The sequence below is a fragment of the Heminiphilus faecis genome (assembly GCF_008728965.1).
Lineage (GTDB): Bacteria > Bacteroidota > Bacteroidia > Bacteroidales > Muribaculaceae > Muribaculum > Muribaculum faecis.
The window spans coordinates 1-57,671 of record NZ_VSMC01000004.1; the positions used below are offsets into that span (position 1 = coordinate 1).

51 protein-coding genes, 1 tRNA gene and 1 pseudogene (1 of these 53 running past the window's edge) are annotated in these 57,671 nt (G+C 46.4%); 18 read left to right on the plus strand and 35 right to left on the minus strand.

Translation table 11 applies throughout. The features are described from left to right. Positions 1 to 139: 139 nt before the first annotated feature. Positions 140 to 457, plus strand: a pseudogene (locus FW767_RS02535) (transposase); the annotation flags it as partial. Between the two features lie 132 nt (positions 458 to 589). Here the strand turns inward: FW767_RS02535 and FW767_RS02540 are convergent. Next, positions 590 to 663 (minus strand) — tRNA-Met (locus tag FW767_RS02540). A 78-nt stretch (positions 664 to 741) separates the two neighbouring features. Next, complete coding sequence (locus FW767_RS02545) at positions 742 to 2,403, minus strand: putative transporter (protein WP_121699258.1); 1,662 nt, start codon at positions 2,401 to 2,403, stop codon at positions 742 to 744. Positions 2,404 to 2,512: 109 nt separating this feature from the next. Here FW767_RS02545 and FW767_RS02550 point away from each other — a divergent pair, with 109 nt between their 5' ends. From FW767_RS02550 to FW767_RS02575, 6 genes are all read left to right on the plus strand, one after another. Continuing rightward, complete coding sequence (locus FW767_RS02550; protein ID WP_235897999.1) at positions 2,513 to 3,688, plus strand: glycosyltransferase; 1,176 nt, start codon at positions 2,513 to 2,515, stop codon at positions 3,686 to 3,688. Next, positions 3,675 to 4,778, plus strand: a complete 1,104-nt coding sequence (locus FW767_RS02555) for a lysylphosphatidylglycerol synthase transmembrane domain-containing protein (RefSeq protein WP_235898001.1) — start codon at positions 3,675 to 3,677, stop codon at positions 4,776 to 4,778. The genes FW767_RS02550 and FW767_RS02555 overlap by 14 nt, the downstream gene beginning before the upstream one ends. Continuing rightward, positions 4,775 to 5,536, plus strand: coding sequence for a 3-deoxy-manno-octulosonate cytidylyltransferase (gene kdsB / locus FW767_RS02560; protein ID WP_121699257.1), 762 nt, complete (start codon positions 4,775 to 4,777; stop codon positions 5,534 to 5,536). Before FW767_RS02555 ends, kdsB begins: the two co-directional genes overlap by 4 nt. Further along, positions 5,533 to 6,843 (plus strand): M16 family metallopeptidase, encoded by a 1,311-nt coding sequence (locus tag FW767_RS02565; protein ID WP_121699256.1) that lies wholly within the window; start codon positions 5,533 to 5,535, stop codon positions 6,841 to 6,843. Before kdsB ends, FW767_RS02565 begins: the two co-directional genes overlap by 4 nt. A 73-nt stretch (positions 6,844 to 6,916) precedes the next feature. Continuing rightward, positions 6,917 to 8,047 (plus strand): tRNA guanosine(34) transglycosylase Tgt, encoded by a 1,131-nt coding sequence (gene tgt, locus FW767_RS02570; protein WP_121699255.1) that lies wholly within the window; start codon positions 6,917 to 6,919, stop codon positions 8,045 to 8,047. A gap of 18 nt (positions 8,048 to 8,065) precedes the next feature. After that, positions 8,066 to 9,139, plus strand: a complete 1,074-nt coding sequence (locus FW767_RS02575) for an LptF/LptG family permease (RefSeq protein ID WP_121699254.1) — start codon at positions 8,066 to 8,068, stop codon at positions 9,137 to 9,139. 19 nt (positions 9,140 to 9,158) lie between these two features. Here the strand turns inward: FW767_RS02575 and FW767_RS02580 are convergent, their stop codons facing one another. From FW767_RS02580 to FW767_RS02590, 3 genes are all read right to left on the minus strand, one after another. Next, the gene (locus FW767_RS02580; RefSeq protein WP_121699253.1) at positions 9,159 to 10,034 is read right to left on the minus strand and encodes a nucleoside phosphorylase; all 876 of its coding nucleotides are present in this window, start codon (positions 10,032 to 10,034) and stop codon (positions 9,159 to 9,161) included. 62 nt (positions 10,035 to 10,096) lie between these two features. Then, positions 10,097 to 11,194, minus strand: a complete 1,098-nt coding sequence (dprA, locus tag FW767_RS02585; RefSeq protein ID WP_121699252.1) for a DNA-processing protein DprA — start codon at positions 11,192 to 11,194, stop codon at positions 10,097 to 10,099. Between the two features lie 12 nt (positions 11,195 to 11,206). After that, positions 11,207 to 11,611, minus strand: a complete 405-nt coding sequence (locus FW767_RS02590) for an acyl-CoA thioesterase (RefSeq protein ID WP_121699251.1) — start codon at positions 11,609 to 11,611, stop codon at positions 11,207 to 11,209. A 228-nt stretch (positions 11,612 to 11,839) separates the two neighbouring features. On the opposite strand from FW767_RS02590, the gene FW767_RS02595 reads away from it, so the two are divergent. From FW767_RS02595 to pulA, 4 genes are all read left to right on the plus strand, one after another. After that, positions 11,840 to 14,005: an alpha-galactosidase gene (locus FW767_RS02595; RefSeq protein WP_235898010.1), complete on the plus strand. Its 2,166-nt coding sequence runs from the start codon at positions 11,840 to 11,842 to the stop codon at positions 14,003 to 14,005. A gap of 199 nt (positions 14,006 to 14,204) precedes the next feature. Beyond that, the gene (locus FW767_RS02600) at positions 14,205 to 15,941 is read left to right on the plus strand and encodes a bifunctional metallophosphatase/5'-nucleotidase (RefSeq protein ID WP_121699249.1); all 1,737 of its coding nucleotides are present in this window, start codon (positions 14,205 to 14,207) and stop codon (positions 15,939 to 15,941) included. Positions 15,942 to 16,016: 75 nt separating this feature from the next. Continuing rightward, complete coding sequence (locus tag FW767_RS02605; protein WP_121699248.1) at positions 16,017 to 16,325, plus strand: hypothetical protein; 309 nt, start codon at positions 16,017 to 16,019, stop codon at positions 16,323 to 16,325. An 85-nt stretch (positions 16,326 to 16,410) separates the two neighbouring features. Next, positions 16,411 to 18,432, plus strand: a complete 2,022-nt coding sequence (gene pulA / locus FW767_RS02610; RefSeq protein WP_121699247.1) for a type I pullulanase — start codon at positions 16,411 to 16,413, stop codon at positions 18,430 to 18,432. Between the two features lie 129 nt (positions 18,433 to 18,561). On the opposite strand, the gene trxB is transcribed toward pulA, so the two are convergent. The 9 genes from trxB to efp all read right to left on the minus strand — a co-directional run bounded on the left by trxB (position 18,562) and on the right by efp (position 27,739). Further along, entirely contained in the window at positions 18,562 to 19,506 is a 945-nt protein-coding gene (gene trxB / locus FW767_RS02615; RefSeq protein WP_121699246.1) for a thioredoxin-disulfide reductase, read from the minus strand. Between the two features lie 62 nt (positions 19,507 to 19,568). Further along, positions 19,569 to 20,162 (minus strand): LolA-like putative outer membrane lipoprotein chaperone, encoded by a 594-nt coding sequence (locus FW767_RS02620; RefSeq protein ID WP_205523785.1) that lies wholly within the window; start codon positions 20,160 to 20,162, stop codon positions 19,569 to 19,571. Between the two features lie 30 nt (positions 20,163 to 20,192). Continuing rightward, positions 20,193 to 22,841 carry a DNA translocase FtsK gene (locus FW767_RS02625; RefSeq protein ID WP_121699262.1) on the minus strand — a complete coding sequence of 883 codons (2,649 nt, stop codon included), beginning with the start codon at positions 22,839 to 22,841 and terminating at the stop codon, positions 20,193 to 20,195. A gap of 175 nt (positions 22,842 to 23,016) precedes the next feature. Next, positions 23,017 to 23,667: a ribulose-phosphate 3-epimerase gene (gene rpe / locus FW767_RS02630; RefSeq protein ID WP_121699261.1), complete on the minus strand. Its 651-nt coding sequence runs from the start codon at positions 23,665 to 23,667 to the stop codon at positions 23,017 to 23,019. A gap of 7 nt (positions 23,668 to 23,674) precedes the next feature. Beyond that, positions 23,675 to 24,352, minus strand: coding sequence for a DedA family protein (locus FW767_RS02635; RefSeq protein WP_121699244.1), 678 nt, complete (start codon positions 24,350 to 24,352; stop codon positions 23,675 to 23,677). A gap of 72 nt (positions 24,353 to 24,424) precedes the next feature. Further along, positions 24,425 to 25,006 (minus strand): uracil-DNA glycosylase family protein, encoded by a 582-nt coding sequence (locus tag FW767_RS02640; RefSeq protein WP_121699243.1) that lies wholly within the window; start codon positions 25,004 to 25,006, stop codon positions 24,425 to 24,427. Next, on the minus strand, positions 25,003 to 25,806 hold the full coding sequence (locus tag FW767_RS02645) for an alpha/beta hydrolase (protein ID WP_121699242.1): 804 nt from the start codon (positions 25,804 to 25,806) through the stop codon (positions 25,003 to 25,005). Before FW767_RS02645 ends, FW767_RS02640 begins: the two co-directional genes overlap by 4 nt. A 4-nt stretch (positions 25,807 to 25,810) precedes the next feature. Beyond that, positions 25,811 to 27,019, minus strand: coding sequence for an FprA family A-type flavoprotein (locus FW767_RS02650; protein WP_121699241.1), 1,209 nt, complete (start codon positions 27,017 to 27,019; stop codon positions 25,811 to 25,813). A 144-nt stretch (positions 27,020 to 27,163) separates the two neighbouring features. After that, the gene (gene efp / locus FW767_RS02655; RefSeq protein ID WP_121699240.1) at positions 27,164 to 27,739 is read right to left on the minus strand and encodes an elongation factor P; all 576 of its coding nucleotides are present in this window, start codon (positions 27,737 to 27,739) and stop codon (positions 27,164 to 27,166) included. Positions 27,740 to 27,932: 193 nt separating this feature from the next. On the opposite strand from efp, the gene FW767_RS02660 reads away from it, so the two are divergent. The 5 genes from FW767_RS02660 (at position 27,933) to FW767_RS02680 (ending at position 33,564) form a co-directional block, all read left to right on the plus strand. After that, entirely contained in the window at positions 27,933 to 30,134 is a 2,202-nt protein-coding gene (locus FW767_RS02660; protein WP_121699239.1) for a sodium-translocating pyrophosphatase, read from the plus strand. A gap of 108 nt (positions 30,135 to 30,242) precedes the next feature. Next, on the plus strand, positions 30,243 to 30,668 hold the full coding sequence (gene ruvX / locus FW767_RS02665) for a Holliday junction resolvase RuvX (protein WP_121699238.1): 426 nt from the start codon (positions 30,243 to 30,245) through the stop codon (positions 30,666 to 30,668). Next, on the plus strand, positions 30,665 to 31,228 hold the full coding sequence (gene def / locus FW767_RS02670) for a peptide deformylase (protein WP_121699237.1): 564 nt from the start codon (positions 30,665 to 30,667) through the stop codon (positions 31,226 to 31,228). Before ruvX ends, def begins: the two co-directional genes overlap by 4 nt. 1 nt (position 31,229) lies before the next feature. Next, on the plus strand, positions 31,230 to 32,915 hold the full coding sequence (gene ettA / locus FW767_RS02675; RefSeq protein WP_121699236.1) for an energy-dependent translational throttle protein EttA: 1,686 nt from the start codon (positions 31,230 to 31,232) through the stop codon (positions 32,913 to 32,915). Between the two features lie 94 nt (positions 32,916 to 33,009). After that, positions 33,010 to 33,564 carry a glucosaminidase domain-containing protein gene (locus FW767_RS02680; RefSeq protein ID WP_205523786.1) on the plus strand — a complete coding sequence of 185 codons (555 nt, stop codon included), beginning with the start codon at positions 33,010 to 33,012 and terminating at the stop codon, positions 33,562 to 33,564. A gap of 34 nt (positions 33,565 to 33,598) precedes the next feature. Here the strand turns inward: FW767_RS02680 and tilS are convergent, their stop codons facing one another. From tilS to FW767_RS02780, 20 genes are all read right to left on the minus strand, one after another. Beyond that, on the minus strand, positions 33,599 to 34,939 hold the full coding sequence (gene tilS / locus FW767_RS02685) for a tRNA lysidine(34) synthetase TilS (RefSeq protein WP_121699234.1): 1,341 nt from the start codon (positions 34,937 to 34,939) through the stop codon (positions 33,599 to 33,601). A gap of 165 nt (positions 34,940 to 35,104) precedes the next feature. Next, positions 35,105 to 36,220, minus strand: coding sequence for a universal stress protein (locus FW767_RS02690; protein WP_121699233.1), 1,116 nt, complete (start codon positions 36,218 to 36,220; stop codon positions 35,105 to 35,107). 16 nt (positions 36,221 to 36,236) lie between these two features. Beyond that, entirely contained in the window at positions 36,237 to 36,503 is a 267-nt protein-coding gene (locus FW767_RS02695; RefSeq protein WP_121699232.1) for a DNA-binding protein, read from the minus strand. Positions 36,504 to 36,627: 124 nt separating this feature from the next. After that, positions 36,628 to 37,410: a tetratricopeptide repeat protein gene (locus tag FW767_RS02700; RefSeq protein ID WP_121699231.1), complete on the minus strand. Its 783-nt coding sequence runs from the start codon at positions 37,408 to 37,410 to the stop codon at positions 36,628 to 36,630. 28 nt (positions 37,411 to 37,438) lie between these two features. Continuing rightward, positions 37,439 to 39,220, minus strand: coding sequence for a BatD family protein (locus FW767_RS02705; protein ID WP_205523787.1), 1,782 nt, complete (start codon positions 39,218 to 39,220; stop codon positions 37,439 to 37,441). A 72-nt stretch (positions 39,221 to 39,292) separates the two neighbouring features. Further along, positions 39,293 to 40,084: a tetratricopeptide repeat protein gene (locus FW767_RS02710; RefSeq protein WP_121699229.1), complete on the minus strand. Its 792-nt coding sequence runs from the start codon at positions 40,082 to 40,084 to the stop codon at positions 39,293 to 39,295. A gap of 9 nt (positions 40,085 to 40,093) precedes the next feature. Next, entirely contained in the window at positions 40,094 to 41,125 is a 1,032-nt protein-coding gene (locus FW767_RS02715; RefSeq protein WP_121699260.1) for a vWA domain-containing protein, read from the minus strand. A 23-nt stretch (positions 41,126 to 41,148) separates the two neighbouring features. Continuing rightward, a complete protein-coding gene (locus FW767_RS02720) occupies positions 41,149 to 42,135 on the minus strand; it encodes a vWA domain-containing protein (protein WP_121699228.1) in 987 nt (328 codons plus the stop codon). A gap of 2 nt (positions 42,136 to 42,137) precedes the next feature. Beyond that, positions 42,138 to 43,130 carry a cell wall anchor protein gene (locus tag FW767_RS02725; RefSeq protein ID WP_121699227.1) on the minus strand — a complete coding sequence of 331 codons (993 nt, stop codon included), beginning with the start codon at positions 43,128 to 43,130 and terminating at the stop codon, positions 42,138 to 42,140. After that, positions 43,130 to 44,005 (minus strand): DUF58 domain-containing protein, encoded by an 876-nt coding sequence (locus tag FW767_RS02730; protein WP_121699226.1) that lies wholly within the window; start codon positions 44,003 to 44,005, stop codon positions 43,130 to 43,132. Before FW767_RS02730 ends, FW767_RS02725 begins: the two co-directional genes overlap by 1 nt. A 24-nt stretch (positions 44,006 to 44,029) precedes the next feature. Then, positions 44,030 to 45,025 (minus strand): AAA family ATPase, encoded by a 996-nt coding sequence (locus tag FW767_RS02735; RefSeq protein ID WP_121699225.1) that lies wholly within the window; start codon positions 45,023 to 45,025, stop codon positions 44,030 to 44,032. A gap of 177 nt (positions 45,026 to 45,202) precedes the next feature. Continuing rightward, entirely contained in the window at positions 45,203 to 46,303 is a 1,101-nt protein-coding gene (locus FW767_RS02740; RefSeq protein ID WP_121699224.1) for an HU family DNA-binding protein, read from the minus strand. Then, positions 46,300 to 46,581, minus strand: coding sequence for an HU family DNA-binding protein (locus FW767_RS02745; protein WP_121699223.1), 282 nt, complete (start codon positions 46,579 to 46,581; stop codon positions 46,300 to 46,302). Before FW767_RS02745 ends, FW767_RS02740 begins: the two co-directional genes overlap by 4 nt. 21 nt (positions 46,582 to 46,602) lie before the next feature. Next, positions 46,603 to 48,564, minus strand: a complete 1,962-nt coding sequence (locus FW767_RS02750; protein ID WP_121699222.1) for a M13 family metallopeptidase — start codon at positions 48,562 to 48,564, stop codon at positions 46,603 to 46,605. Positions 48,565 to 48,593: 29 nt separating this feature from the next. Further along, positions 48,594 to 50,555 (minus strand): ABC-F family ATP-binding cassette domain-containing protein, encoded by a 1,962-nt coding sequence (locus FW767_RS02755; protein WP_121699221.1) that lies wholly within the window; start codon positions 50,553 to 50,555, stop codon positions 48,594 to 48,596. Positions 50,556 to 50,730: 175 nt separating this feature from the next. Then, the gene (locus FW767_RS02760; protein WP_121699220.1) at positions 50,731 to 51,258 is read right to left on the minus strand and encodes a helix-turn-helix transcriptional regulator; all 528 of its coding nucleotides are present in this window, start codon (positions 51,256 to 51,258) and stop codon (positions 50,731 to 50,733) included. 3 nt (positions 51,259 to 51,261) lie between these two features. Continuing rightward, positions 51,262 to 51,945 (minus strand): helix-turn-helix transcriptional regulator, encoded by a 684-nt coding sequence (locus FW767_RS02765; RefSeq protein ID WP_121699219.1) that lies wholly within the window; start codon positions 51,943 to 51,945, stop codon positions 51,262 to 51,264. 34 nt (positions 51,946 to 51,979) lie between these two features. After that, positions 51,980 to 52,534, minus strand: a complete 555-nt coding sequence (locus FW767_RS02770; RefSeq protein WP_121699218.1) for a 5-formyltetrahydrofolate cyclo-ligase — start codon at positions 52,532 to 52,534, stop codon at positions 51,980 to 51,982. Between the two features lie 15 nt (positions 52,535 to 52,549). Next, entirely contained in the window at positions 52,550 to 54,187 is a 1,638-nt protein-coding gene (locus FW767_RS02775; protein WP_121699217.1) for a S41 family peptidase, read from the minus strand. A gap of 23 nt (positions 54,188 to 54,210) precedes the next feature. Next, a complete protein-coding gene (locus tag FW767_RS02780; RefSeq protein ID WP_121699216.1) occupies positions 54,211 to 54,642 on the minus strand; it encodes a dCMP deaminase family protein in 432 nt (143 codons plus the stop codon). 110 nt (positions 54,643 to 54,752) lie between these two features. Here FW767_RS02780 and FW767_RS02785 point away from each other — a divergent pair, with 110 nt between their 5' ends. Continuing rightward, complete coding sequence (locus tag FW767_RS02785) at positions 54,753 to 56,723, plus strand: KUP/HAK/KT family potassium transporter (RefSeq protein ID WP_121699215.1); 1,971 nt, start codon at positions 54,753 to 54,755, stop codon at positions 56,721 to 56,723. 13 nt (positions 56,724 to 56,736) lie between these two features. Here the strand turns inward: FW767_RS02785 and FW767_RS02790 are convergent, their stop codons facing one another. Then, complete coding sequence (locus FW767_RS02790; RefSeq protein ID WP_147438758.1) at positions 56,737 to 56,934, minus strand: hypothetical protein; 198 nt, start codon at positions 56,932 to 56,934, stop codon at positions 56,737 to 56,739. A 138-nt stretch (positions 56,935 to 57,072) separates the two neighbouring features. Here FW767_RS02790 and FW767_RS02795 point away from each other — a divergent pair, with 138 nt between their 5' ends. Beyond that, positions 57,073 to 57,671, plus strand: partial view of a PEP/pyruvate-binding domain-containing protein gene (locus tag FW767_RS02795; RefSeq protein ID WP_121699214.1) — the start only. The gene runs 2,362 nt beyond the window's last position; 599 of the gene's 2,961 nt are visible here — the first part of the coding sequence; the start codon lies at positions 57,073 to 57,075; the stop codon falls past the right edge of the window.

The following is a 57,671-nucleotide window of genomic DNA, read 5'->3' on the forward strand; positions in this document are numbered from 1 at the left end:
CGTTCTCAAATGAGAGGCGTTCGCGACCGAGATTTCTTTATCTTCCGACTTGTCAAACTATACGCCTGAATTTTTAACATTATCCTCGATGCATTTTAACATATGCACCGGTATTTCGGCTTGAGCCCTATTTAGCAAATTCCCTGACTTGGAGAAAGCCTACGGTCTGTTTCTGAAACTTGTGGATATATTCAACCGTAAAACCTCCCCGGGCGTGGCAAGGCTCAGTCTGGCAAGATGGTACAACGACGTAGAGGCTTTCGGTAACAACGAGTTCAACAAAGTACTGGAAACTTTCGAGAACCACAACGCGACAATAATCAACTATTTCCAAGACAGACTGACAAACGCCTCGGCCGAATCATTCAACGCAAAGATAAAAGCATTCCGTACCCAATTCAGGGGAGTCAGTGACATTAAATTCTTCATGTTCAGACTGGCCACATTATACTCTTGACATCTTACCACCCACCGGGAAAATCCGCTGACCCTTTATTACCATGCGCCGTTTTGCGGTGGACTCCTGACTCCAATGTTGAGGTTGGAGTGGATATGAAAAGAGGCCGACTGATGTCGACCTCTTGAGATGTAGCGGGATCGAGAATTGAACTCGAGACCTCCGGGTTATGAATCCGACGCTCTAACCAACTGAGCTATCCCGCCATTACCGTTTTGCGAGTGCAAAGTTAATAGGAATATTTTAATTTTGCAACACTTTGTGCATGTATTTTTGAATTAAATTTAAAAAAAGATGAGTATCAGCAGTTGCGCGATAACTACGCGGCAGAACATAGAGAGTGGATAGACTGTAGCGTAACTCACTGCGGCGTTGTCGCTCGGCAGAGTGTCGTTGACATAGTTTAGAGCCATCGGGTTGGCCATGCTGCCGCACAGCATGCCGCATGCCGATCCGAAATCAAGACGAGAACAGTATACGGCTATGAGGGCCATGATTATGACCGGTATTATGGTTATAGAGAAGCCTATGGCGATCCATAACAGGCCTGCGGAGTGAAACAGGGTGTCCATAAAGTGTGCTCCGGCTTCAAGTCCGAGACAAGCCAGATAAAGAGACAGGCCCATGCCTCGGAGCATCAGATTGGCGCTGCGTGTGGTGTAGGTGATGAGATGAAATTGTGGCCCAAAACGTCCTATCAGTATGCCTATTATGATTGGTCCTCCTGCGAGACCGAGTTTTATAGGCGTACTTATTCCGGGGATGGCTATGGGTATTGAACCGAGGATAAGTCCCAGTACGATACCAATGAAGATGGCTCCGAGATTGGGGTCCTTCAGAGTTATAGAGGCATTGCCGAGTACTTTCTCCACGTTTTCGATGGCCTTGGCTTCACCGACAACGGTAAGCCTGTCGCCAAGTTGCAGTACAAGGCTCGGTGTGGCGAGCAGTTGCACTCCGCTTCGCAATACGCGGCTTATGTTTATGCCGTAGCTGTTGCGCAGACGTAACGATCCGAGACGTTTGCCGTTTATTTCGGGACGACTGATGATAATGTGTCTGGATATTAGCTGACTATCTATGGTGTTCCAGTCAATGTCGTCTTTGTTCCAGTTCTGGGCTTCTTGCTCGCCGAACAGTATGGTGAGTTTTGCTTCATCTTTTTCAGTGGTTACCACAAGCAGCCGATCGTCCTTTTCAAGATGAGTCTCCGGACCCGGAATTGAGACTGTGCCGTTGCGCCACACGCGCGATATAACGAACTTTGACGGTGACATTGACGCAAGTTCTTTTATAGTCATATTATATATGCCCGGATTGTGAACCTGATATGCCGCTATGTATGTGCTGTTGCCGTCATCCTGTTCGTGATCGAGAAGCTGCTCGGGTCTGATAAAGAGTTTTCTTACCAAGATGATGGCCAATATCACCCCGACCACTCCGAGAGGGTAGGTGACTGCGCAACTTAGCGCCGCGCCGTTGGCCGATACTCCGATTTGTTCAAGAGCCTGTTGAGCCGCTCCGAGAGCAGGGGTATTGGTTGTAGCTCCACAAAGTATGCCTACCATGTCGCTCATCGGTATGCCGCCCAAGGTACTGACCAGTATCGTCATAAAAGTACCAATAAGTATCACGCCCAGTCCGAGCAGATTCAACGTTATGCCTCCCTTGCGAAAGGAACTGAAAAAGCCGGGACCGACTTTCAGTCCCAACTCATACACAAAAAGCACGAGTCCGAAGCTTTCGGCATAGTGCAGCATGCCCGGATCGATGGACAGGCCGATATGTCCTGCCATAATGCCGGCGAAAAACACAAATGTCACACCTAGTGAGATGCCAAAAACTTTTATCTTACCTAATGCAAGACCGGTAGCGATGATTATGGCGATGACTATTACCGCCTGCACCGCCGAATGCTGATATAGTATGACGTCAATCCATTCCATGCGACAAAATTACAAAAAATAACCACCCTCTAAATATAAAGTAGTAAATTTTCATGTGTTAATATAAATCAGTACCTTTGTGGCCGTTCAACGCTATTTTCGCGCGCTGATGAACAGGACAGACAATAAGATATACGGTTTATTCAACGATAGTTTTCCTCCGGTGCTTGACGGAGTGACTCTTACGGTACAGAATTACGTGCATTGGCTTTCCATAATGGGCTACCGTACGTGTGTTGTGACGCCATGGAATCCCGTTACTCCGTCTCATGAAGGATTTGATCTGTATCGTTATTTTTCTCTTTCTATTGCTTCGCGGAAGCCATACAGGTATGGTTATCCAAAGGTTGATCCGTTTATATGGCATAAAATGCGTACTGTACCGTTTGCGCTTGTGCATTCGCACTGTCCGTTTTCGTCGGGCCGTCTTGCGTTATATGCCGCCCGTAAACAGAGAGTGCCGCTTGTAGCTACATTTCACTCAAAATACCGTACCGATCTGGAACACTCGTTGCCTTCATGGATGGTGTCGCGAATAATGAAGCGTGTCATGAATTTCTTTAACTCTGCCGACGAGGTATGGATACCGCAGGCGAGGGTCGAGGACACTGTCAGGGAATACGGTTATAAAGGGCGTCTTACTGTTGTTGAAAACGGTATTGATCTTGAAATGGAGAATTTTGATGCGATACTTGATTTCAAGCATGGCTCGCGTGAAAGGCTCGGTGTGGCTCCCGGAGAAATGATGCTTCTGTTTGTCGGCCAACATATACGGGAAAAGGGAGTTGAACTCATAATACAAGCCATGGACAGACTTCGTGACTTGCCGGTAAGAATGTCGTTTATCGGTACCGGATATGCCGTAGATGACATGAACCGGCTTATAAAACGGTTTGGCCTTGAAGGAAGAGTAACTTTGCACGGTGTCATCAGCGACAGAGAACTGCTGAAATGTTATTATGCCGCCGCTGACCTGTTTTTGTTTCCGTCGATGTATGATAATGCACCGCTGGTTGTGCGCGAAGCCGCTATGATGGGTACTCCGTCAGTCATACTGAAAGGCTCCACTGCGTCGGAGGTTATTGTTGACGGTGTTAACGGCTTCTTGGCTGATCAGACGCCTGACAGTTACGCCGATACGGTAAGACGCCTTTATAAGGCTCCCGAGTCTGTGACAGCGGCGGCTAAAGGTGCATCTTCTTCGCTCACGCGATCGTGGAGAGAGGTCATGGATGAGGTCGTATTAAGATATAAGGAGATTATAGAGCGATATGGGCGCAGCTGACAACAATACTACAGGAGGAAACGATATGTCCAAGCCGGCTAAATTCGGTATGTGGCGTGTGTTTGTGCCGGTGATAATCGGGCTGTGTGTAGTGGCATGGCTTTTCAAAGGAGAATTTAATCCGGATGTATGGTCCATGATACACTTTGATACCCGTGTCGTGTTATGTATAGTGCTTGCATGGATATTCATGGCCGGACGTGATTTCGGACTTACTTGGCGGTTTCGGGCGTTGACCGACAGGCAGCTCACATGGTGGCAGGCTGTTCGGGTCAACTTTATGTGTGAGTTTACCTCTGCTATAACCCCTTCGGCGGTCGGTGGATCTTCATTGGGCATGGTGTTCATGCACCATGAAGGCATTGATCTCGGAAGGGCTACCACACTTATGCTCACTACACTTTTTCTTGACGAGTTGTTTTTTGTCGTCGCTTGTCCGATAGTCGTGGCTGTAATACCGTATGATATGCTGTTTGGTTTTGGCGGGTCATCATTTGTCATCGGCCTCAAGCTGGTGTTCTGGATTGTTTACGCAGCCATATTTTTATGGACACTTGTGCTTTTTACAGGCATATTGGTCTGGCCATACGGAATGAAGAGATGTCTCGTATGGATATTTAAATTCCGTCCGTTGCGTCGATGGCAATCTGCTGTAATGGCTCTCGGGGACAACATGGTGGCCACATCAAAGGATCTGCGTACGCGATCGGTCAGATGGTGGTTTGATGCCTTTGCCGCTACCGCTCTCACTTGGTCGTCGCGCTATCTTGTCGTAAATGCTCTGTTTTGGGGATTTGTGCCCGGTGCCGACCAGCTGGTTGTGTTCGGTCGCCAGTTTGTAGTATGGGTGGTGCTTATGGTTAGTCCTACCCCCGGAGGAAGTGGAGTTAGCGAATGGCTGTTTACCGAATATTACGGCGATTTGTTACATAACACGAGTATAGCGCTTGTCATAGCACTTTTCTGGCGTATAATAACATATTATGTATACCTTGTAGTGGGTGTGTTTCTTGCACCGTCCATGTTTCGTGCGCCAAAGAAATCGACTGTTAATAAAGAAAATAATAAAAACAATAACGATATAAAATGAAATTCATAGGTATAATTCCTGCCCGGTACGCATCTTCGCGTTTCCCCGGCAAGCCTCTTGCCGACATATGCGGCAAAACCATGATTGAACGGGTATATGTTCAGGCATCGAAGGAACTCGACGAAGTGTATGTGGCTACCGATGACAACCGTATAGCTGACGCTGTGGCTGCTTTTGGCGGAAAAGCTGTAATGACTTCGACCGAACATCGGAGCGGTACCGACCGTTGCTATGAGGCTTACCGCAATATAGGGAGCGATGCAGATGTGGTAATAAACATACAGGGCGACGAGCCTTTTATAGACCCGTCGCAGATATCGGTTCTGAAAGGCTGTTTTGATGACGAGTCAACCGAGTTGGCTACTTTGGTGAGGAGTTTTGACCCCTCGCGCGGTTTTGATGCACTGTTTGACTCCAATACTCCTAAAGTAGTCATTGACAACAATATGCATGCTCTATATTTCAGCCGCTCGATTATACCGTATGTGCGCAATCATGAATGGAAAGAGTGGCCCGATAAAGCTGTGTTTTATACTCATGTGGGGATGTATGCCTACCGTATAGACACTTTGGCAAAAATAACCTCACTTCCGCAGAGTTCGCTCGAGATTGCCGAGTCACTTGAGCAGCTTCGCTGGCTGCAAAACGGGTTAAAGATAAAAGTGGGCATAACGGATTGTCCTACAATCGGTATAGATACCCCTGCCGATCTTGAGGAAGCGATAAAGTTGTGCCGTACATTAAATACAGATTTATGATTGCAGTTCCTGACAGGACTACACCTCCTCCGGTAAGTGATTTCAGCCGACTTGTCATGCCGCCGTTACGCCATATAACTCTTGGCAACGGTCTGCCGCTGCATGTCATTGATCAGGCTTCGCAGGAAGTATGTTGTCTGACATGTGTATGGCGAGGAGGACTTGCCGAGGCGCCGTCGCGTACAGTAGCGCAGCTTATGCTGAATCTGTTGCGTGAGGGAACGCGCGGCCACACCGGTGAGATTATAGCGGACAGGCTTGAGTTTAACGGGGCGCGTCTTATGACTTCTGTAGATTCGCATTATTCGGTTGTAAAACTGTATATGCTTAATTCAAAGGCGGCCGACGTTGTGCCTCTGCTTCCGGAACTTTTCCTTGAGCCGGTCTTTCCTGATACTGCGTTCAATACATGGCAGGAGAAACTCGCACGCAACTTTGAGATTTCGGCAGAGAAGGTCGAGTTTCAGGCTTCATGGGCCGGGAACCGGCTTATGATGGGCGAAGACCATCCGCTGGCCCGTGTTATGACAGCATCTGATATACGTGCGCTTTCGGCAGATGATGTAAAGCAGTGGCATGCACGTTCTTTCATCCCGGCTGTCGATGATGCTGGTGACAGTTCACTGTCGTTGTACCTTTCGGGCTGTGTCACTCCCGCACTTGTCAAAATGATAGACGACACTTTGGGGAAGATGCCTGTTGTGAAGTCGGTGCTGCAGCCGTTGGAAATAGTGCCTTTTGTGGCGTCACCGGGTGTTAAAAAGCATATTGATGTTCAGGATGCCATGCAGAGTGCGGTACGTATGTATATGCCGGGACTGTCACGAAGTCATCCCGACTATATAAAGTTGCGGTTGCTGACAGTAGCGCTCGGCGGGTATTTCGGAAGCCGTCTGATGAGCAACATTCGTGAAGATAAAGGCTATACCTACGGCATAGGCTCTTATTTGCTCGGTTATCCCGAGGGAAGCATTCTCGGTATCAGCTCCTCTACTGACAATGCGTTTGTGGAGCCGCTTATTGACGAAGCCGTGAGAGAACTCGACCGATTGTCGTCAGGTGACTTTACTGATGACGAGATGTCGAGGTTGAGGCGTTATGCCATGTCTACGCTGGCGTCTTCACTTGACTCGACATTTGAAATCATGGACTACCATATTGACAGTAAGATAGCCTTTCTTCCTGAAGATTATTTTGAACGTCAGGTTGACGAGACTATGTCGCTGACCTCCGATGAACTCGTAAGGGTTGCCCGGGAGCATCTGTCAGTCGGCGACCTTACCGTTGTCGTGGCCGGCGGAAAATAAATGCCGTATGAGCTACGATATTTGCAGCCTTGTTTTTATAGTTGTATGGAATTTGGTAACTTTGTAGCTGATTATGGATTTTAAACTACAAGCGACCGATAAATCAAGCGGAGCCCGCGCGGGACTGATCACTACCGACCATGGTGTGATCGAGACCCCTATATTCATGCCTGTAGGTACGGCAGGTACAGTCAAGGCTGTTCACCAGCATGAGTTGACAGATGACATAAACGCTCAGATAATACTCGGCAATACATATCATTTGTATTTAAGACCCGGTACCGATATTCTTAAGGCTGCCGGTGGCCTGCATAAATTCAATGGTTGGGAAAAGCCGATATTGACCGACAGCGGCGGTTTTCAAGTGTTCTCTCTTTCGGCTAACCGTAAGCTAAAGGAGGAGGGTGCATATTTCCGCAGTCACATAGACGGCTCAAAACACTTGTTTACTCCTGAAAATGTAGTCGACATACAACGTGTGATAGGTGCCGATATAATGATGGCTCTTGATGAATGTCCGTCGGGTACTGCCGATTATGATTATGCGAAAAAATCGCTCGGTCTTACGCTTCGTTGGCTTCAGCGCGGTTGGGACAGATATAAGTCGACCGAGGGATTGTACGGACACAGTCAAGCTTATTTCCCGATAGTTCAGGGGTGTACTTATCCTGACCTGCGCAGAGAATCGGCGAAATTTGTAGCTGATCTTGGCGCTGACGGAAATGCCATAGGCGGATTGGCTGTAGGTGAACCCGCCGAAGTGATGTATGATATGATAGAGGTGGTAAACGACATACTGCCTGTTGACAAGCCTCGCTATCTTATGGGAGTTGGCACTCCCGCCAATATCCTTGAGGCGATAGAGCGTGGGGTCGATATGATGGATTGTGTGATGCCTACTCGTAACGGACGCAACGGCATGCTGTTTACCGCTCACGGTATCATGAACATGCGCAATAAGAAATGGGCCGACGACTTTTCTCCTCTTCAGGAAGATGGACCGAGCTATGTGGACCGCTTTTATTCGAAGGCCTATGTAAGGCATCTGTTTGCCTCGCAGGAGATACTCGGCATGCAGATAGCGTCAATACACAATCTCGCATTTTATTTGTGGCTCGTAAAAGAAGCGCGCAGACACATACTTGCAGGCGACTTCAAGCCATGGAAAGATGAAATGGTCAAACGGGTCACACAGCGACTGTGACATATAACGACATCGGACATGTTTAAAATACTTGACTGGTATATAATTAAGAAGTTTCTCGGCACATATGTATTTGCGATTGTGCTGATACTTGCCATAACTGTGATGTTTGACATAAACGAGAAACTTGATTCTTTTCTTAAGGCCCCGCTTAAGGCTACTATATTTGATTATTTCTTTAATTTCCTTCCTTATTTTGCCAATCAGTTCAGTCCGCTGTTTACATTCATATCCTGTATATTTTTCACCTCGAAACTGGCTGATAATTCCGAGATTATAGCCATGCTGTCGTCAGGCATGAGTTTCCGGCGTCTTATGCGTCCTTATCTCGTATCGGCCGCGGTCATAGCCGCTTTCACATGGATTTTGAGCGCTTACATAATACCGCCGGCCAATGTGAAGCGTATCGATTATACAAATACTTATGTAAAAAACAAGCGTGTTGACTACGGCAGCAATATACAGATGATGGTCGCCCCGGGCGAGATTGCCTATATGAGCCGTTTTGACAACACTACAAAGACCGGTTACAGGTTTTCTCTTGACAAGTTTGACGGCAAGAAGTTGGTGTCGCGTCTTACAGCTTCGACTGTAAAATGGGATTCTTTATATCATTGGCAGGTGCGTGACTATATGATACGCGACATTCAGGGCCTTGAAGAGAAGATAACCAAAGGTACACGCCTCGACACCATAATACCTTTTGAACCGAGAGACTTCCTTATTTCAAAAAACGATCAGGAGACAATGTCATCGCCTGAACTTGACGAATACATATCACGTCAGAAATCGCGCGGAGTCGCCAATATAAAAGCGTTTGAGATAGAGAAGGAGCGTCGTTACGCTATGTGCGCGGCTGCTTTCATTCTTACCGTAATAGGTATGTCGCTGTCATCCAAAAAGGTAAAGGGCGGCATGGGTATAAATATCGGCATAGGCCTCGTGCTGAGTTTCAGCTATATTCTGTTTATGACCGTGACATCCACATTTGCCGTATCGGGGTATACGTCTCCGATGGTGGCAATGTGGATACCTAATTTCATATATGCCGTAATCGCGGTGGTCCTTTACCGTCGCGCGTCGGCCGGATAACAGTTTGCGTATATTGTCATTATATACGTTCAAGAACGGTTTTTACCAGATCTTTTACCGCGGTCTTGTAGTTGGGCGAAGCGGTGGTGTTGACTCTGTTGGCTATTATGGAGCATACGGTCATGGCACGGTGGCCCATGAGTAGAGCAAGGCCCTGAAGCGGGGCGCTCTCCATCTCGTAGTTGGTTACCGGACGTCCATGATAGCGAAATTGCTCTATGCGCGAGTTTAGTCCGGGGCTTGCAAGCGGCAGCCTGAGTTCACGACCTTGAGGGCCGTAGAAACCTACTGCGCTTATGGTACATCCTCTTACCATGTCATCGCGTCCTATCTGCTCGACAAGTTCGTGGCAGGATTTCACTACATACGGTGAGGCCAGTTGCGGATTCCAGTCGACAAAGCTGCAGAACTCACGCTCAAAGTCGAGATCGGATACTTCATTGCGGCCGGCATAATAATTGAGCACACCGTCAAAACCGATTGAACGTTCTGCAATGACCGGGGTGCCGAGTATAAGCTCGGGTTGTAGTGCGCCTGAAGTGCCTATGCGCACCAGTGTCAGTGTGCGGTGCTGTTCTTTAACCTCGCGGGTATTGAAGTCTACATTGGCAAGTGCGTCAAGTTCGTTGAGCACAATGTCGATATTATCAGGGCCGATGCCGTGGCTTAGACACATGATGGGCTTACCTTTGTAAGTGCCGCCTATCGTGTGGAATTCGCGTGACGACACTTCAAATGTCTTGGTGTCGAAGAATGACGCCACCATATCGACACGTCCGGGGTCGCCTACGAGTATTATGCGGTCGCAGAGTTGCTCGGGGAGTAGATGCAGATGAAATATCGAACCGTCAGGATTGATAATCATCTCCGATGAGCCTATTACTTTTTTATCCATGATTTTCAGTCGTGTTTTGATATAATGTTATAAATATTAAACGTATTGTTATGTGGCTATGTTTATGCCGGCCGGTACTTTCCTCCGGGATAGGGTAGTACAAGACCTTTGAACTCCATATCAACCAGCATAGGAGTAAGCCGGTAAACCGGAATGTCAAGATCCACACACATGCGGTTGAGCGAGCCTTCGCCGTGATTGCGGAGGTACTCGGTGATTTTTGTTTCGTCGGGAGTCAGTTCGAGGGGCAGTTCTTGCTGATTGCCTTCGGCTTCTCGTGCAGTCCAGCCCATAAGCCTTATAAGGTCGTCGCCCGACGAGATAAGTGCGGCCATGTTATCGCTTATGAGTTTGTTGCACCCTTGACTGAATTTATCGCTCGTGCGTCCCGGAAGAGCCATTACGTCGCGGTTATATCCTGATGCTATTCCGGCAGTGATAAGAGCTCCTCCTTTTTCAGCCGATTCCGCTACGACAAGACAGTCGCACAGGCCTGCCACTATACGGTTGCGCGCTACGAAGTTGCCTTTATGAAGCGGGTCCTGCGAGGTGTAGTCTGATATAAGCATACCCCCTTGACGTGCTATTTCCACTGCTGTCGACCTGTGTACGGCAGGATATATCGTATTCAGCCCGTGGGCAAGGACGGCTATGGTAGGCACACCGGCATGTATGGCCGCACGGTGGGCGGCTATGTCTATGCCATAGGCAAGACCGCTCACGATGACTATGTTATCGAGCTTTTCTGCAAGGGTGTCGACAAGATTCATTACAAAATCCAAGCCATAGGGTGTTGCATGGCGTGTGCCTACAATACTTATTATTTTTGATGCGTTGAGGTTGCAGTCGCCAAGCGTGTAAAGCATAACCGGAGCGTCGTCGCAGTCGGCAAGCCTTGCCGGAAAATCTTTGTCGGTTATATATACCGGTTTTATGGAGTTTTGTCTTATGAAATCAAGTTCTCTGCCGGCTTTTTCCAATATGTCCTTTCGGTACTGAGTGTCAAACAGTTTGTTGCGGCACCCTGCCATAGCTGACAGTTGTTGCTCGTCGGCCGAGAAAAAGTGTTCCTCGTCACCGATACGCGCCAACAGAGCTTCGGCAAGGCGCGGTGTCATGCCGCGCAATGAAGAAAATGCTATTTTGTGAAGGAGAGACATCACTGCGAGAATTTAAGTAAGGTATTTGCTGAATGCCGATGCCAGTTCGTCACCTCGTGTAAGGTGCCCGTTGACGGTAGTCACACATGATACTATGGCTTCGACCACCAATCTGCCGTCAGAGTTGTATATGTCCTGATTGAATATGAAGCGTGCTCCTTTGCGCGATATATTCAGGCAACTGGTGAACTGTTCGCCCAGACCAAGAGGAGTCTTATATGTGATTTCGACTTTGTTAAGGACAGGATCAATGCCGCTTTCGTGCATTTTGCGAAACGAAGTGCCGGCCATGTCACAGAATTCATGGCGCGTATGTTCAAGATAATGAAGATACACGGCATTGTTGACGATGCCTTCGGAGTCCACTTCATAATCGCGTACCTTCATAGGAAGTTCAAAAATATATTTTTTCTTCATATCCCAAAAGTACTAAATAAAATCGTATTTTCAAATTATTGTGAAATGTGTAAGTAATAAAATACAGGCTAAGAAAGTGTATATAATGATAAAATATGATACTATTTATGCTATGTCTTGCTATTCTTATATGTATATGTTATATTTGTAGTCGACAAATAAACCATGATATTTTTAATTAACATGAAATTAACCTATAAACATCTGGCGCTGTTATTTACAGCATGCATGGTACCTGTCGGTACTTTTGCTGAAATCGTTCACATTTCCACTCCGAAAACGTCGCTTGTAGTTGATGCCGAAAAAGGTAAAGATGCCAAATTTCTTTATTATGGAAATAAACTTTCCGCATCGGAAGTCGATGATTTGCGGAGTGCGGGAGTTCCCAATCTGAGGATTTATCCGTCTTACGGCATGTCTACCGTTTCCGAGACTGCAGTAGGAGCGGTTCATGCCGACGGCAACATGACACTTGATCTGGTGGTCGACAATGTGTCACGACGCAAGGACGGTAATCGCGATGTGACAACTGTAGCATTGAAAGACAAGCATTATCCGTTTTTTGTAAATGTCAACTACGGTACTTATCCCGATGAGGATGTCATTGAGACTTGGACAGAGATAAGTCATCAGGAGAAGGGTAAAGTAGCGCTTACTCAGTTTGCATCAGGTTATCTGCCTGTCCGTTATGGCGATGTATGGCTGTCGCAGCTTTACGGCTCATGGGCCAATGAAGGCCGTGTCGACGAGGCCCCGCTCAACCATGGTATGAAAGTCATAAAGAATAAGGACGGAGCACGTAATTCTCATACATCACATGGAGAAGTGATGTTGTCACTCGATGGAAAAGCCCGTGAGAATGAAGGCCGTGTCATCGGTGCCGCATTATGCTACAGCGGTAACTACAAACTGCGTTTTGACACAGACGACTCCAACTATCATCACTTTTTTGCCGGTATAAACGAGGAAAATTCGGAATATAATCTTCCCAAAAATGAAGTATTTGCTACGCCTCCGCTGGCTCTTACATATTCGGAGGAAGGCCTTAGCGGAGTGAGCCGTAATTTCCATAAATGGGGCCGTAATCATAAACTGGCACATGGTGATAAACAGCGTAAAATACTGCTCAACAGCTGGGAAGGTGTTTATTTTGATATAAATGAGGAGGGTATGGCCCAGATGATGGATGATATTGCCTCTATGGGTGGTGAACTTTTCGTAATGGATGACGGATGGTTTGGAGTAAAGTATCCACGTAACAATGACTCGACATCACTTGGCGACTGGACTGTCGATACCCGCAAGTTGCCTTCCGGTATTCAGGGACTTATTGACACGGCTAAGAAAAAAGGCATTAAATTCGGTATATGGATTGAGCCCGAAATGACCAATACTCTTAGTGAACTTTACGAGAAGCATCCCGAATATATAATAAAACCTGCCAATCGTGAGCCTAATCTTGGACGTGGAGGCACACAACTTGTTCTTGACTTGGGCAATCCTAAAGTTCAGGACCTTGTATTTCATGTTGTGGACACTCTTATGACCAAATATCCCGAACTCGATTATATAAAATGGGATGCAAACGCACCCATCATGAATCACGGGTCGCAGTACCTTACTTCTGACAACCAAAGTCATCTGTATATAGAATATCACCGCGGTTTTGAAAAGGTTCTTGACCGTATACGTGCCAAGTATCCCGATGTTACCATTCAGGCCTGCGCAAGCGGCGGCGGACGTGCCAACTACGGTGTGCTTCCTTGGTTTGATGAGTTCTGGGTGAGCGATAATACCGATGCTCTCCAGCGTGTGTATATGCAGTGGGGCACAAGTTATTTCTTCCCGGCCATAGCTATGGCGTCGCATATAAGTGCCGCTCCTAACCATCAGACATTCCGTACCATACCACTCAAATACCGTATAGACGTGGCTATGAGCGGACGTCTCGGTATGGAAATACAGCCTAAAAACATGACAGCAGAGGAGATTGACATGTGTCGCAAGGCTATCGCCGAGTATAAGGATATACGCCCTGTGGTTCAGTTCGGTGACATATATCGCCTGTTGTCGCCTTACGATAAAAAAGGTGCTGCATCACTGATGTATGTAACTCCTGAAAAGGACAAAGCTGTATATTACTGGTGGAAGACCGAAACGTTTGCCAACCAGCAGTTGCCGCGAGTGACTATGGCCGGTCTTGATCCCGACAAAAACTACAAAGTGCATGAGCTCAACCGCATAGATAATAAACCGCTCTCTTATGAAGGAAAGTCTTTCAGTGGAAAATTCCTTATGTCCAACGGTCTTGAAATGCCTCTTGGCCATAAAGTCGATTATAATAAACGCAATGACTATGCAAGTCGTGTATTGCTGCTTGAAGAGGTAAAATAAATAGACGATTATATTTATCGTTATAGGGGGCGTGGTCTGTATAACAGACTGCGCCTCTTTATTATGAATGAAATATATTTAGTATCTTTGACATCCGTCTTAGATACTTCCGCTCGGCAAAAGCAAATTTTATTTGCTTTTGCACTTGACTTATTCGTATCTTTGCACAAGTTAGTAGTATACAGATACGGATAATGTGATGAAAAGATATTTTATAGCTGTTTTTGTGGCCTTTTTATCGGGTGTGATGTCTATTGATGCACGCAGGGTTGAGATGAATCTATTGCAGACCAGCGATGTGCATGGCAACTATTTCCCTTACGATTTTATAACAGGAAAGAATGCCGATGGCAGTTTGGCAAGGGTAAGTTCTGCTGTGAAGGAGGCGCGTAAAAAATATGGCGCTAATGTGATATTGCTTGATAACGGTGATATTTTGCAGGGACAACCGACCGTGTATTATTACAATTATGTGGATACGCTTGCGGCTCATGTGACTTCGGCTGTAATGAATTATATGCGTTATGATGCCGGTAATGTCGGCAACCATGACGTGGAGACAGGGCGTGCTGTACTTGACCGTTGGAGCCGAAACTGCGATATGCCTATACTGGGAGCCAATATAATAGATAAGTCGACGGGAGAACCGTACTTTAAACCATATGAAGTCATAGAGCATGACGGAGTTAAAGTAGCTGTATTGGGCATGCTTACTCCTGCTATCCCCGCATGGTTGCCTGAAACTTTATGGAACGGATTGCGCTTTGACGACATTGAGACTACGGCAAGAAAATGGATGCCGATTATCAAGGAGAAGGAAGCGCCTGATGTTATAGTAGGACTTTTTCATGCCGGACAAGCTGGTAATATGTTGGCCGGATATAAAGAAAATCCTTCGCTTGAAGTGGCGAGGAATGTCCCGGGATTCGATATAATACTCATGGGCCATGATCATAGACGCGAGTGCAAAAGAGTTATAAATGTAGACGGTGACACGGTGCTTGTCATGAATCCTGCAAATAACGGTGTGGTTCTTACCGATATAACAATGGCCTTTGAAGTGGATGACAACGGCAAGGTGACTCATAAATATATCGACGGCGAGTTACGTCCGATGGCGGATTTTGATATCGATGCGGCGTTTATGGTGGAGTTTTCACCTTATATCGCCGAAGTAAACAATTATGTCAATGAGTCGGTAGGTCGTTTGACTGACTCCATCTCGACACGTGACGCTTATTTTGGCCCGTCGGCATTCGTTGACCTGATACACAGACTGCAACTTGATATAACCGGAGCCGACATATCCTTTGCCGCTCCGATATCATATGACGCCAATATCTCGGCAGGCGAAATATTCGTTGGCGAGATGTTTAATCTTTACAAGTATGAAAACATGCTTTATGTCATGGAACTTACAGGTAAAGAGATAAAAGATTATCTTGAATTTTCTTACGGACTATGGGCCAATACCATGAAGTCAAAAAACGATCATCTTCTGTTGTTTAAAGAGAAACCTACCGATGGTGACGAGAGTCGGGCCATGCTTGCCAATCCCAGTTACAATTTTGACTCGGCGGCAGGTATAATATACGAGGTGGATGTCAGAAAACGTCCCGGGCGTCGCATTAAGATTCTCGGTATGGCGGATGGAAGCGATTTTGATTGCTCCAAAACATATAAGGTAGCTTTGAATTCTTATCGTGGAAACGGTGGAGGTGAATTACTCACACGTGGAGCCGGCATACCTCACGATAAGCTTTCATCACGTATCGTATATTCTACCGACCGCGATTTAAGATATTATCTCGCTGACTATATACATAAAAAGGGGGTGATAACGCCCGAAAAACTTAATCATTGGAAGTTTGTTCCAGAAAAATATATTATTCCTGCGGTAAAACGTGATTATAAGATACTTTTCCCTGAAAAATAGATTGATCCCTTGTGATTCACAGATAAAAAGGCTAAATTTGTAATTGGCATTATTAATGTTCGGAAAAGAACGGGAATGAAACGATTTGTTTTTATTATCGCATTGATTGCAACCTCGGCTGTATATGTACCTGAGGTTGCTTACTCGCAAATAAGCGACGGCGAATCAATCATTTCCGTTAACCGTACTCCGGTGTTGAAAGCCGTGCCAAACGGTATAGAAATAACAGTACATGACGGAGTGGCCCGGCGTTTTTGTGTCTATTCGATAACAGGTCAGGTTATCAAGTCGGTTGATGTGGCCGATAACGTTACGGTTGAGTTGCCGCAAGGCTACTATATCGTAAAGTGCAGCGAATGGACTAAGAAGATTGTCGTGCGCTGACATTGTTCCGGGTATTATGTATGCCGGATTAATACAAGAATACTTTTTTTAATTGTCTTATAGCATATTTATTAATTTACAGAAAATGAATTTAAATCTAATGAAGCTATGCGCAAGCGCTTTGGCTGTTACTGCCGTGACATGTGGTGTTGAGCGGTTGCAGGCTGCCGGCAATGATGCCTGTTACAGCGCTTTTGAAACTTATGATGGTGATGATCTTGAGTTGGTGGTCGATGCAAAAGGAACACATTTTGCATTGTGGTCTCCTGAAGCTCAGGAAGCCAAAGTTATTATTTATCCTACCGACCGTAACAGCACGCCCGTTGACACTATGGTCATGACGCGTGGAGAGAAGGGTGTATGGCGTGCATCTGTACCGGACAAACTTTACGGACGGTTCTATACATTCAGTATAAAACACAATGGAAAATGGCTTGCCGAGACTCCCGGTGTTTGGGCAAAGGCTCTTGGCACCAACGGAGAGCGTGCGGCGATTATTGATTTCAAAACTACCGATCCTGAAGGCTGGAATGTCGACAAGGGGCCGTCAATAAAAAATATAAACGACGCCGTGTTATATGAGATGCATCACCGCGATTTTTCGGTACATCCGTCATCGGGCATTGTCAACAAAGGTAAATTCCTTGCCCTTACAGAGCATGGTACGGTGTCGCCGGCCGGTGACAAGACCGGTATAGACCACCTTAAAGAACTCGGGGTTACTCATGTACATATACTCCCGTCGTATGATTTTAACAGTGTTGACGAGACTCAGTTGCCGAGCAACCGATACAACTGGGGCTATGACCCGGTAAATTATAATACTCCTGAAGGAAGTTATTCGACTAATCCGGCCGATCCGCAAGCACGTATAAGAGAAATGAAGAAGATGGTGAAGTCACTTCACGATGCCGGTATAGGGGTTGTTATGGATGTAGTATACAATCATACTGCGTTGAATGACGATTCTAACTTTTCCCTTACCGCTCCCGGTTATTATTACCGACATCGTGCCGACGGCTCGTACAGCGATGCTTCGGGATGTGGTAACGAGACTGCTTCGGAGCGTGAACAGATGCGCAATTTCATCGTTAATTCAGTAAAATATTGGGCAAAGGAGTATCATATCGACGGTTTCCGTTTTGACCTTATGGCCATACATGATACCACAACCATGAATGATGTGGTGAAAGCTCTTAAAGAGGTGAACCCTGATATATTTGTTTATGGTGAAGGCTGGACGGCCGGTGACTCTCCGCTGCCCGTAGGCCAACGTGCGCTGAAGGACAATGTCGCTGCCATGCCGGGAGTGGCGGTATTCAGCGATGACATCCGCGATGCCGTCAAGGGACATTACAGCGATGCTACGGACCGTGGATTTGCTACCGGAAAGCCGGGTAATGAGGAGACTGTCAAGATTGGCATCGTTGGGGCAACTGCTCATCCGCAGGTTGACTATTCCAAGGGTAATAATTCGAAAAAGCCTTATGCTTTGGCTCCGACACAAGTCATAAATTATGTTTCATGTCATGATGATCTTATGTTGACTGACAAGCTGGCCAAATCCATGCCTGATGCGGATACGGCTGGTCGTCAGCGTGCCGATAAGTTGGCTCAGACTATAATATTTACTTCGCAGGGCACTCCTTTTATATTTGCCGGAGAGGAGATATTCCGAGACAAGAGGGGTGTGCATAACTCTTATAAGTCGCCTGACTCAATCAATGCCATCGACTGGACGCTCAAGAGTGAAAACGGCGATATATACAATTATTATCGTGAGCTTATAGCTTTGCGCAAGGGCCATCCGGCATTTCGTATGACTACAGCCGATGATGTCGCCCGCCATCTTGTGTTTGATGATGTGAAAGGCGAACCTAATCTGATTTCATATTCGTTGAAAGATTATGCCAACGGTGATTCTTGGAAAGAGATAAAGGTTGTGTTCAACGGCAGTGAGGAGACTAAGAAAGTCAAAATCGGCCGTGGCGAATGGCTTGTCGTAGCGCGTGACGGCCAATTGAAATCAGACGGAATGGGCCATATAAAAGGTGGCAATATCGAAGTGGCTCCATGTTCGGCTCTGATACTGGCTAAAGAAAAATAGCGATGTTTTCAGCGGTCCTTGAGGTCGCATAAAATAAGCAAGGCTCCAAACCACAGTTCGGAGCCTTGCTTATTTACATCTAATTAAAAAGGATCAACTGTGTCCTTTCATACATTGATTCATTAAAAATCAGCTCTGGTGCTCGAGAAGGAAGTGCTCGGCGTCAAGAGCGGCACGGCATCCTGTGCCGGCGGCAGTTATGGCTTGCTGATAATTAGGATCGGCTACGTCACCTGCAGCAAACACACCCTCTACGCTTGTGGATTGATCATGACCCGAGAGTACTATGTAACCTTGTTCGTCAAGCATAAGCTGTCCTTTGAATATGTCGGTATTGGGTTTGTGACCTATCGCGAGGAAGAAGCCGTCGATATCTATATCAAGTTCCTTTTCGTTATCCGTACCGGCAAATTCTACCAAATGCGCTCTTTCAAGAAATTCCGTGCCTGACAATCCGCGCGTCTGTGTATTGAACAGGACTTTTATGTTTTCTTTTGTCATGACACGCTGTTGCATGACTTTAGATGCTCTAAGGTAATCTTTACGTACGATTAGGTATACTTTCTTGGCAAGATTGCTTAGGTACATGGCTTCTTCGCATGCTGTGTCGCCGCCGCCTACTACCGCTACCGTGCGGCCGCGGTAGAAAAATCCGTCACAAGTGGCACATGCCGATACGCCAAGTCCGGAGAAGCGTTGTTCGTCAGGAAGTCCGAGATATCGTGCCGAAGCTCCTGTTGCCACGATTACGGTATCGGCTTTGATTATGGTGCCGTCATCGGAGGTTAAAGTGAACGGGCGATTGCTGAAATCAACTTTTGTTATTATACCGGTGCGCACATCGGCACCGAAACGTACAGCCTGTTTGCGTAGGTCCTCCATCAGTTGAGCACCCATGACACCCTCGGGATATCCGGGGAAATTTTCGACTTCTGAAGTAGTAGTGAGTTGACCGCCCGGCTGAAGTCCTTCATACAGGATAGGGGATATATTGGCCCTTGATGCGTATATGGCTGCCGTGTAGCCTGCAGGACCGGAGCCTATGATAAGACATTTGGTATTTTCTGTAGTCATGTTCTGTCGTATTTTGTTGTTATTGTATTAAACGTTGTTGTTTAAAAGCGTTCTAAGTGTAGTCAGCGCAGATCGATGATTTCCGCCTTGGGATACTGCTTCTTGTTGAAAACAAATGTTGATGATGGATAGTTTGTTCCTGTTTTCAACGTTTTGATCAGTATGGACATATTGGTTCCGGTGTCGGTTGTCAGTTCAATTCTTTCAGGCATGAACGTAGATGCGTTAAAAGTCACTGTCGCTTTCTTTATGTAAGCGCCCCGCGCATTGACCGGGGTAAGATCGACTCTATACTTTCCGGCGGGTGCTTTCAGCGATTTAGCATTATACGCTTTTCTGAACGAGCTTATTATGACAAACGGATTCACCTGTGCCAGTTCTTCAGGAGTCGGCTCGACAATGTTTACCTCGTTGGATGAAGGCATGAATGTCCACTGTGTGGTACCGTCATACCATACTGTAAGGTCGGGAGAGCTCAAATGAAACTTTTCGCCCGCTATGACAAGTGTGCCTGATGATGATTGTTGGCCGTCGCTCATGTCGTATGTGACCGTGACCGAATGCGTGGCCTTGACGCGTTTTGCTGCTTCATCAAGTATCTGGCTGCCTGTGAGTGTCTTGGCTTCAACAGGTACTATGGACCATATTACGGCCATTAATATAATTATGTGTCTTAGCATTGAAGTCTATGATATGTTGTTTATTTCAAGATACCGGTCGAGTTGCAGCGAGTCCATCAGTACCGACCGCGGTTTAGCTCCCGATGCCGGTCCTACTATGCCGGCCGCTTCAAACTGGTCCATCAGTCGGCCCGCACGGTTGTAGCCTATCTGGTATCGGCGCTGGAGCATTGATGTGGATGCCGTTGACGATGAAATTATAAATCGGGCCGCTTCTTCAAACAGCGGGTCACGGTCCGATACCGCTCCGGAAGTGCCTCCCGCGCCTCCGTCACCTTCCGGTACATATTCGGGCAGGGTATAGGCTTCGGTGTAGCCCATCTGGTCGTTTATGTCGCGGCATATGTCGGCGACCTCCGAAGTACTTATAAATGCACATTGTACGCGTTTGACCTCTCCTTTTATTGATATGAGCATGTCGCCGCGTCCTATAAGCTGATTTGCCCCCGGTTGGTCGAGGATTGTGCGGCTGTCAACCATCTGCATTACGCGGAAAGCCATACGTCCCGGGAAATTGGCTTTTATCATACCGGTTATCACATCGGTCGACGGACGTTGTGTGGCCAGTATGAGGTGTATGCCTGCGGCACGCGCTTTTTGGGCAAGTCGCGCTATAGGTCTTTCGACCTCTTTGCCGGCTACCATTATGAGGTCGGCAAACTCGTCAACTATGACGACTATATAAGGCATGAACATATGACCGTTTTCCGGATTAAGCTTGCGGGCTATGAACTTGTCGTTGTAGTCTTTTATATTGCGTTCGTCGGCTTTGTTGAGCAATGCGAACCGATTGTCCATCTCTACGCACAGCGAGTTGAGTGTGGCCACTACTTTCATCGGGTCGGTGATGATCGGATTCTCTTCATCTGGAAGTTTGGCAAGATAGTGGCGCTCGAGTTTTGCATACAGATTGAACTCGACTGATTTCGGGTCAATCAGCACGAATTTAAGTTCAGACGGATGCTTTTTATATAGCAGAGACGTAATGATAGTATTTAGACCTACCGATTTACCTTGTCCTGTGGCACCTGCTACAAGAAGGTGTGGAGTGTCGGTCAGGTCGGCTATGTATATGTCCTTTGATATTTCGGCTCCCATAGCCATAGGCAGTATGCATTTTGTCTCCTGAAACTGGCGAGAGGTGATGACCGACCGTATAGGCACCATCTGCGGGTCCTTGTTGGGGACCTCTATGCCTACCGTGCCCTTTCCGGGTATAGGGGCAATGATGCGCACGCCAAGAGCGCGCAGGCTCAACGCTATGTCATCAGACAGGTTTTTAATCTGTGATATTCTCACTCCTTCAGCCGGAATTATCTCATATAATGTTACCGTAGGACCTACAGTTGCCTCGATGTGGGAAATGGCTATTTTATAATTTTTTAAGGTGGCGATAATACGTTCCTTGTTTTCCTCCATTTCGGTCTCGTCAACTATTTCCGTTTTTAGTTTTACTTCTTTAAGCAGTTCTACGGAGGGGAAGTGAAAGCGTGGCAGTTCGGCTGTCGGATCATATGGCTTCATTTCCACACTTTCGGCTTCTTGAATCGCGTTGTCTTTTACAGTAAGTCCGATTTCGCTGTCTGTTGCGGTTTCCGATTCTTTTTCAGAGACAGTTTCCTTATATGAAGGTTCGTAACAGTGTTCCGTGATATCCCGCTCTTGGATTTCAGACGCAGTGTCAGGCTCGATTGATGACGGTATGACGGTATCGTGGTATACCTGACGGTCGTTATCGGTCGCGGGCTCCGGCATTGATGTGAAAGGGTCTTCGTCAAATACAAGCTGACGCTCTGTAACCGGCTCTTCGGCGACAGTATTCCCGGCCGGAGTGACATTATCTACAAGCTCGTCAGACTTTCGCAACGATTCTTCGATTCTGCGTCGCTCCTCTTCTTTGGCTGCTTTTTCGGCAGCAACTCGGGCATTGTGCGCATTTATTTTACGCCTGTATGTGACATAGGCTATGCGCAGTTCGTTAAGATATATGGCCATTACAAGGCCGACAAGAAGAAGACTTACAAGTATGGCGCCGGGTATGCCGGTATTTGCCAGTAGAAATTTATTTATTTCGTAACCGTGTACGCCTCCCCAGTATAGCCAAGAACCGGCGCTGTAGGTGACAAGTCCGAGTACTATAGACACTGTTATAGTCACTATGAGGCTCTTCATGGTAAGCGACCAGAATGATATGCGCGATTTTCGGTTCAGCAGCTTCCATGCGAGGGCGAAGAAGTAGAATATTATTACAAAAGCGCCTATACCGAGACCGTTGGATATGAAGTTTTGTGACAGGAAAGCTCCGAGCGCACCTCCGGCGTTGCGTACGTTTTCAGGATTCCGGGCCATTTCGCTTACCGTATTGTTGAGCACCGCACTTTGGTCATCCGCTCCGGTTGTAAAGTAGGATATGGCTGCTATAAGCAGATATGTGGCCCAGCATAGCAATGCTATGCCTGCAAATGTACGTGTGCGCCGGTCAGTGACAAATCTTACTATGGAGTTGTCTTTGAATTTAGAGCTTTTTTTTACCGTTTTCTGCGGTTTTTTCGGTGCCGGAGCCTCCGCCGGTCTTGATGCCGCCTGACGACGGGCATATTCTCGGTCAAGGGCATCAGGGTCGAAGTTGTCGGAGATAATATTGTCGGGTCTCATAATATATGCGTAAGTATAGTGGTATGTTATCAACGCTTCTTGCATAAAATATGCGCTGATGATAGATACAAAGTTACTATAACCCGAAGTTATACGCAAAATTCAGGCATAATAAAATATGCAAAAATATCGGCCTTATGTGAAGACCGATATTGATGTTTTAGCAATCGCTGTTTCAAAGAGCTTTAAGGGCTCTGATAGCATGATGCGGGTCGGGCGAATTGAATACATAACTTCCGGCGACAAGCATGTCGGCTCCGTATTGAGCGAGCAAGCCTCCGGTATGGGCGTTTATACCGCCGTCAACCTCCACTATGGCGTTTGAACCCGAGTCGGCAATTAGTTTCTTTAATCTTACGAGTTTTGCCAAGGTGTTTTTAATAAAGGACTGGCCTCCGAAGCCGGGATTCACTGACATGAGCAACACCAGATCTATTTCGTTGATTATGTCGACAAGATGTTCTATCGGGGTTCCGGGGTTTATGGCTATACCCACTTTCATGCCGGCTTGTCTTATCATCTGCACCACACGATATAGATGTACACAAGCCTCGACATGTACAGTCATAAGAGATGCGCCGCAATCGCGTATCTGAGATACGTATTTTTGCGGTTCAACGATCATCAGATGTACATCGAGAGGAAGTGTGGATATGGCGTTTATGGCTTTTATGACAGGAAAACCGAACGTAATGTTAGGAACAAATACTCCGTCCATTACGTCAATATGTAAATAGTCGGCTTCAGATGAGTTTAGCATTTCGATTTCTCTTTGTAAATTGCCGAAATCAGCTGATAAAAGAGATGGCGCTATGAGCATGGTTATGAATGGTTTATATGGTGTTGTTTGATGGTTTTGGCTTGAATGCGTTGTATAGTATGAAGAGTACGCATATGACACCTATGCCGTAGCCTGCATAGGTAAGATAATCGTTGTACTCTTCGACTTTTGTAAGCAACTGGTCTTTATTGACAAACGTGGATAGAAAATATCCGAGCAGAGCGAGAATAGCATTCCATACCAATGCTCCGAGAGTGGTAAATATCACAAATTTACCGAGATGCATGCGGGCAAGTCCGGCCGGAATGGATATCAGTTGTCGTACTGCCGGAATAAGTCGCCCTATGAACGTCGATATGGCGCCGTGATCGTCAAAATATTTTTCAGCTTTATCTACCTTGGCTTCATCGATAAGCAACATATGGCCTAAACGGCTGTTGGCAAAGCGGTATACAATCGGTCTTCCCACCCATAATGCGAGATAATAGTTTACAAGCGCTCCTACGAGAGCTCCGGCTGTAGCTATTAATGTTACGGCATATATGTTCATCGTTGAGTCGGGCTGCATGGCAAGGTAGGCTGCCGGCGGCACTACAAGTTCTGACGGAAACGGAATGAAAGAACTTTCAATTACCATAAATATGAATACAAACCAATAATTGGCGTGATTTACAAACCAATTGAAAAATTCGTTGGCGTCAAATATGGACAAGGTTATGAGGTCAAGCATAGTGCTTATATATTCTGTTATGGATATATGGTGTCAAAATTACACAATAAAAATTGTATAAACAATCTTTTTTCAAATTATTCCTGTCTTTTTAAACATCTCACGATAAAAAGCGGCCTTCTTTTCGATTGCGAGCGGATAGGCGCGGGAGGTGGATGGCATGCGGTAGATGTCGGTTTTTCGTCCGTCAGCCAAAACGGTCGATACCGATTCTCCGATTTTGGGCGAGACTGTACCTGTTATCGCCGCGAGCGTTTCTCCGGCTTTTTCGCCTGTTGTAGCGAGAGTGTGGCAATCGGGCATCCGGGCGAGCAGGTCCATGAGAGGCACCGGTTCGACTATTTCGAGATACTTGTCCGATGCATTGTCTTTGAGTCTGCGCACTTTGAGTCCGGTGTCGTTAAGAGCTATGCCTTTTTCATTAAGCAATTGCTTTATAAGCGGCAGCTTGAATGTGCGTGCATTGCTGTCATACAGATATTCTTTGTCATTAAAAAATATGAGCCCCATTATACGCCAGAAGTCATTTATGCGGTTGGGATAGTAGAATTCCATAGCCCAGCGTTGTGGTTGCGGCGGGAATGTGCCCATTATCAGTATTTTGGCATCGGGCGGCAGATACGGCTCAAAAGGATGGCTCTCTACTGGCTTCATTTTGTTAGTCTTTTTATGTGGTTTTTAAGTATGTGGTGTCCGGGACTGACCATGTCGCCATGGTTATATCCGTCCAATTCATAGATATATGTATGTTTATGACCGTTGACTTTCAGCATGCGCCACAGGTAGGCTGTCTCTTCATAGCGCCCGAGCAATTCCATCTCGCGGTCGCCGGAGATGATGATCATAGGCGGTGCGTCGGGACGCACATAGTACAACGGGGCATATTCGTCGATACTCGGCTGAGTGTCTTTCATGCCTTTTGCTTTGCGATAAGCGAAATGGCTTATCGCATGACCGCTGTAGGGCACAAGCGCGGCTATGCTGTCGGCGTCTATGCCATAGGTGGCAAGCCATTTTTTGTCAAGGCCGATCATATTGGTAAGATAGCCTCCGGCGGAGTGTCCGGCGACAAATATTTTCGTAGCATCGCCTCCGTATTGTACGGCATTGTGAAACGCCCATGCCACTGCCGCCGCTGCATCGTCGATACATTGGTCAAGGCTTGCTTCGGGAAGCAGACGATACCCTGCTCCTATTACTACAAGTCCTTGATTTCTCAACTCATGAGGTATGTCACGGCTGCCACCTGTAAGACCTCCGCCGTGAAACCATATCACAACGGGGCAATCTGCGGTGTCAACCGGATAATGTATGTCGAGCCGGCACATTCTGTCGGCATATGCTCCTTTCCCGTTTTGGTATTGTATATCCTTTTCGGTTTTGTAGCCGGAGCAGAGGCCGATTGCAGGAAGCAGCCAGAGAAGTATTATAGCAGACAGTCTTAAAAATGTCATAACGTCAGGTGTGCGGTGAGGAGTTTAACAATCGGGCCGCCACTGCATCGGCAAGGGTCTTGCAGTCGTTTATGGCAGTGGCGTCAGGAGCCTGCTTTGCCTGTGGTGATGCTATGTCGCCGTTAAACAGTCTGGCTTCTTCAAGTACGGCATTGATGCGCTTTACCGACTGAGGTGCCCATGCGCAGGAACCGAATGAGGCCGTTACGCGGTTTTTTATCTCGCGGGTCTTTATGGCCTGTAGTAAAGCTTCTATCGGAGGGAACAGAGTGTTAGAGTATGTGGGAGCGCCTATTATAAGCCCTTTGTAACGGAATATATCGCTCAATATATATGAAAGATGTGAGTAAGAGGCATTATGTATGCGTATTTTTTTTATTCCGTTTTCTGCGAGTCTCGAGGCTATGACCTCGGCCATTTCTTCGGTATTGCCGTACATGGAGCCGTATACTATGACAACTCCGGTCTCGGCTTCGTATTTTGACAGAGAGTCATATATGGCTGTTACCCGCGCTATCTCGTCATGCCATACCGGTCCGTGGGTAGGGCATATGTAGTCTAATTTAATTGATGAGAGTTTGGCGAGTGCTTTCTGTACAAATACACCGTATTTGCCTACTATATTGGAGTAATAACGATACATTTCCGGTATAAATTGCTCTGTGTCGGTTTCCGAGTCGGTGATGCCTCCGGTGAGAGCGCCGAAGCAACCGAATGCGTCGCCTGAAAACAGAACGCTCTTTTCTTTAACATATGTCATCATTGTTTCGGGCCAATGTACCATTGGGGTCAGTGTGAAGCGGAGACTCATTCCACCGAGGTCTATGATGTTACCGTCAGCTACTTTCAGCAGGTTATTCTCTATGCCATAGAAGCCTTTTACCATCTCCAGCGTTTTTGCGTTGCCTACAATTGTCATTTCGGGATAAAAGCTTCGCAGTACTTTTATAGATCCTGTATGATCAGGCTCCATATGGTTGATTACGAGATAATCTGGAGCTTTGTCGCCGAGGACAGTCTTGATATGGTCGCGCAACTTTTCGCAAGCGCTTATCTCCACTCCGTCGATAAGGGCTGTTTTGTTTGTGCCCGTTACTATGTATGAGTTATAGGTCACGCCTGAAGGCAGAGGCCATAAGGCTTCAAAACGCGAGGTCGTGCGGTCGTTCACTCCTACATAGTGTATGCCCTCGATAAATTCTTTAACATTCATAATTATCGCTCGTTAGTAAAAATCGATATTCGTTTACTATAATAATAAGGAAAACGGACTTGTAATGTTCAAATACAAAAATCAGAAAGCCGCTTCCCTTTATTCAGGCAGCGGCTTCGTTATCTATATCATGCTTGTGGCATGTTATGATTTAGCTCGCTCTACGCGTTCTACATATGAACCGTCACGGGTGTCTATGCGCACTTTGTCGCCGGTCTCGCAGAAAAGGGGTACTCTTACTTCAGCTCCGGTCTCAACGGTAGCGGGTTTGAGTGTGTTGGTGGCTGTGTCGCCTTTTATACCGGGTTCGGTATAGGTTATCTCGAGCACTACGCTCGTGGGCATTTCGCAAGTAAGGATAGTTTCGGATGCCGCATGTACCATAGCTTCACATATGTCACCTTCTTTAAGGAACTGCACGCCGTCGATGCTTTCGCCGGGAAGTGCTACCTGCTCAAATGTTTCGGTATGCATGAAGTTGTAGCCCATGTCATCTTTGTAAAGATACTGATAGGGACGACGCTCTATGCGCACTTCTTCAACTTTCACGCCAGAGTTCCAAGTCTTGTCGATAACGCGTCCTGTCTTTACGTTTTTGAGTTTGGTGCGTACGAAAGCCGGGCCTTTACCGGGTTTAACATGAAGAAATTCAACTATAAAGAAGTAGTTGCCGTCGATGTCGAGGCACATTCCGTTTTTAAAATCTGCAGTTGTTGCCATAAAATTATATATCCTGTGTTTTTTTATTTACGTGTGCAAAGATACGAACTATAAGGGGATTATCGTTAATATTTTATTGAATTTTTTTATCAATACAGGCAATATGGGGTATATCTTTTCTGACAAACGGCGTGGAATAATGCCGAAAAATGTGTAAATTTGTGCTTCTTTTTAACCAAAAATTTAGTAATATATGGAAACAGTGTTATTCTGGGTTGTGCCATTTTCTTCTTTGCTTGCTTTGTTGCTGGCTTTGTTTTTTTATCGCCAGATGATGAAGGAGAGCGAGGGTACTCCCGTAATGAAAAAAATCGCCGCCTATGTGCGGCAAGGCGCCATGTCTTATCTGAAACAGCAGTATAAGATTGTAGGTATGGTGTTTTTAGTACTTGTCGTTATTTTCGCAGTTATGGCCTATGGCTTCAACCTGCAGAACCCGTGGGTGCCTGTGGCATTTCTTACCGGAGGTTTTTTCTCGGGCCTTTCGGGTTTCCTTGGTATGAAGACCGCTACATATGCGTCGGCACGTACCGCCAATGCCGCGCGTACCTCGCTTAACGGAGGTCTGCGTGTCGCATTTCGCAGTGGTGCCGTTATGGGGCTTGTCGTTGTAGGTCTCGGACTTCTCGACATCTCGTTCTGGTATCTTATGCTTGATTATTTTGTGGCTGATGATCCTGCCACTCCGACCGCAAAACTTTGTATGATTACAACCACGATGCTTACATTCGGTATGGGTGCCAGTACGCAGGCATTGTTTGCCCGTGTGGGTGGCGGTATTTATACAAAAGCTGCTGATGTCGGAGCCGACCTTGTGGGAAAAGTGGAAGCCGGCATTCCCGAGGATGACCCTCGCAATCCGGCTACGATTGCCGATAATGTCGGCGATAACGTAGGTGACGTTGCCGGTATGGGAGCCGACCTTTACGAGTCATACTGCGGCTCTATTCTTGCTACTTCCGCCCTCGGTGCGGCCGCTTACATGACAAGCGGCGATGTGGTCATGCAGTATAAAGCTGTCCTTGCTCCGATGCTTATAGCTGCGGTAGGTATAATCTTGTCTATAATAGGCATATTCTCGGTCCGTACCAGTGAAAATGCCAAAATGAAGGACCTTCTCGGGTCATTGTCGCTCGGCACCAATCTGAGCTCTGCCCTTATTGTTGTGGCTACATTCCTTATATTGTGGGCGTTGAATATAAACAATTGGGTTAACATATCGTTTGCAGTCGTTATCGGTCTTATAGTCGGTATCGTTATCGGTCGTTCGACAGAATATTATACATCACAGTCTTATCGTCCTACTCGCAGACTTGCCGAAAGCGGTACTACAGGTCCGGCTACTGTCATTATATCCGGTATAGGTCTGGGTATGGTGTCTACTGCAGTTCCCGTGTTGGCAGTAGTGGTCGGTATAATTCTGTCATACTGGCTTGCTTCAGGATATGATTTCGCTAATGTAGGTATGGGGCTTTACGGTATAGGTATCGCCGCTGTGGGCATGCTTTCCACTCTTGGTATAACTCTTGCCACCGACGCTTACGGTCCTATAGCCGACAATGCCGGCGGTAATGCCGAAATGAGCGGTCTTGGTGAAGAGGTACGTCGTCGTACCGATGCTCTCGACTCTCTTGGAAATACCACTGCGGCTACCGGAAAGGGGTTTGCCATCGGTTCTGCTGCGTTGACCGGACTTGCTCTTCTTGCGTCATATGTCGAGGAAATACGTATAGGTCTCGGTCGTCTTGGTGAGACGGCTATAAATATAGGCGGTATGGTCAAGCCTATACATGAGGCTTCGTTTACCGACTTTATGACATATTATGATGTGACACTTATGAATCCCAAAGTGCTGTCGGGTATGTTTATAGGAAGTATGATGGCATTTCTGTTCTGTGGTCTTACGATGAATGCCGTAGGTCGTGCAGCCGCTCACATGGTGGAAGAAGTGCGCCGTCAGTTCCGTGAGATAAAGGGTATACTTACCGGTGACGCCGAGCCCGATTATGCGCGTTGTGTACAGATATCGACCAAAGGCGCGCAGCGTGAGATGGTGTTCCCGTCGGTGCTTGCTATTGTGGCTCCTATACTTACCGGTCTTATTTTCGGAGTTCCCGGCGTGATAGGTCTGCTTGTAGGAGGTCTGTCGGCAGGATTCGTGCTTGCCATATTCATGGCCAATTCCGGCGGTGCATGGGATAATGCCAAGAAATATATAGAAGAAGGCAACTTCGGAGGCAAGGGTGGCGACGTTCACAAAGCCACTGTTGTCGGCGATACTGTCGGTGACCCGTTCAAGGACACATCGGGCCCGAGCCTTAACATACTTATAAAGCTGATGTCGATGGTTGCCATAGTCATGGCCGGCCTTACCGTAAGCTGGAGTCTGTTTTAAGTAATAGCACATAATAAAGAATTGAAGGCTGCACTTGTGCAGCCTTTTTGTTTGCAGTCATATAATATGTTATTTGCGTAGGTGTGGCAGATTGTGTAACTTTGTGGTGTGGGACGACTTATAGCTATAGATTATGGACGTAAACGTTGCGGTATCGCCGTGACCGATGCGTTGCGCATTGTAGCTAATGGGCTAACGACTGTAGCCACAAACCAGCTTGTCGACTTCGTGAAGAAATACATGGCCGATGAGCCAGTTGATGCTATAATTGTGGGTAAGCCCGTTACGCTTCAGGGTGAGCCTTCGGAGTCGATGAAGTATATTACGCCCGGTATAGCGAAGTTGCGTGCTGCCCTTCCTGCCGGTACGGAGATTCTGTTCTGGGACGAGCGTTTCACTTCCACGTTGGCTCATCGAGCCATGCTTGACGGAGGTATGCGCAAGAGCCGTCGTCGCGATAAGGCGATAGTGGATGAAATGGCGGCAACAATAATACTTAATGATTATCTACAAAGTAAATCATATAACCGATGAAATTACCGATATATCTTTACGGCCATCCTGTTCTCAGGCGCGAGTCGGCCGAGATAACACCTGATTATCCTGAGTTGCAGAAGCTCGTCGATGACATGTGGGAGACAATGTATTATTCCGAAGGTTGCGGACTTGCCGCTCCGCAGATAGGTCGTAACGACCGTATAGTCGTTATTGACGGTTCTGCCGTGGCCGAACACTTTCCAGATTGCAAAGACCGTAAATTCACATTGATAAATCCGGTCATAGAGGTGCTTGAAGGTGATACCGTGACCCGTGATGAAGGATGTCTTAGTCTGCCCGATCTCAGTGAGGCCGTGCCTCGTGTTGAACATATACGCTTGACATGGGTCGATGAAAACTTTGAGCCGCATGAAGAGGAGATATCGGGTTTTCTCGCCCGTATCGTGCAGCATGAGTGTGACCATCTTGAAGGCAAACTTTATATCGACCATATATCGCCCATAAGAAGGCAGCTGATACGTGGTAAATTGAACAATATAATAACCGGCAAGAAGCGCGTTGATTATCCTGTGCGCTATGCCCCTAAAAAGAAGTAATATGGCAGACGATAAAAAGATAATATTTTCGATGGTGGGCGTGAGCAAGATTTATCCGCCCCAGAAGCAGGTGCTGAAAGACATATATCTTTCGTTTTTTTATGGAGCGAAGATTGGTATCATAGGTCTTAACGGATCGGGAAAATCTTCGTTGCTTAAGATTATAGCCGGTATTGACAAGCAGTATCAGGGTGAGGTGGTGTTTTCACCCGGCTACTCTGTAGGCTATCTTGAACAGGACCCGCAACTTGATCCCGATAAGACGGTAATTGACGTTGTGCGCGAAGGCGTGCAGCCCATAATGGATCTGCTTGCCGAGTTTGACAAAGTAAATGAGGCGTTCGGTGACCCCGATGTTCTTGATGACCCAGACAAGATGGATGCGCTTATCGCACGTCAGGCCGAGTTGCAGGACAAACTTGACGCCGCCGACGCTTGGAATATCGACAGTAAACTGGAGCGTGCAATGGATGCCTTGCAGTGTCCTCCCGACGATCAGGTGATATCTACGCTATCGGGTGGTGAGCGCCGTCGTGTGGCTTTGTGCCGACTATTGCTTCAGCAGCCCGATGTACTGCTCCTTGATGAGCCCACCAACCACCTTGACGCCGAGTCCATTGATTGGCTTGAGCAGCATCTCCAGCAGTATCCCGGTACGGTAATAGCCATAACCCATGACCGGTACTTCCTTGATCATGTGGCCGGCTGGATACTTGAGCTTGACCGTGGAGAGGGCATACCTTGGAAAGGCAACTACTCGTCATGGCTCGATCAGAAGACAAAGCGCATGGCGCAGGAGGAGAAACAGGCAAGCAAACGGCGCAAGACTCTCGAACGTGAACTTGAATGGGTAAGGATGGCTCCTAAAGCGCGTCAGGCCAAGGGTAAGGCCCGTCTTAACTCTTATGACAAACTTCTTAATGAGGATCAGAAAGCGCGCGAAGAGCGTCTTGAAATATATATACCCAATGGTCCGCGTCTCGGCAACAAGGTTATTGAAGCTACCGGTCTTGCCAAGTCATTCGGTAAAAAGCAGCTGTTTAAAGGCCTTGACTTCTCTCTGCCGCCAAACGGAATAGTGGGTGTTATAGGTCCTAACGGTGCCGGAAAGACGACTTTGTTCCGTCTAATAATGGGGCAGGAGACACCTGATAGCGGTACATTTGATGTAGGTGAGACCGTAAAGATAGCATATGTCGACCAGACACATCATGATCTGCTGCCTGACAAGAGTGTGTATGAAGTCATATCGCAAGGTACCGAGACGTTCCGTATGGGCGGTCGTGATGTAAATGCACGTGCTTACTTGTCCAAGTTTAATTTCACTGGCGCCGATCAGGAGAAAAAGATAGGTGTGCTTTCTGGTGGAGAGCGTAACCGACTGCATCTCGCCATGGCTTTGAAAGAGGAGGGCAATGTATTGCTTCTTGATGAGCCTACAAATGATATTGATGTCAATACGCTGCGTGCGCTTGAGGAGGGTCTTGAGGACTTTGCCGGATGTGCCGTAGTGGTCAGCCACGACCGTTGGTTTCTTGACCGTATATGCACTCATATACTTTCGTTTGAAGGCGAGGGAAATGTTGTGTATTATGAAGGTTCATATTCAGATTACGAGGAGTTTAAGAAGGCCCGCAACGGCGGTAAGGAGCTGCCTCGCAAACGCTATCGCAAGCTGATGGAATAGTGCGATTTGTTAAAAAATAGGATTATAAGGCACAAATCATTACCTTTGCAATATGCGTAATGTTTTGTGCCTTGTCTTATTATGCTTTGTGTGGTTGACTTCGAATGCCGCAACTCCTATATGTGGCAGACCTGAAGTTGATGTGGAACGAATGTACCGGTTTGTAAAAATGCACAATCCCGAGTTTCCGAGGGAAATAGCAGAAGCATATTATAATGTTGGATTACTTTATGGAGTACGTGGCGATATAGCTATGTGTCAGGCTATTCTTGAGACCGGTTGGTTCAGATTTGCTGACGGTACTTCGGTTACTGCCGATCAATATAATTATTGTGGACTCGGAGTGACTTCAAGCCGGGAAAAAGGTCATGCGTTTTCGTCTATAGAGGAGGGTGTTAAGGCGCAGATACAACATTTGTATGCTTACGGATGCAAGGATGATCTGCCCAAGGGTGAAACCATTGTCGATCCGCGTTTCAGCTATGTAAAGCGAGGCTCTGCCAAAACATGGGAGAAGCTGAACGGACGATGGGCGGCCAGCCGACACTATTCCGACAGGATACTCAAACTGTATTTCCAGCTATCGGGCAGTCAAATCGAATTTATAGAGGTTGAGATACCGGAAGAATATCTTCTCACAGAAGAATAATCAGGGTGGAATAGGTTCATACCGATTTTGTAGCTTAGGGCATTGTCAGACGGATAGCCTTGCCGCCGCCGCGTGACAGGTCGACTGCAAAGTGGCGCGATGTGCGGTATCCGACGACCCAAAGGATTATGTCGTCGCGTGTGAGCAACCACACTTTGCGTTTGTCGTCAAGCGATAGTTTGGCATCAGAAAATATGTCGCTTACGAGGCGGCTTCCTTTCATGCCGAACGGCTCTATGCGGTCGCCCTCGCGCCAGCGCCTCATGACAAATTCCGGATTTCCTTCCAGCACTTTTGGTGCAAGATAAAGCGACTTGCCGTTACGGTCAAAGCTGATTTGCTCCACGGGTATTTCTGCAATGGTCAATCCATAAGGATATTCTTTGCCCGCGGCAAGATCTATTTTAAACTCCTCTTCGGAGTTTTTTTCAGAAATGGGTATTATATGAAGTTTTCCCCGGTTAATCAGCGCCATGCTTTTGTCGTTGAAAAATTGTCGCCCCGAGACTGTCTTGTCCGATGTTACTGTCGCTGTTATGTCGGAGGCATGTGTATGGTTGAATCCGTATGGCTTTATGATTTCGTAAAGTAGTGTTATGGGATTGTCTGTTTCCGCAACCATACGTTTTACATCAATAACATCATTGTCTATGAAGTTTTTGGCGAGGCGGGTCACCGCCTCTTCGTATAATGAAGCATTGTCGCGAAGGTCCGATATGGATGTGTCAAACCCTTTGTCGGCATCGGGAAATTCGTTACGTATTGCCGGAATTATTATATTGCGCAGTCTGTTACGCTTAACATCATTTATAAGATTTGTGCTGTCAGTGACGTAAGATATATTTTCATTCTTTAAAAAAGTCACTATCTCATTACGCCTTATATCGAGCATTGGTCTTATAATTATGCCGTTTTGTGACTTCATACCGGTCATGCCTGTTATACCCGTACCTCTAAGAAGGTTTAGCAGCACCGTCTCTATATTGTCATCGCTGTGGTGGGCCACGGCTACGGGTATGCCGCCAAATTCGTCGGAAAGCCGGGCAAACCACTCATAGCGCAGGTCACGGCATGCCATCTCTGTCGATATTCCATGCACTTTCTTATACGTATCGACATCAAATTCGATCTCCCGGTATTCGCTGGCGTATAAAGATGCCGTGTATGCGGCGTGGTCGCGGTCGCGGACCGACTCTTCGCCGCGCAGTCCGAAATTGCAGTGGGCAGCGATACATTTGTATCCAAGTCTTGAAAGAGCTACGAGCAGAGCTACAGAATCGGCACCGCCGCTCAATGTCGTTATCACACGTTGTCCCGGTTTAAGAAGACCGTGCTTATTTATGGATTGTGCTACTTTGTCAATGAATCCTTCCACTATAAAATTATATCAATATGTAATCGGCTTTTATATGTTAATCGGGGTAGGGAAGAAGATGCTATGGCGTATGACTCGCAGGCCATTAATATATATGGACTGTGTAGTATGGGCGCCACTGCAAACACGGATGAATTTAACATATTGACCGGAGTGTATGTCGGGTCAGACAGGGACAACCATCATCGGTATGTCGGAATGGAACAATAGCTTATGAGCCAATGACGGGTTAAACAAGCGTGCAAAAATATTCTTTTTCTTATTAGGCACGGCTATGAGGTCGATAGGCTGTCTTTGCTCTATGTCGTGGAAATCGGCTACGATATTTCCGAGCGATATCGCCGCTACGCTAAATGAGAACCGCGGATAATGCCGGGTACAGTATTCCAGCAACCGCCGGGTGTCGGCGTCATTGAACATTGCGTTTTTCTTGGAAGGCACGTTCACGATGGTTACATCTACATGCTCGTCACAGAAGAAGCGGTATATGGCGTCGAGGGCAAGAATATCTTCTTGCTCCAGATTAGAGAACAAGACAGCATGTTTTATGTCGTCGATATTGCTTAAATTTACCGATTCGGGAACGGTAAGTACCGGAAACCGACAGGAATCGAGTACTTCGGCAGTGACACTGCCTATGAGTTCTTTCTCTTTTTTACCGGCTCCGCGTGTACCCATTACAATCATTTCCGGTTTGTTTTCTTTGGCATACTCCACTATTGTCTCTTCAGGCACACCTTCCGCTACCTCGGTTTTAAATGGTACGGGCGGAAGCTCACCTTTCTTTATGCGTTCACGCAATTTACGGGAGAATGTCTCGATTGACCGATGGGCTTCTTTGTCAAGAATGTTTTGCATCTCCGCATCGGCAATGTCATAGGTCATAGAGTCGGTAAGCTGCAGACTTCCGGTAACAGACGGGTTGAGAACCGAATGAAGAAGCATTATTGTCGCTTTGTGTCGGGCGGCGAGATGAAATGCTATATCACAGGCTTTTGTCGAATAGTCGCTGAAGTCCACAGGGACGATTATAAGCCGTCGTAAGGTGTCGGCTATTGAATTGTCGGCAGGCGCAAAGATATCGGTGTTTTCAATAATACGTAAGGCGAGCGGAAGATCACTTTCATGAATGCGTACTCTCACACCGCTTGAAACCACGGGTTGCGACAGGTTTACATTATGCAGAACCACGGGCACGCCTTCACTTTCAAGCAGGTGCTTGAGACGTAAGGCGTGCTCGTAAGTATGGATAGCCACTGTTATGAGGCGATCTTCTGTCATCTTTTAATCAATGATGTTAGGCTTCTTTGGCAGCAGCTTGCTCTTCAAGAATGGCAATGGCCATGTCATAAATAGTAGTATCGTCAAGGACTACGATGCCACCGTCGGGACCCGGTTCAATGTGAACGCCGCAATTTTGGCCAAACTGGTAGTTACTACCGCCGAAGTAATTGCGAACTGTCTGTACAGTACAATTGAGTTTATCGGCAATCTTATGCATCGAACCGTCGGGTAAACTGTCTTTTATACGGCGGAGATCATTAAATGTAATTGTTTTAGTCATGATACTATCAGTTTTAAATGAGTTAATAATTCAAATATTGATTAATGTCGTTAAAATTATAATTTTTGTATCATAAATCCAAATTTTTGTCGGCATAAAAGATGTGTTATAAAACATGCTACGGCTAAATCTTTTCAATATCAGAGCCTTTGATCCATGCACGCGTATTATTGTCGATTTTCACATCATACCACTTTGTCACTGCCGAGTCGGTGCGGGTGGTGACGGAGTCGAGGATTTCCACTTTAGTGCCTTCATGAAGCAGTACGGCTTCTTCCGAACGGTCCTTGGGGATACGCGGCGAGGTACTCAGCAGAGTTGACGGTACCGTAATGACCGCTTCTTTACCTGAGGTGGAGTACCTTGTGGCAATAGATGCACAGATATTGGCACAGATGCATATGAACAATAATACTATACCGCCGAAAAAGCCGGCTTTACGCAGGGATATAGCCGATGTAAACACATACAATGCTATGGCTCCGAGCAGCAGTATGAAAGAACCGATGGCTATACCGGCCCATATGTTTGCTGATATTTTGCAGGCAAAGCCATTGACTGTATTGGATATAAACATACCCCGGTCGCCGGGTTCATCGGTTATCTTCGTGTTGACAAATTCGAGATTGGCGCGCGCATCTTTGTCCGACGGGTCAAGGCGAAGAGCGCGTTCATAGTATAATATGGCCATACCGGGCTTCCCCTGACGGAAATAACAATTGCCTATGTTATAATATAGATTGGCCGAAGTGCCTTCTTCTTCCGCTATTTTTAGATATAGCTCGGTAGCTTTGGCAAAATTATCCTGCATATAGGCCGAGTCGGCTTGCTGTGTAAGTGACATGGCGTTGACCGTACCCGTAATGAGTGCAGTTAAAATAATATATGTTATGATGCGTAATTTCATATTTATTTCAATGAGTTTGTCGGGTGATTTAACGTTGTTTGGTACGCTTTATGCTTTCCATCTCGTTCATGGCCTTTGATGCTTCCTTGTAAAGATTTTCAAGCTGTTCGTCGCTTTGGGCAGGGGAGTACCGGGCCATCTCACACTCGTCGATTATATTGATGAATGACTCGGCAAGCTGTTGCGGAGCCCCGTATTCAGAAAGCTGTACGGCTATATTGTCACGTGTAAGCCGCGATGCTGGTATGCCGAGTTTGTCGCTCAGATATCCCCATGTAGCCCGTAGCATCTCTTCATAGAACTTGTCGTTGTCATGGGAAGTAAGGTACCGGTCGGCCATTTTCAGACGTTTGCGCGCTATTTTGTTCGCATTGGCAAGACGTCGTCCCTGAATATCGGCATTGAGTTTTACTTGCTTTCGGTAAATGAGTATTATTGCCGCAAGCATTAGGGCGAGCAGTATATAGCAGGGCCAATACCACCATGATGAATAGAAGTACGTATGCGATTTTTCAAGATGCAGATTGCCGGTCTTGATATGCAGTATATCTGTGTTTTTAGCTTCGATACTCTGCTTATTGACTCCTGCTGTCGTTGCAGGTGCGTCCGCTCCTTTGACTACCTTTATATCATAAGAGGGGGTGGTGAGGCTTACATACTTTTTGCTCTCCGGATTGAAGTATACAAACTTATCGGCACCAATAGAGAAATTGCCCACACTCTGAGGTACAAACGTGTATTCGACAGTCATGCTTCCCGTGACGTTGTTGCCTGATACCTGTGAGTTTACATCGATCTGAGGTGCATATTGTTCAAACTCCGAAGGAAAGTCTATTTCCGGTTCTTTGATTGATTTTATATTGCCGGTACCTTTTATTGTATATGTGAGGGTGGCAGCTTCGTTGGTACGGAAAGTAGATGTATTCAGTCGGCTGTCAATTGTGAAATTGCCTACTGCTCCCGTGAAGCCTTCAGGCTGAGGCTGGGGCAGGGGAGTAATGTTGATTGAAGCCGAGTTTGAACTCACTTTTATATCTTTTTCTACAGGCCGTGTACCTCCCCAGAAGCCGGTAAAGCGTTCGTGTTGCACTACCGTTACGTCATATTTACCCGAGTTTATGGTCAGTTTACCTGATTTTTGCGGGAATATGATACATTGCTTCAGCACGGCTGTCATGTAATTCTGCCCGTTGTAGTGCTCGACTTCATTCAGTTGCGGTTGCAGATTCAACTCTTCGATAAGGAAACCGTCAAATGCCGGCTGTGAAGTAGGCATGAATGAGCTAATGCTATACTTCGTATATAGCTTGATGGTACACAATATGGCTTCCTGCTCATAGGCCTGCGAGCGGTTGAGTATTATTCTTACAAAAACATCGTTGGCCGATACAGCTTTGTCGCTACTTTGTGTACTGATGTCGTCCACCCGTGCGCCCTGACCCGATTGGGCGGCTTTATCCGGCGGAAGTACCGTAAATTTTACGGGTACGGTGGTATAGGTGCGTCCGTCGCACACTATGCTTGCTTCTCCTATAGTGTAGGTACCCGGGGTATCGGCACGGTAAGTGAATGAGTAGTCTACAGTGGTCGATGACGACGACTTGCCGTTTACCCACTGATAGTTGCGCATTGATGACGATGACGGCCCGTAAAGCAGGGTGCACCCTTTTATTTCTGGAGCTTTAAGCCCGGAACCTTCTCCGTCTTTAAGGCGGAAAGTGATATTGAACTTATTTCCCGCAATGACTGTACGTGGAGGGATTGTGGTAAACGATGTCTCGGCTGTGGCCGATAGCGCTATCCCTGCCATTACAATCATTATTAACAATAATTTTTTCATCATAATCACTTTTTCAATTCATTTAAATAGTTGATAACGTGATCACCACTGCTTACCATGTACACGACGGGCTTGTCCGGCCTCCTTTTTCTGCATATCCTGCACTTTACGGCGGGTAGCGTTTTCTTCGTTCTCCATAGCCTTCAATATCTTGTTGGCATTGGCGTCGCTTATGCCCCCCTGCTGTTGTTGAGGTGGTTGCTGTTGGTCTTTGTTTTGTTGCTTTTGTTGGTCTTGATCTTGATTTTGGTCTTTATCCTTGTCTTGATCCTGATTTTGCTGTTGATCTTGATTTTGGTCTTGATTCTGTTGTTGATCCTGCTTGTCTTGGTTCTGATCCTGATTCTGCTGTTCCTGCCGTTTCAGTTGGGCAAGTCGCAGATTTTCGCGGGCTTTGTCGTTGTCAGGGTTCTTTCGCAAAGCTCCCTTGTACATGTTTATGGCTTGGTCATACTGCTGCTGGTTGAATGCCATGTTCCCGAGATTATAAAATGCTTTTTCAGCTATCGATATGTCCTGTGCGCTTTGTGCCACGCCTTGGAGCAGGCTTTGTGCCTCAGACATAGGATTATTGTCTGAATTCGGATCGGCATTGCCCGATTGTCTGATGAGGGCTGCTGCAAGGTTGTACATGGCGGTTTCGCTCATGGCGTTTTCTTCAAGAGCTTTTCGATAGGCCACTTCTGCGTCGGCAAATCGCTTTTCGTCATATAGCGAATTGCCTTCGCGTATATAATTGCGTTCTTTGCGTGTGGATGAGTCGCTGTTATCGGCGGCATGGACATAACCGACAATAGAAGCGGTAAGTATTATGGCGGTAAATATACGTTTCATGATATAGTGCTATTTACTGAAGAAGTTTATCTTTTTTAACCATCCCACTTTTCTGTCAAGCATGAATATGTCAAGGATGACAAGAGCAAGAGCCAGCCATCCGAATACAGGAAACTGTTCAGCGCTTGCAGAGTATATGACTTTCTCAAGATCGCTTTTCGCCAATGTGTCGAGTTGTTCGTCAATATCTTTTACTACTGTCGACGATGCCCCCTGCACATATATGCCCTCGCCGGTTTCTGCTATTTTTTGAGCCATGGCTTCATCAAGACGTGTCGTCACCGGATTGCCTTCGTCATCTTTCATGAACTGGCCGTTGCGTCCTATCGGTATCAGTGAGCCTTTGGTGGAGCCGAGGCCTATGACGTCGACTTGGATGCCCTGTTTTACAGCAGTTTGGGTAGCAGCGATAGGGTCATCGTCAAAACTTTCGCCGTCGGTTATTACGATTATGGCTTTCTGCATGTCGTCGGTAGGTGTGAATGAACTCATAGCCATCTCTATGGCCGCTCCTATCGAAGTTCCCTGAGTAGGCACCATCTCGGTAGAGATGCTGTTCAAAAACATCTTGGCCGATACGAAGTCGCTTGTGATGGGGAGCTGCGTGTATGCGTCACCTGCAAATACTATAAGACCTACTTTGTCGTTGTCAAGCTTGTCGATTAGTTTTTCAAGTACGAGTTTGGCGCGTTGAAGGCGCGATACTCCTTTAGGATCGTCGGTGGACGATGCCAACATTGAGTTTGACACATCAAGACATATCATGACTTCTATGCCTTGTACTTCACTGACCTCTTCTTTGGCGCCGGCGCGGGGACGTGCGAGAACAAATACAAGAGCGGCCACGGCAAGAAGCTGCAATGTTATTTTTATCCACGGCTTATAACGTGAGGCGTCAGGCATGAGCGGTGAAAGTACAGCGAGCTTGCCGTAGCGCTTCAATTTGCGTTTTCGGGAGTATCGGCTCAAAAGATACAGACCGGTTATAGCCGGTATAAGGAAGAGCAGATACAACAGGTATGGATTTGCAAAACTAAACATAGTCATCAGTCATCTAAGTGAAATCATGGAATAGTACGTAAAACCGTATGTCGCAGAAGTATCTCCAATACGAACAGGCCCAATGCAAGCCATGCCCATAGCATGTAGTTGTCCTCGGTATGGGAGAAGTGCCGTACATCCATCTGAGTCTTTTCGAGTTGGTCTATCTCTGAGAATATGTCCTTAAGAACTGTATTGCCCGTAGCCCGGAAATATTTTCCTCCGGTGGCGGAGGCTATATTACGTAGTGTGGTTTCGTCAATTACCACAGGCATATTTACATAATCTATGTCTCCGTAATAATTCTGTTGCGGCATTGGGGCGGTACCGTTTTTACCTACACCGATAGTATATACTTTAATGCCGTACTTTTTCGCTATTTCAGCAGCGGTAAGCGGCGCCACATTGCCGGTGTTGTTGGTGCCGTCGGTTATGAGTATGATACTTTTTGACTTGGCTTTACCGTCTTTTATTCGGTTTATGGAGGTGGCCAGACCGTCGCCTATGGCAGTGCCGTCGTCAAGCATGCCCATTTTTATGTCATGGATATAATTGGCAAGCATAGACCTGTCGGTGGTCATCGGCACGGCAGTGAAACTTTCGCCGGCAAAAATAACGACTCCTATGTTGTCGGATTCGCGGCCTGCAACAAATTTTGACGCCACATCTTTGGCCGCTTCGAAACGGTCAGGCTTAAAATCGCGGGCAAGCATTGATGACGATATGTCAAGTGCTATGATTATGTCAGTACCCTCGGTCGACGATGTGCGCCAGCTGTCGCGGGTCTGTGGACGTGCAAGTATTATTATGACGCAACCGATTACCGCCAGTCGCAACAGAAACATGCCGTGCAACAGATACTCCTTGTATGATCTCGGCAACTTGGCATACGGTGAGGTCGTCGATATCTCAAGGGCTGGGAAGGCATTGCGGTGTTTCCATATATACCATGCTATAAGCGGGATAAACACCAAAAACAACCATAGATATTCAGGATGTGCGAGCTGCATGATCAGTTATCTTTTTTATCGGTTGACTGTTGTGACTCTTCGGCCGGCTCGGTTTCGGTTTCGGCCGGTTTGGTATCTTCGACAAATTTCACTGCGTTGTTGAACGCTTTGACATTGTCGTCAGGGAGAGGCCTTACTTTGGCAAACTTGACAAAATCGGCCATTTCGAGGATCTGCTGCATAATCGGAGCGGAGGGTTTTGCTTCGCTGTTGGACTTTATGCGGTCGAGTATCTGTGTCGAGGTCATTTCCATGGCATTTATGCCGAAACGCCGGTAGAGGTATACACGCAGAATTTCGGTAAGCCGGGTGTAATATTCTTTCTCATGGCCGCTTTCGCAAAGTTTTTCATTCTTGAGTTTATTAAGCTCAAGCATAGCCGCTTCGTAAGGAGGTACGGGCTTTTTCTTTGGAATCAGCGGTAACGATTTTTTACCACGGAAGTATACAAACCATATAAGTATGGCTGCCGCGACAACAATCACAGCAAGATATATCCACCAATAGTCGACAATAAAATCAGGGATATAATCCCATATTCTGGTCGCCGGCTTGACGACACCTTCGTAATCATGTATAGTCTTCAGAGTGTCGACAGGTACCGGTATGACTTTAAGAACAAGTGCGTTTGACGCAAAAGTGTCATTGCCTGATACATATAGAAACGGAGGCAATGTATATAGTCCCGAGTCAAACGACTGTATGACAAGTTCACGTCTTATCTCTCTTCGTCCGCTTCCAAGATCGGCTGTATCGGGAGTGAGATTTTTTATTATCTCGACGTTTCCGGTTATGGTATCGCCGGCGTGATTTATGAAACGCCCGTCAATATCGTTATCTTCTACCACGTCGACTTTAAGCAGTGTCTGCTTGCCCATGAGTATATATGCCGAGTCCAGACTCGCTTTTACCGAGACCGGGCCTTTGGCTGACATTGCCATAGGGAGAAGCAGTACAGCCGCCAAAGTATATATGAGATATCTTTTACTTATCATTATCTTAATTCTCGTTTTTTGAACAACGACATGAGGGCTTTGACAAAATCCTCGTCAGTAGCTATCGAGGCGTGTTGAACACGACAGCGATTGAATGTTTCCACCATCTTCTGCTGCCTTTCATACCACCATCGGTTGAACGTTTTCCTGACTTTTCCCGATGACGTGTTGACCCATCGGTCATTTCCGGTTTCAAGATCGACGACTCGCATCAATCCTACATCGGGCAACTGTGCGTCGCGCTTGTCATAAACCTGTATGGCGGTCACATCGTGCTTGTTATTGGCTATGGACAGAGCCTTGTAAAAGTCATGTCCGTCAATGAAGTCCGATATGACAAACGTAGTGCATCGTTTCTTCAGCGCGTCGGTCATGTAACGCAGTGCTTCGGCTATGTCGGTCCCTTGTTGTTCCGGACTAAAGTCAAGAAGCTCTCGTATTATGAAGAGTATATGGCGGCGTCCTTTCTTTGGGGGTATGAATTTCTCAATTTTGTCGGAGAAAAATATCACACCTATCTTATCGTTGTTCTGTATTGCCGAAAATGCTATCGTGGCTGCAATTTCCGCAATCATCTGGCGTTTGTCTTCGCCCATAGCTCCGAAATATCGGCTTCCCGATACATCGACAAGTAGCATTACGGTAAGCTCGCGTTCCTCTTCGTAGACCTTGACATAAGGATGGTTCTGGCGGGCGGTGACATTCCAGTCGATATCGCGTATGTCGTCACCGTACTGGTATTCACGGACCTCACTGAACGTCATGCCGCGTCCCTTGAATGCCGAGTGATACTCTCCGGCAAATATGTTCTGCGACAGACCCTTGGTCTTGATCTCGATCTTTCTGACTTTTTTTAATAGCTCGTTGGCGTCCATAGAAGACTATTGTCATGTGTTTTATCAGGGAACTTCGACTTTGTCGAGGATTTCCGAGATTATTTCATCGGCGGTGATGGTATTGGCTTCGGCTTCATAAGTAAGGCCTATGCGGTGACGAAGCACGTCATGGGCCACGGCGCGTACATCTTCAGGCACCACATATCCGCGTCCGCGAAGGAATGCGTAGCTGCGGGCGGCACGTGCAAGGCTTATCGAGGCACGCGGCGAAGCGCCGAATGCTATGATGGTGGTGAGGTCGTTAAGCCCGTAATCGGCGGGGAAACGAGTAGCAAATACGATGTCGACAATATAGCGTTCGATCTTCTCGTCGATGTATATCTTCTCACACACTTTCTGTGCGTCAAGTATTTCCTGCGGTTTTAGCAGGGGTCTTATATCCTTGCGTTCGTTGGCTATGTTCTGACGTATGATGATCTTTTCTTCCTCCTTTGACGGATAGCCTATGACAACCTTGAGAAGGAAACGGTCGACCTGTGCTTCAGGAAGCGGATAGGTACCCTCCTGTTCGATGGGGTTTTGTGTCGCCATTACCAAAAATGGCTCTTCGAGGGCGAAAGTGTTGTCACCGATTGTAACTTGCCGTTCCTGCATCGCCTCCAACAGTGCGCTCTGTACCTTGGCAGGAGCACGGTTTATTTCATCGGCGAGTACGAAGTTGGCAAATATCGGGCCTTTCTTCACTTGAAACTGTTCACTCTTCACGCTATAGACCATTGTACCGAGTACGTCGGCAGGCAGTAGGTCAGGGGTAAACTGGATGCGGCTGTATTTTGCGTCTATGATCTGTGCCAAGGTCTTTATGGCCAGCGTCTTGGCCAAACCGGGCACACCCTCAAGAAGCACGTGCCCATTGGACAGTAAGGCTATGAGCAGTGAGTCGATAAGATGCTTTTGACCGACGATGGTCTGATCCATACCCCGTTGGATGAGATTGATGAAATCACTCTTGGCTGCGACGAGGTCGTTGAGCTCTCTGATATTTACCGTGTCACTCATAAATTTAGTTTTTGTCAGGTAACTGTTATCTGAATTATATTAATTACAATTTATTCAGGCCGATGTTTATTCGATCCCTCTTAAGATGCAAATTTAAAAATTCTAACAACTATAGCGTTAAGACGGATTGTTAAAATTATATATATATCCTTTAACTTCTTAAAACAAGGACAGACATTACCGTTTATCCGCTATGGATTCAGCTATACGTGCCTCGGCCCGCTTCACGCTTTTCGGGTCATTTGCGTCAATATCGTATTTTTTAGGATCGGGTATCTTGATTGCAGTTCCGGGTTTTATACGGTTGGGATTTTTGATCACAGAGTCATTATCAAGGTATATGTATATCCAGAAGCGGTAGTCTCCGTAGTATTTTCTTGACATAGTTGTTAGATAACGCGATGTCGTCACAGTGTCTATGGCAATTGGCTTGAACTCGGTAATGACTGTATCGGATGTATGTATTTCCGCTGTGTCTGTTTCGTAGGTCACTATTGTGTCAGCATATGCGACAGCCGTAATGTCTATTGAGTCGGATGTTGATATTATGTCGAGAGGTTCACTGTCATTAATGACTGGAGTACTGTCGTTAATGAAATAATACGTGAAGTATCCGATAACTATACCGGACAAAAGACCTATCATAAACGCCCACCATGGATTGAAGCGTTTGTGATTTTCGGAATATTCGTTGTAGTCTTGATACTCTTCTGTCAATATCGGTTCCAGATCTGTTTCGGCCTCTGATGACGCCGGTTCTGTTCTTTCCGGTATCTCTTCTATAACTTGTTCTGTCGGTTGCTCAGTCTCTGTTGCAGATTCTGTAGCCTGCATGGGTTCAGGGACATTTTCCTGACTCTCTTCAACGGCGTGTTCCGGTACAGGTATTTTTGGTATTTCCGGCGGAATTGCCATCACGGTTTTTGGAATGGGTGGAATATCGGGTAATTGGTCCTCAGGTGCCATCGTATCCTGATATGACCGTTCAAGCATCTCTTCATTTACTCCCTCGGCCAGAACAACCGGCTCAAAGAAGGCGAACGGGCGGTTGACGGCTTCGGCAAGACTTTCGTCAGGGCTCCATATGACAGGATTGTCATCAGATAATCCGGGTGCAAAAGACCCAAGCCCTTTTATAGTTATTGACTCTCCTCGCGAAAGAGTCTCCGATATCAGATTGAGCAATTCGCGCAAAAATTCTTCGGCTGTCTGTTCTGAACTGGACGTAAGGCCGGCGAGTTTAGCCGCCAACTGCGGAAATGTTATTTTCTTATTCATTGGCGGTCGTTGATTTTTCTTTTTAATATTGCGCTTGGGCTGAATTTTATATTTATCGACGGTGGAATGAGTATTTGTTGCCCGGTAGACAGGTCGTTTTGTATATGCTCATCTTCTTTTTCAGGAATAAATTCGCCAAACCCCGGCAATGCTACCGTATTCATATCGCACAGATTATCGCGCATGGTGGTTGCAAGGCCGTCTATAAGGGCTGTAATGTCTTTTGAGTCACGCCCGAGGATTTTTGCCAACTGACCTGTTACTGCTTTATGATCCATTTATCGTGTAGTTTTATATGTTTACCATATGATTATGCGTCGTTCAGGAGGCAGGTACATTGCGTCGCCCTCTTTTATGTCAAATGCCTTGAAAAACGGTTCGATATTTCTTAAAGTGCCGTTTACGCGCCAGCGGCCGAGCGAATGCGGATCAGTCTTGGTACGTAACAGAATCTCTTCGTCGCGTATGTTGCCTGCCCATACGTTGGCATATGACAGAAAGAATCTTTGATCGGGAGTGAAGCCGTCGATAATCTCGCCGGGAGAGTCTTTGAGCGAATTATGATAGGCTGTGTAGGCTATGCGTATACCGCCTTGGTCCGCTATGTTTTCTCCAAGAGTAAAACGTCCGTTGGCATGGGTGTCGCCAAGCACCGTTATATCATCAAATTGTTTTACAAGGCCTGTAGTGAGCGATTGAAACTTTTCCCGATCGTGAGCCGACCACCAGTCGGCAAAGTTGCCGTCTTTGTCAAACCGACTTCCTTGGTCATCAAAACCGTGGGTCATCTCATGACCGATCACCACTCCGATGGCACCGTAGTTCTCGGCCGCATCGGCGTCGGGATTGAAGTATGGAGCCTGAAGTATGCCTGCAGGAAAGCAGATTTCGTTAGATAGGGGAGAATAGTATGCATTTACTATCTGGGGTGGCATGTACCATCTTGATTTATCGACAGGCTTGCCCCAGTCCGAAAGATTGTAATCTATCTCATACCTGATTGCCGATTTAATGTTGTCCCAATAAGATTTTTGTATGTCTATGGTCAATGAAGAGTAGTCGCGCCATTTGTCGGGATAACCTATTTTTACCGAGAAGGCTTCCAGCTTTTCCCGGGCACGGGCTTTGGTAGTGTCGCTCATCCATGACAGATTGTCGATGTGCTCGCCCAATGCTGTTTTAAGATTGCTGACAAGGTCAAGCATTTTTTCTTTGGCTGATAAGGGAAAATACTTCTCGACATAAAGTTGTCCTACCGCCTCGCCAAGAAGGGCATTGGGTACTCCGAGTGCACGCTTCCAACGCGGCATGGGCTGCTCTACTCCCGACACAACTTTTGAAAGTTCGAATTTGGCATTGACAAAATCGTCGCTCAGATATTCTGCTGCCGATGCGAGATATCCGGCAGTAATATAGTCATGAAGTTCAGTCTCCGATAGTTCGGCCATCAGCCGGTCAACTTCGGCAAGTGACTTGGGCTGCCCTATTATTACGGTAGTTATGTCATCAATGCCTTGTGCGGCAAAATAACGACGCATACCTATGTTGGGAAAATTTTTTTCGATTTCCTCGATTGACATGGGATTATAAGTCGCAGCCGGGTCACGTAACTCTTCGCGAGGCATCGCTGCCCGGGCAAGGGCAGTCTCTATTTTCATAACGTTGTCGGTTATCCGTTTCCGGTCTTTTTCAGCATAACCAGCAAGGCCTGTCAGAGTCATGACAAATTTACGGTAAGCGTCGCGAATGCTTTGTGCATTGTCAGAGTCTTCCAGATAGTAGTCGCGGTCACCGAGTCCGAGGCCTCCCTGACTCCAGTACATGGCATTTTTGTCAGAGTCCATCATGTCGGCTTCCACGCCGGTATTAAAGAATGCATCAGTGCCTATGCAGGTGGCGAGAAGTGCAGGTAGGTCGGTTCTGGAGGTTGTTCTTATTGTCAATATGTCGGCCATGACAGGTTGTGCTCCTTCCGCATTGAGCCGATCGCTGTCAAGCCCCATTGTGTAAAGATCGCCTATTTTTTGCGCTACCGAACCCTGTACGGCGTTTTTTGTGTCAAGACCGGTTATGAGATCACGCAGTTGTATGCGGTTGTTCTCACGCAGTTCGTCAAAAGTTCCGTAGCGGGCAAACTCCGGCTTTAGCGGATTGGCTTTCATCCAGCCTCCGCAAGCGTAATCGTAAAAATCATCGCTAGGATTTACTGTTGGATCAAGATTGGCCCTGTCTACACCTCTTTTTGTATTATTGTATGTCATTAAGCTATATTATTTATGGAAACCGGATTTTATTTGTCTAACGATGCCTTGAGCTCGTCAAGTTCCATTCCTGCAATTTCCCAAAGGCTCATGGCGTTGTCGAGCTTTTTCTGCAATGCCGCATGTCGGTCAAAGATGTCTCCTGTAACCTCTCCTGATGCAATCAGGCTTTCTACTTCGGCTATCTCTTTTTCCACCGCTCCTATATTTTCTTCGGCATCCTTTACTTTTCGTTCCGCTTTTTTGATAAGCTTGTCTCTCTCTCGTTGTTCCGTATACGACAGCCGTTGTTTTTCCTTGGCTGGCTGTTGCGCAGACACCGGTTTTGTCACTTCGGTTTTGACCTCTTTTTTGGGCTGTGTTTTTTCCAGTTCTGCAAGCGATGCCAGTTTTTTCTTTTCAAGAAATTCGTAGATACCTCCGAGACATTCTTTTACTTTACCGTCACCGAATTCGTAAACCTTCTCGACAAGGCCGTCAAGAAACTCACGGTCATGGCTTACGACTATCACCGTGCCGTTAAAATCCTTTATGGCTTGTTTGAGTATGTCTTTGGTTGTCATGTCAAGATGGTTGGTAGGCTCATCAAGGATGAGTAGGTTGACCGGTTCGAGCAGCAGTCTTATCATGGCAAGACGGGTTTTCTCTCCGCCTGACAGCACTTTTACTTTTTTGTCTGAAGCCGCCCCGCCAAACATGAATGCACCCAGTATGTCGCGTATCTTGGTCCGTATATCGCCTACGGCCACGTGGTCGATTGTGTCAAATACGGTTATTTCGCCGTCAAGTAATTGCGCTTGGTTTTGTGCGAAATATCCGATCTTGACATTATGACCTGTTTTAAGAGTGCCGGTATAAGGTATTTCGTTCATGATACACTTGACGAGCGTTGATTTGCCTTCGCCGTTTTTGCCGACAAATGCCACCTTTTCACCGCGTTTTATCGTGAACGTAGCATGGTCAAACACCTGATGTTGGCCATAGGCTTTACCTACGTTTTCGGCTATTATAGGGTAGTCGCCCGAGCGTGGGGCGGGGGGGAATTTTAGATTAAGGTGTGACGTATCAACCTCGTCTATTTCTATCCTGTCTATTTTGGCAAGTTGCTTTATGCGGCTTTGGACTTGTACTGATTTTGTCGCCTTATATCGGAAGCGTTCTATAAATTCTTCGGTATCCTGTATCTGTTTCTGCTGGTTCATGTAGGCTCTGCGTTGTTGGTCAAGTCTTTCCTGACGCAGAACTACATATTTTGAGTAATTTACCGAGTAGTCATAGATTTTGCCGAGTGATATCTCTATCGTTCGGTTGGTTATGTTGTCGATGAAAGCCCGGTCGTGGCTTACGAGAACCACTGCATTGGCTTTTGTAAGCAGAAAATTTTCGAGCCATTGTATTGATTCAATATCAAGATGGTTTGTCGGTTCGTCAAGTAGAAGTACATCGGGCTTTTTGAGCAGAATCTTTGCTAACTCTATGCGCATGCGCCATCCTCCGCTGAACTCGGAAGTAGGGCGTGTGAAGTCACTTCGTTTGAAGCCCAGACCGATAAGAGTTTTTTCGATTTCCGCTTCTCCGTTGTCGCTGTCCTCCATGGCAAGGCGCTCGGTAAGTGTAGTTATGCGGTCTATCAGTTTCTGATAGTCGGGAGAATCGTAGTCGCTGCGCGATGCGATATCGTTGTTGCATCTATCAAACTCGTCGTGAAGTTTCTTTATTTCGGAGAACGCCGTTCTTGCTTCCTCGATTACCGTAAGCGAGTCATTGATCGTCATGTGCTGGGGCAGATATCCGATGCTTACTCCCTGAGGTACGGACACGGAGCCGGAGGTCGGACGCTGTATTCCGGCTATGATTTTCAACATTGTCGATTTGCCCGCTCCGTTTTTACCCACAAGGGCTATCTTGTCTTTTTTATTTATAACATAATTTATATTGTCAAATAGGCTCTTGGCGCTGAACTCTACCGACAGGTTGTTTATTGCAATCATTCTATACTGTATATACTGTCAGTTTACAAAGTTAACATTTAGTCATAGCACGGCATCGCACGTTAACATTATTTTAAAAATGCGATATATTTAATGACCCTATGCTGTCGGTTTGTTTGAGTAAGTGTATGTGAAGGAGCGTTTGTGTGTCGGAGGGAGGTTATTGCAGTAATAATTATAAATTTAAGTCGGCTTCATTTATGTATCCGTTCATCATTGCATATACGCTAAGTCCCGATACACTCCTTATGCCGAGCTTTGAAGTTATATTTTTACGGTGTGACAATACTGTGTTGAAACTTATATTCAGCTTGTCTGCTATCTCTTTGTTAATAAGCCCCATTGCTACAAGGCGAAGCACATCCACTTCTCTTTGTGTCAATTCGGCCGATTGTGCCGTTTCCTGAACCCTTCGCACATTTATTAATTCGCGCAATTGTTCTAAAATATCCGATTCGCATCTGTTTATATGGAGCATGCCCTTTCCATCTCCGGTAACGATTGTTCTTGCGCGGCGCATAGCATAGAAGTCTATGTTACGGCAATATGAGGTAGGTGATACAATGTAAAGTGTTGACGGTGTATCGGTCGCTTCAGGTGCAGTTTCTGAGATTATATCGATATCAATATCGAAATAGTTTAAGAAAAGATAGCGCAGACCTATGGCCTGTAGCGTGTCATCAAGCTGCAGGGCAATATTCATGGCTTATCGGTTTGTGTTTTGTTGCAATGAACGGCTGACAGGCAACAGTATACGGTTACGTATGCGGTTGTTTTGCCGAAGATCTTTTTCCAGCGTCACTATGGCGACGATGACTCCATAACACAAGTTCAAGTCATAATCGCCCGACAAGTGCTTTATAAACATGCTTTTCAGGTCATTGAGCTTGTCTTCTACAAGGGTTTCTTCTTTGTGATTAACGGGAGTCATGCACGGTGTGCCGTTTGCAGCGGCAAGAATTGATGGAAACCAATCTTTATTATCGCGCTCGATTCTTGACATAAGGTCATTTTCGAGTCCCTGATAAAACTTCAGCATGAGTTCGAGATTGCTGTTACCGTCTCCGGCCGAGTTGATAAGCATGGTGAAGTGACGGCGTATATTGGGCAATTGAAACCGACTGTAATATGCATTGGTCTTGACAAGATAATCTATTATTTCAGACGCTTTAAACCCACGCAATTTTTCTTCCGGAAAATATCCTTCATTTATAAACGTGTTAAGTATGGCGAGGAAAAAGTCTGTGTCAAGATTATGTACACGGCATACCGCATCGACGGTCGCATCGCCTGTACCGAGGTTTATTCCAAAACGATTTATTACCGGTATGACTGATGTTTCGTTGGCGATTACATCGGCTAATCGTGTTTCTCTATATATAAGTGCCATTTTTTTGATTTGTGATATTGACCGGCTTGAATTTTTATTTTCGGTGTCGGACTGTTATTACATGAGATTGCGTTATCACTATGTCCACACCTATATCATGCGGTTCAGTGTCTATATCGTTTACAAGCTGGAAGTCATAGCCTACACCTATTTTTGTAGCGCGTGAACCTGCCAGAAGACGGTCATAATAACCTTTTCCCCTGCCGACACGGTTGCCGTTACGGTCATAAGCTACTGCCGGCACAACAATCATTTCTATATTGTCAATATCTTCTACATTGTCGCCGACAGGCTCTTCAATGTGGAATGCTCCGTATTTAAGCTGCGAGCGGTCATAAGGCAAAACCTCAAGATTCACTCCATTGACTCTGGGAAGGAAGAAATGCTTGCGATCATGCCATCGGTCAATAAATTCGATGGTGGAAAGTTCGTCGGGTAACGAGTGATACATCAGTATCCTGTCGGCAAGCAGAAATGCTACCGAGTTTTCAAGTACTGCGAAGACCGACTTGGCGGCTTCTTTGCGTTCATTGTCGGAAAGCAACGCTTTTTGTGCTTTAACCCGGCGCCTTATTTCTTCCTTTTTCATCGGTGTTATTGATTATTATTCGACCGGTTTTTCGGCAGGCGAAATCGGGACTGAAGCATGGCCGCTGTTTAATTCGGTCAATGCTTTAAGTACCGTGACATCATCGGTATTGGCGACTTGGTAATAGTATTCGCGTCCGAGAATGTCGCTTGCTATCAAAGCCTTTAGGAAATTAACAATCAAGTCTTGTGAAATGTTGATGTAATACCATCTTGCCGGTATGCCGTTGCGCGATGCGTAGTTTACAAACAGCATCAGTAACTCTTCGTTATCGGGAAGTTTGGCAAGCAATTGCTTGAGGTCTTTTGCCGATGAAAGCGTTTCACGGTTACGGTCGCTGTACTCGAATGCGAATTTCTGCAACAGTCCTGCATTTATCACATTTATATAATAGTTGGTAACTCCTGATGTGTCGTTGGGTACGAATACATCGGGCATGATGCCTCCTCCTCCATAGACAGTGCGCCCGGTCAGGGTGGTAAACTGAAGTTCTTCGTTGAATTTTATACTGTCGGAGTTATAGAATTCGCCATGTTCATATCGGTCTACTATTTCCTTTTCGTAAGCGTTGCGGTTGCCGAGTTGGTAATCTTTCTGTATGCAACGCCCCGACGGTGTGTAGTAGCGCGATACGGTCAGTCTTATAGCACTGCTGTCGGGAAGGGTTGTCTGACGTTGTACAAGGCCTTTGCCAAATGAGCGCCGTCCTACTATCAGGGCGCGGTCATTGTCCTGCATGGCTCCTGCAAAAATTTCGCTTGCACTTGCCGAGTACTCGTCAAGCAGTACCACAAGTTCATCGTTCTGGAATGAACCCGTACCGTCACTGAATACTTTTGCGTCCTCCATTTCTTCACGTCCGCGGGTGAATACGATAGGGGCGTTGGCAGGTAAAAATTCGTTGGCCATATAGATTGCCATTTCAAGGAAGCCTCCGGTATTGCCTCGTAGATCCACAATATAGCGATCGGCTCCTTGGGCTTTCAGTTTCACAAGACCGGTTAGGAACTCGTCGCGTGTGGTGCGACCGAATTTGTTGACTTTTATATAGCCGGTAGTGTCATCAATCATGTAGGCTGCATCAACCGAGTTGACGGGAATGTCGCCGCGGGTGACTTCAAACGACAATGTCTTCTTTGTGTTGTTGCGTTTTATTCCGAGTTTGACTTTTGTGCCTTTTTCTCCACGCAGCATTTTTTTGATTTCCGTATTTGGGATGTTCATGCCTGCGACTGCCGAATCATTTATCGTCATTATACGGTCGCCTGCCATAAGGCCTATCTTTTCTGACGGGCCGCCCGGTATCACTTCATTCACTGTAACGGTGTCAGTAAGCATTGTAAATGATATGCCTATGCCACTGAATGAGCCTTCGAGGTCTTCATTGACGGCCAGCAGTTCCTTAGCCGGTATATAAGTCGAGTGGGGGTCAAGATTCGATAACAGGTTGGGAAATGTACGTTCGAGAAGCGAATCTATGTCAACTTCATCCACATACTCGTCTTTTATGAGATCAAGTACTTCCGCCAACTTGCGTTCGCCGTCGGTCGAATAATTGTTTGAACCGAATTTTATGCCTATCCATATACCGCCTGTCAATGCTATTGCTACCACTAACGGGTACCATGCAAGCGAATTTTTCAGTTGTTTCATCTTATTTTGATAAAATGTAGTCGTCAGTCTATATCTGAAAGGTGTTCGCATTCCACCCCGGCACGGCGCAATACATTAAGGCCGTCCTGTATACGGTACAAGTCGTTGTATACCACGCGTCTTATACCGGCTTGTATGATTAGTTTGCTGCATTCAAGGCACGGTGATGCCGTTATGTATAGTGTGGAGCCTTCACTGCTGTTGCTGCTACGCGCCACTTTTGTTATGGCGTTGGCTTCGGCGTGCAGTACGTATGGCTTTGTTTTTCCGTCATCGCCCTCGCATACGTTTTCAAAACCGGCGGGAGTGCCGTTATATCCGTCGGAAATTATCATCTGGTCCTTGACAAGAATCGCACCTACCTTGCGCCGCTGGCAGTATGAGTTTTCGGCCCATATGCGTGCCATGCGCAGATAGCGCTTGTCAAGCAAGCGTTGTTTCTCTTTCTGGTTCATTTTTAATGACTATAGTCTATCGCGCAAAGTTACGCAATTAATTTTAATAATAAACATTAATATGCTTAAAGTCGTTCAATGAAAATATAACGGTTCATCTTTTACTATTTATGCACGGATTGACAAAATCAACTGTTTCAGCCTCTGTCCATAAAGTCACGGCAATGGCCTTGCTTGTAACGATAGGTATTGTGTTTGGCGATATCGGCACTTCCCCGCTTTATGTAATGAAGACGATATTGCACGTCGGACACACAATTGACGCCGACTACATAACGGGTGCCGTATCGTGTATTATATGGACTCTTACATTACAGACTACGGTCAAGTATGTGCTCATAGCATTGCGTGCCGACAATAAGGGCGAGGGTGGCATTCTCGCCTTATATGCCCTGATAAGACGGCTTCGCTTCAAATGGCTGTATATCTTGGCTGCCATCGGCGCCAGTACGCTTATTGCCGACGGTGTCATAACGCCGGCTGTGACGGTGACGTCGGCCATCGAAGGTCTGAGAGCCATTGAGCCGGATGCTCCTGTTGTGCCTGTCGTGCTTTTTATAATTACACTCGTATTTGTAGTTCAGCAGTTCGGATCAAAGGCGATAGGACGTCTTTTCGGCCCGTTTATGCTTGCATGGTTTCTGATGCTTGGCTTGCTTGGCGCCTTGTGTATAGGAGAGTATTCCGGCATATTGCGTGCGTTTAATCCTGTTTATGCCATTAAACTTCTTATTGATTATCCCGGATGGTTTCTGATACTCGGAGCTGTGTTTTTGTGCACAACCGGAGCCGAAGCTTTGTATTCCGACCTCGGTCACTGCGGTCGGTTGAATATTACCGTTTCATGGATATTTGTGAAAATAATGCTGATACTTAATTATCTCGGACAGGGGGCATGGATAATATCACGGCTTCCTGACGGAGGGGTCGAAGGCAATCCGTTTTACACCATAATGCCCTCATGGTTTCTTCCTGTAGGCATATTCATGTCTACGGGCGCGGCCATAATTGCGAGTCAGGCATTGCTTAGCGGGTCCTTTACGATATTCAGCGAGGCCATGAATCTTGGTTTCTGGCCGAGGCTGCGTATAAACTACCCGACCAACCTTAAAGGCCAGCTATATATACCGGTGGTGAATATGGCACTTTATGTCGGATGTGTGGCTACCGTACTTATTTTTGGCTCTTCCGATCGTATGGAGGCTGCTTATGGACTTGCTATAACGATAACCATGCTTATGACCACTGTCCTGCTTGCGTTTTATTTACGTCACAAAGGTGTGGCGTTATGGATAGTAGCTCTGTTTACGTTGGTCTACATATCCATCGAAGGGGCTTTCTTTACGGCTAATGCTTTTAAATTTATGCACGGCGGATGGTTCACCGTTCTTATTGCAGGTGTGGTGTGTGCGGTTATGCTCATATGGCGAAGAGCCAAACTTATACGTGACAAATATATCGAATATAAGGATATTGAAGATTACAGGGAGATTGTCGCTGACATCAAAGCCGATAACGCTATCCCTGAATATGCAGCTAATCTGGTGTTCATATCTCGGTCGGTATCGTCGCGTATGGTTGAAAGTAAGTTATTGTACTCTATAATCAATAAACAGCCTAAGAGAGCAGACCACTATTGGCTGTTGAGGATAGAGTATGTCGACACTCCCGATACGCTTGAATACGACTGCGACGTAATAATACCCGATACGCTTATCAGTGTAAGTTTGCGTATGGGTTTTCGGGTAAGGCCGCAGGTGAGTGTGTATTTGCGTCAGATAGTTGAGGATCTCGTAGCGGATGGGACTATAAGCCTTGCCAGCCGCTATCCGTCGTTACGCAAACATGGTATTGCCGGCAATTTCCGTTTCGTGATAATCCATCGTATATTTTCCGCATCGAGCTGTTGCGAAGGTAAAGACCGCTTGCTTATGACGCTTTACGCTTTGTTGCGACGGCTTGGAATAAGCGACGAGAAGGCGCTCGGCCTTGATACAAGTAATCTTACGGTGGAAAATGTTCCGCTGATAATTAATAATAAAGAGTCGCGGCGCATAACCCGTTCAGGCGATGGCGGTTAAGTAATAATGACGGTTATAGAAGCAACCGAGCTATGCCTCCGAAACCAATTACGGAGTAGGAGGCATACTGTAGCATGCGGCCTTTTCTGTATATTGACAGCGACTCCGGGTCTTTGCGGCATCGTCGCGATGCCGTAGTCCGTAAAGTCAATGCTATAAAAAAGAGCAGTGCTCCTGCTGTAATTATCGCTATTGCGGAATAGGTTGTCATCAGGTTATGGCGTGATATGAGAAATGTACTAACTATCTACATCTGACAGTGTGTAAATGTTCATTAAAATACTTGGCTGCAGATAGCGCAGTCATGGAAAATTATTTGTAAATTTGTTTTTCATTTCTGCAATGCACCATGAACGAGGAAAGTTTAAGTCAGTTATATCTTAAAGATACGGCGTTTCAAGCATTGATGCAACGCCGCATATTTAACGTGTTGCTTGTGGCATCGCCTTATGATGCTTTCATGATGGAAGAGGACGGCCGAGTGGAGGAACAGCTATATTTCGAGTATGTAGCTCTTAACCTTAGTTCGCCTCCGCGAGTCACTCGAGTATCGCGCCCGGCTGAAGCCCTTGTACTGCTTGCCGACAAGCGCTTTGACCTCATTATAATGATGCCCGGTATAGATATTAGCGAAACTTTTACCGGGGCAAAGGATATAAAATCGCTGTATCATGACACTCCTATAGTGGTTCTTACTCCTTTTTCAAAGGAGGTGTCGCGAAGGCTTGCCAAGGAGGACTTTACGGCTGTCGACTATGTATTCAGCTGGTTGGGCAATGTAGATCTGCTTCTTGCTATAATAAAGTTGCTTGAAGACAAGATGAATGCCGACAATGACATAAATGAGGTCGGGGTGCAGATGATACTTCTCGTGGAGGACTCGGTGAGATTCTACTCTTCGGTACTGCCTATTTTATACAAATTTCTTCTTAAACAGTCGCTTATTTT

Coding starts and splice junctions, on each gene's coding strand:
- FW767_RS02725 (WP_121699227.1), bottom strand. CDS start 43,130: ATGATAAGTAAAAGATATCTCATATATACTTTGGCGGCTGTACTGCTT.
- FW767_RS02785 (WP_121699215.1), top strand. CDS start 54,753: ATGCACGGATTGACAAAATCAACTGTTTCAGCCTCTGTCCATAAAGTC.
- FW767_RS02700 (WP_121699231.1), bottom strand. CDS start 37,410: ATGAAATTACGCATCATAACATATATTATTTTAACTGCACTCATTACG.
- efp (WP_121699240.1), bottom strand. CDS start 27,739: ATGGCAACAACTGCAGATTTTAAAAACGGAATGTGCCTCGACATCGAC.
- FW767_RS02715 (WP_121699260.1), bottom strand. CDS start 41,125: ATGTTTAGTTTTGCAAATCCATACCTGTTGTATCTGCTCTTCCTTATA.
- FW767_RS02555 (WP_235898001.1), top strand. CDS start 3,675: ATGGGCGCAGCTGACAACAATACTACAGGAGGAAACGATATGTCCAAG.
- FW767_RS02705 (WP_205523787.1), bottom strand. CDS start 39,220: ATGGCAGGGATAGCGCTATCGGCCACAGCCGAGACATCGTTTACCACA.
- pulA (WP_121699247.1), top strand. CDS start 16,411: ATGAATTTAAATCTAATGAAGCTATGCGCAAGCGCTTTGGCTGTTACT.
- FW767_RS02605 (WP_121699248.1), top strand. CDS start 16,017: ATGAAACGATTTGTTTTTATTATCGCATTGATTGCAACCTCGGCTGTA.
- FW767_RS02695 (WP_121699232.1), bottom strand. CDS start 36,503: ATGACTAAAACAATTACATTTAATGATCTCCGCCGTATAAAAGACAGT.
- FW767_RS02740 (WP_121699224.1), bottom strand. CDS start 46,303: ATGAATAAGAAAATAACATTTCCGCAGTTGGCGGCTAAACTCGCCGGC.
- FW767_RS02775 (WP_121699217.1), bottom strand. CDS start 54,187: ATGAAACAACTGAAAAATTCGCTTGCATGGTACCCGTTAGTGGTAGCA.
- FW767_RS02590 (WP_121699251.1), bottom strand. CDS start 11,611: ATGAAGAAAAAATATATTTTTGAACTTCCTATGAAGGTACGCGATTAT.
- FW767_RS02755 (WP_121699221.1), bottom strand. CDS start 50,555: ATGATTGCAATAAACAACCTGTCGGTAGAGTTCAGCGCCAAGAGCCTA.
- FW767_RS02650 (WP_121699241.1), bottom strand. CDS start 27,019: ATGAATGTTAAAGAATTTATCGAGGGCATACACTATGTAGGAGTGAAC.
- FW767_RS02640 (WP_121699243.1), bottom strand. CDS start 25,006: ATGAAGCCAGTAGAGAGCCATCCTTTTGAGCCGTATCTGCCGCCCGAT.
- FW767_RS02600 (WP_121699249.1), top strand. CDS start 14,205: ATGAAAAGATATTTTATAGCTGTTTTTGTGGCCTTTTTATCGGGTGTG.
- FW767_RS02595 (WP_235898010.1), top strand. CDS start 11,840: ATGGTACCTGTCGGTACTTTTGCTGAAATCGTTCACATTTCCACTCCG.
- FW767_RS02760 (WP_121699220.1), bottom strand. CDS start 51,258: ATGAATATTGCCCTGCAGCTTGATGACACGCTACAGGCCATAGGTCTG.
- FW767_RS02580 (WP_121699253.1), bottom strand. CDS start 10,034: ATGGATAAAAAAGTAATAGGCTCATCGGAGATGATTATCAATCCTGAC.
- FW767_RS02735 (WP_121699225.1), bottom strand. CDS start 45,025: ATGAGTGACACGGTAAATATCAGAGAGCTCAACGACCTCGTCGCAGCC.
- FW767_RS02690 (WP_121699233.1), bottom strand. CDS start 36,220: ATGACAGAAGATCGCCTCATAACAGTGGCTATCCATACTTACGAGCAC.
- kdsB (WP_121699257.1), top strand. CDS start 4,775: ATGAAATTCATAGGTATAATTCCTGCCCGGTACGCATCTTCGCGTTTC.
- FW767_RS02770 (WP_121699218.1), bottom strand. CDS start 52,534: ATGAAAAAGGAAGAAATAAGGCGCCGGGTTAAAGCACAAAAAGCGTTG.
- tgt (WP_121699255.1), top strand. CDS start 6,917: ATGGATTTTAAACTACAAGCGACCGATAAATCAAGCGGAGCCCGCGCG.
- FW767_RS02635 (WP_121699244.1), bottom strand. CDS start 24,352: ATGCTTGACCTCATAACCTTGTCCATATTTGACGCCAACGAATTTTTC.
- dprA (WP_121699252.1), bottom strand. CDS start 11,194: ATGTCTCTCCTTCACAAAATAGCATTTTCTTCATTGCGCGGCATGACA.
- ettA (WP_121699236.1), top strand. CDS start 31,230: ATGGCAGACGATAAAAAGATAATATTTTCGATGGTGGGCGTGAGCAAG.
- FW767_RS02765 (WP_121699219.1), bottom strand. CDS start 51,945: ATGGCACTTATATATAGAGAAACACGATTAGCCGATGTAATCGCCAAC.
- FW767_RS02645 (WP_121699242.1), bottom strand. CDS start 25,806: ATGACATTTTTAAGACTGTCTGCTATAATACTTCTCTGGCTGCTTCCT.
- FW767_RS02780 (WP_121699216.1), bottom strand. CDS start 54,642: ATGAACCAGAAAGAGAAACAACGCTTGCTTGACAAGCGCTATCTGCGC.
- FW767_RS02660 (WP_121699239.1), top strand. CDS start 27,933: ATGGAAACAGTGTTATTCTGGGTTGTGCCATTTTCTTCTTTGCTTGCT.
- FW767_RS02565 (WP_121699256.1), top strand. CDS start 5,533: ATGATTGCAGTTCCTGACAGGACTACACCTCCTCCGGTAAGTGATTTC.
- FW767_RS02625 (WP_121699262.1), bottom strand. CDS start 22,841: ATGAGACCCGACAATATTATCTCCGACAACTTCGACCCTGATGCCCTT.
- FW767_RS02620 (WP_205523785.1), bottom strand. CDS start 20,162: ATGGCCGTAATATGGTCCATAGTACCTGTTGAAGCCAAGACACTCACA.
- FW767_RS02550 (WP_235897999.1), top strand. CDS start 2,513: ATGAACAGGACAGACAATAAGATATACGGTTTATTCAACGATAGTTTT.
- FW767_RS02745 (WP_121699223.1), bottom strand. CDS start 46,581: ATGGATCATAAAGCAGTAACAGGTCAGTTGGCAAAAATCCTCGGGCGT.
- def (WP_121699237.1), top strand. CDS start 30,665: ATGAAATTACCGATATATCTTTACGGCCATCCTGTTCTCAGGCGCGAG.
- trxB (WP_121699246.1), bottom strand. CDS start 19,506: ATGACTACAGAAAATACCAAATGTCTTATCATAGGCTCCGGTCCTGCA.
- FW767_RS02750 (WP_121699222.1), bottom strand. CDS start 48,564: ATGACATACAATAATACAAAAAGAGGTGTAGACAGGGCCAATCTTGAT.
- FW767_RS02720 (WP_121699228.1), bottom strand. CDS start 42,135: ATGCAGCTCGCACATCCTGAATATCTATGGTTGTTTTTGGTGTTTATC.
- FW767_RS02790 (WP_147438758.1), bottom strand. CDS start 56,934: ATGACAACCTATTCCGCAATAGCGATAATTACAGCAGGAGCACTGCTC.
- FW767_RS02730 (WP_121699226.1), bottom strand. CDS start 44,005: ATGGACGCCAACGAGCTATTAAAAAAAGTCAGAAAGATCGAGATCAAG.
- FW767_RS02575 (WP_121699254.1), top strand. CDS start 8,066: ATGTTTAAAATACTTGACTGGTATATAATTAAGAAGTTTCTCGGCACA.
- FW767_RS02545 (WP_121699258.1), bottom strand. CDS start 2,403: ATGGAATGGATTGACGTCATACTATATCAGCATTCGGCGGTGCAGGCG.
- FW767_RS02710 (WP_121699229.1), bottom strand. CDS start 40,084: ATGAAACGTATATTTACCGCCATAATACTTACCGCTTCTATTGTCGGT.